Source organism: Nostoc sp. CCY0012, assembly GCF_963920855.1.
In the GTDB taxonomy this organism is placed as follows: Bacteria; Cyanobacteriota; Cyanobacteriia; order Cyanobacteriales; family Nostocaceae; genus Cyanocohniella.
Window position 1 is genome coordinate 1 of sequence record NZ_CAWUDM010000023.1, and the last position, 57671, is coordinate 57671.

43 protein-coding genes are annotated in these 57671 nt (G+C 42.0%); 12 read left to right on the forward strand and 31 right to left on the reverse strand.

Going from position 1 to position 57671, the window contains the following annotated elements; all coding sequences use genetic code 11:
- Positions 1-437 (forward strand): WD40 repeat domain-containing protein (locus tag ACM0OS_RS08875; RefSeq protein WP_414542814.1); only part of this gene is annotated, 437 nt, incomplete at its 5' end.
- A gap of 248 nt (positions 438-685) precedes the next feature.
- On the opposite strand, the gene ACM0OS_RS08880 is transcribed toward ACM0OS_RS08875, so the two are convergent.
- Entirely contained in the window at positions 686-886 is a 201-nt protein-coding gene (locus ACM0OS_RS08880) for a hypothetical protein (protein WP_414542815.1), read from the reverse strand.
- Positions 887-1483: 597 nt separating this feature from the next.
- Between ACM0OS_RS08880 and ACM0OS_RS08885 the strand changes: the two genes are divergently transcribed.
- From ACM0OS_RS08885 to ACM0OS_RS08900, 4 genes are all read left to right on the forward strand, one after another.
- Positions 1484-5134: a CHAT domain-containing protein gene (locus ACM0OS_RS08885; RefSeq protein WP_414542816.1), complete on the forward strand. Its 3651-nt coding sequence runs from the start codon at positions 1484-1486 to the stop codon at positions 5132-5134.
- A 368-nt stretch (positions 5135-5502) separates the two neighbouring features.
- Positions 5503-5862: a Rieske (2Fe-2S) protein gene (locus tag ACM0OS_RS08890; protein WP_414542817.1), complete on the forward strand. Its 360-nt coding sequence runs from the start codon at positions 5503-5505 to the stop codon at positions 5860-5862.
- Between the two features lie 94 nt (positions 5863-5956).
- Positions 5957-6637: a class I SAM-dependent methyltransferase gene (locus ACM0OS_RS08895; protein ID WP_414542818.1), complete on the forward strand. Its 681-nt coding sequence runs from the start codon at positions 5957-5959 to the stop codon at positions 6635-6637.
- A gap of 225 nt (positions 6638-6862) precedes the next feature.
- Positions 6863-7447: a hypothetical protein gene (locus ACM0OS_RS08900; protein WP_414542819.1), complete on the forward strand. Its 585-nt coding sequence runs from the start codon at positions 6863-6865 to the stop codon at positions 7445-7447.
- A 4-nt stretch (positions 7448-7451) separates the two neighbouring features.
- Here ACM0OS_RS08900 and ACM0OS_RS08905 read toward each other — a convergent pair whose 3' ends face one another.
- The gene (locus ACM0OS_RS08905; protein ID WP_414542868.1) at positions 7452-7622 is read right to left on the reverse strand and encodes a hypothetical protein; all 171 of its coding nucleotides are present in this window, start codon (positions 7620-7622) and stop codon (positions 7452-7454) included.
- Positions 7623-8233: 611 nt separating this feature from the next.
- Entirely contained in the window at positions 8234-9331 is a 1098-nt protein-coding gene (locus ACM0OS_RS08910; RefSeq protein WP_414542820.1) for a Rieske 2Fe-2S domain-containing protein, read from the reverse strand.
- 251 nt (positions 9332-9582) lie between these two features.
- On the opposite strand from ACM0OS_RS08910, the gene ACM0OS_RS08915 reads away from it, so the two are divergent.
- On the forward strand, positions 9583-9999 hold the full coding sequence (locus ACM0OS_RS08915; RefSeq protein ID WP_414542821.1) for a heavy metal-responsive transcriptional regulator: 417 nt from the start codon (positions 9583-9585) through the stop codon (positions 9997-9999).
- A 152-nt stretch (positions 10000-10151) separates the two neighbouring features.
- On the opposite strand, the gene ACM0OS_RS08920 is transcribed toward ACM0OS_RS08915, so the two are convergent.
- The 7 genes from ACM0OS_RS08920 to ACM0OS_RS08950 form a co-directional block, all read right to left on the reverse strand.
- Positions 10152-10388, reverse strand: coding sequence for a hypothetical protein (locus ACM0OS_RS08920; RefSeq protein ID WP_414542822.1), 237 nt, complete (start codon positions 10386-10388; stop codon positions 10152-10154).
- Between the two features lie 16 nt (positions 10389-10404).
- The gene (locus ACM0OS_RS08925; protein ID WP_414542823.1) at positions 10405-12684 is read right to left on the reverse strand and encodes a heavy metal translocating P-type ATPase; all 2280 of its coding nucleotides are present in this window, start codon (positions 12682-12684) and stop codon (positions 10405-10407) included.
- Positions 12685-12748: 64 nt separating this feature from the next.
- Positions 12749-12943: a heavy-metal-associated domain-containing protein gene (locus tag ACM0OS_RS08930; protein WP_414542824.1), complete on the reverse strand. Its 195-nt coding sequence runs from the start codon at positions 12941-12943 to the stop codon at positions 12749-12751.
- Positions 12944-13766: 823 nt separating this feature from the next.
- On the reverse strand, positions 13767-14747 hold the full coding sequence (locus tag ACM0OS_RS08935; protein WP_414542825.1) for an HMA2 domain-containing protein: 981 nt from the start codon (positions 14745-14747) through the stop codon (positions 13767-13769).
- A gap of 1 nt (position 14748) precedes the next feature.
- Entirely contained in the window at positions 14749-14883 is a 135-nt protein-coding gene (locus ACM0OS_RS08940; protein WP_414542826.1) for a hypothetical protein, read from the reverse strand.
- Positions 14884-14895: 12 nt separating this feature from the next.
- Complete coding sequence (gene def / locus ACM0OS_RS08945) at positions 14896-15426, reverse strand: peptide deformylase (protein ID WP_414542827.1); 531 nt, start codon at positions 15424-15426, stop codon at positions 14896-14898.
- 39 nt (positions 15427-15465) lie between these two features.
- Positions 15466-16752, reverse strand: a complete 1287-nt coding sequence (locus ACM0OS_RS08950) for an HhoA/HhoB/HtrA family serine endopeptidase (RefSeq protein WP_414542828.1) — start codon at positions 16750-16752, stop codon at positions 15466-15468.
- 146 nt (positions 16753-16898) lie between these two features.
- Here ACM0OS_RS08950 and dnaA point away from each other — a divergent pair, with 146 nt between their 5' ends.
- Positions 16899-18281 (forward strand): chromosomal replication initiator protein DnaA, encoded by a 1383-nt coding sequence (gene dnaA / locus ACM0OS_RS08955; protein WP_414542829.1) that lies wholly within the window; start codon positions 16899-16901, stop codon positions 18279-18281.
- 390 nt (positions 18282-18671) lie between these two features.
- Positions 18672-19835, forward strand: coding sequence for a DNA polymerase III subunit beta (gene dnaN, locus ACM0OS_RS08960; protein ID WP_414542830.1), 1164 nt, complete (start codon positions 18672-18674; stop codon positions 19833-19835).
- On the opposite strand, the gene ACM0OS_RS08965 is transcribed toward dnaN, so the two are convergent.
- The 7 genes from ACM0OS_RS08965 to ACM0OS_RS08995 form a co-directional block, all read right to left on the reverse strand.
- The gene (locus ACM0OS_RS08965) at positions 19825-23121 is read right to left on the reverse strand and encodes a GAF domain-containing protein (protein WP_414542831.1); all 3297 of its coding nucleotides are present in this window, start codon (positions 23119-23121) and stop codon (positions 19825-19827) included. The two genes, dnaN and ACM0OS_RS08965, sit on opposite strands and share 11 nt — an antisense overlap.
- Before the next feature lie 536 nt (positions 23122-23657).
- Complete coding sequence (locus ACM0OS_RS08970) at positions 23658-24845, reverse strand: TRC40/GET3/ArsA family transport-energizing ATPase (RefSeq protein ID WP_414542832.1); 1188 nt, start codon at positions 24843-24845, stop codon at positions 23658-23660.
- A 96-nt stretch (positions 24846-24941) separates the two neighbouring features.
- Complete coding sequence (locus ACM0OS_RS08975; RefSeq protein ID WP_414542833.1) at positions 24942-25625, reverse strand: Uma2 family endonuclease; 684 nt, start codon at positions 25623-25625, stop codon at positions 24942-24944.
- Between the two features lie 68 nt (positions 25626-25693).
- Positions 25694-26077 carry a DUF2358 domain-containing protein gene (locus ACM0OS_RS08980; RefSeq protein ID WP_414542834.1) on the reverse strand — a complete coding sequence of 128 codons (384 nt, stop codon included), beginning with the start codon at positions 26075-26077 and terminating at the stop codon, positions 25694-25696.
- A 417-nt stretch (positions 26078-26494) separates the two neighbouring features.
- Positions 26495-26734: a hypothetical protein gene (locus tag ACM0OS_RS08985; protein WP_414542835.1), complete on the reverse strand. Its 240-nt coding sequence runs from the start codon at positions 26732-26734 to the stop codon at positions 26495-26497.
- A 372-nt stretch (positions 26735-27106) separates the two neighbouring features.
- A complete protein-coding gene (locus ACM0OS_RS08990; protein WP_414542836.1) occupies positions 27107-27637 on the reverse strand; it encodes a phosphate-starvation-inducible PsiE family protein in 531 nt (176 codons plus the stop codon).
- 90 nt (positions 27638-27727) lie between these two features.
- The gene (locus ACM0OS_RS08995) at positions 27728-28645 is read right to left on the reverse strand and encodes a tetratricopeptide repeat protein (protein ID WP_414542837.1); all 918 of its coding nucleotides are present in this window, start codon (positions 28643-28645) and stop codon (positions 27728-27730) included.
- 283 nt (positions 28646-28928) lie between these two features.
- Here ACM0OS_RS08995 and ACM0OS_RS09000 point away from each other — a divergent pair, with 283 nt between their 5' ends.
- The gene (locus tag ACM0OS_RS09000) at positions 28929-30974 is read left to right on the forward strand and encodes an elongation factor G (RefSeq protein ID WP_414542838.1); all 2046 of its coding nucleotides are present in this window, start codon (positions 28929-28931) and stop codon (positions 30972-30974) included.
- 287 nt (positions 30975-31261) lie between these two features.
- Here ACM0OS_RS09000 and ACM0OS_RS09005 read toward each other — a convergent pair whose 3' ends face one another.
- The 7 genes from ACM0OS_RS09005 to lepB form a co-directional block, all read right to left on the reverse strand.
- Positions 31262-32998: a R3H domain-containing nucleic acid-binding protein gene (locus ACM0OS_RS09005; RefSeq protein WP_414542839.1), complete on the reverse strand. Its 1737-nt coding sequence runs from the start codon at positions 32996-32998 to the stop codon at positions 31262-31264.
- Positions 32999-33064: 66 nt separating this feature from the next.
- On the reverse strand, positions 33065-34207 hold the full coding sequence (gene ldpA, locus ACM0OS_RS09010; RefSeq protein ID WP_414542840.1) for a circadian clock protein LdpA: 1143 nt from the start codon (positions 34205-34207) through the stop codon (positions 33065-33067).
- Positions 34208-34374: 167 nt separating this feature from the next.
- Positions 34375-35826 (reverse strand): response regulator, encoded by a 1452-nt coding sequence (locus ACM0OS_RS09015; protein WP_414542841.1) that lies wholly within the window; start codon positions 35824-35826, stop codon positions 34375-34377.
- A 129-nt stretch (positions 35827-35955) separates the two neighbouring features.
- Positions 35956-37791, reverse strand: coding sequence for an EAL domain-containing protein (locus tag ACM0OS_RS09020; RefSeq protein WP_414542842.1), 1836 nt, complete (start codon positions 37789-37791; stop codon positions 35956-35958).
- Positions 37788-40862, reverse strand: a complete 3075-nt coding sequence (locus ACM0OS_RS09025) for an ATP-binding protein (protein WP_414542843.1) — start codon at positions 40860-40862, stop codon at positions 37788-37790. The genes ACM0OS_RS09020 and ACM0OS_RS09025 overlap by 4 nt, the downstream gene beginning before the upstream one ends.
- A gap of 588 nt (positions 40863-41450) precedes the next feature.
- A complete protein-coding gene (locus ACM0OS_RS09030) occupies positions 41451-42242 on the reverse strand; it encodes an MOSC domain-containing protein (RefSeq protein WP_414542844.1) in 792 nt (263 codons plus the stop codon).
- Between the two features lie 114 nt (positions 42243-42356).
- Positions 42357-42983 carry a signal peptidase I gene (gene lepB, locus ACM0OS_RS09035; RefSeq protein ID WP_414542845.1) on the reverse strand — a complete coding sequence of 209 codons (627 nt, stop codon included), beginning with the start codon at positions 42981-42983 and terminating at the stop codon, positions 42357-42359.
- Positions 42984-43211: 228 nt separating this feature from the next.
- Here lepB and ACM0OS_RS09040 point away from each other — a divergent pair, with 228 nt between their 5' ends.
- Positions 43212-44531, forward strand: a complete 1320-nt coding sequence (locus ACM0OS_RS09040; protein WP_414542846.1) for a dihydroorotase — start codon at positions 43212-43214, stop codon at positions 44529-44531.
- A 1398-nt stretch (positions 44532-45929) separates the two neighbouring features.
- Here the strand turns inward: ACM0OS_RS09040 and tsaE are convergent.
- Together tsaE and ACM0OS_RS09050 are read right to left on the reverse strand one after the other, a co-directional pair.
- A complete protein-coding gene (tsaE, locus tag ACM0OS_RS09045; protein ID WP_414542847.1) occupies positions 45930-46385 on the reverse strand; it encodes a tRNA (adenosine(37)-N6)-threonylcarbamoyltransferase complex ATPase subunit type 1 TsaE in 456 nt (151 codons plus the stop codon).
- A gap of 190 nt (positions 46386-46575) precedes the next feature.
- On the reverse strand, positions 46576-47946 hold the full coding sequence (locus tag ACM0OS_RS09050; protein WP_414542848.1) for a gluconeogenesis factor YvcK family protein: 1371 nt from the start codon (positions 47944-47946) through the stop codon (positions 46576-46578).
- A gap of 154 nt (positions 47947-48100) precedes the next feature.
- Here ACM0OS_RS09050 and ruvC point away from each other — a divergent pair, with 154 nt between their 5' ends.
- Positions 48101-48592, forward strand: coding sequence for a crossover junction endodeoxyribonuclease RuvC (ruvC, locus tag ACM0OS_RS09055; RefSeq protein ID WP_414542849.1), 492 nt, complete (start codon positions 48101-48103; stop codon positions 48590-48592).
- Positions 48593-48915: 323 nt separating this feature from the next.
- Positions 48916-51513 carry a GUN4 domain-containing protein gene (locus tag ACM0OS_RS09060; RefSeq protein WP_414542850.1) on the forward strand — a complete coding sequence of 866 codons (2598 nt, stop codon included), beginning with the start codon at positions 48916-48918 and terminating at the stop codon, positions 51511-51513.
- 41 nt (positions 51514-51554) lie between these two features.
- On the opposite strand, the gene ACM0OS_RS09065 is transcribed toward ACM0OS_RS09060, so the two are convergent.
- The 5 genes from ACM0OS_RS09065 to ACM0OS_RS09085 all read right to left on the reverse strand — a co-directional run bounded on the left by ACM0OS_RS09065 (position 51555) and on the right by ACM0OS_RS09085 (position 57586).
- A complete protein-coding gene (locus ACM0OS_RS09065) occupies positions 51555-51743 on the reverse strand; it encodes a hypothetical protein (protein WP_414542851.1) in 189 nt (62 codons plus the stop codon).
- 223 nt (positions 51744-51966) lie between these two features.
- Positions 51967-53541 (reverse strand): NAD(P)H-quinone oxidoreductase subunit 4, encoded by a 1575-nt coding sequence (locus ACM0OS_RS09070; RefSeq protein WP_414542852.1) that lies wholly within the window; start codon positions 53539-53541, stop codon positions 51967-51969.
- A 248-nt stretch (positions 53542-53789) separates the two neighbouring features.
- On the reverse strand, positions 53790-55880 hold the full coding sequence (locus tag ACM0OS_RS09075; RefSeq protein WP_414542867.1) for an NAD(P)H-quinone oxidoreductase subunit 5: 2091 nt from the start codon (positions 55878-55880) through the stop codon (positions 53790-53792).
- A gap of 206 nt (positions 55881-56086) precedes the next feature.
- On the reverse strand, positions 56087-56473 hold the full coding sequence (locus tag ACM0OS_RS09080; RefSeq protein ID WP_414542853.1) for a thioredoxin family protein: 387 nt from the start codon (positions 56471-56473) through the stop codon (positions 56087-56089).
- Positions 56474-56872: 399 nt separating this feature from the next.
- On the reverse strand, positions 56873-57586 hold the full coding sequence (locus tag ACM0OS_RS09085) for an NnrU family protein (protein ID WP_414542854.1): 714 nt from the start codon (positions 57584-57586) through the stop codon (positions 56873-56875).
- Positions 57587-57671: the final 85 nt, after the last annotated feature.

Genomic DNA, 57671 nt, shown 5'->3' on the forward strand with positions numbered 1-57671 from the left:
ATACAGTCAACACTGCCAGTTTTAGCCCCGATGGGCAGCGCATCCTCACCGCCTCTTGGGACTACACAGCGCGGCTGTGGGGCTTACAGGGCAAGGAAATTGCCAAGTTCCAGGGGCATGAGAGTATAGTCAATACTGCCAGTTTTAGCCCCGATGGGCAGCGCATCCTCACCGCCTCTAGGGACAACACAGCGCGGCTGTGGGACTTACAGGGAAAGGAAATTGCCAAGTTCCAGGGGCATGAGAGTATAGTCAACACTGCCAGTTTTAGCCCCGATGGGCAGCGCATCCTCACCGCCTCATCTGACAACACAGCGCGGCTGTGGAATGTGGAAAGTTTAGAGCAATTACTGGCGAGGGGTTGTGGGTGGTTGCGTAACTATTTAATTTATGCGCCGAATTTGAGTGATGCTGATCGGCAAGTTTGTAAGAATTAGGGAGTGGGGATGAGGGGGATGGGATTTGATGTAAAGAAGCGATAGGACTTACGCACTCGCTAGGAAAATCAAGGCTTTGAGATTGCTAGAGCCTCCGGCACGCTACGCGGTAAGCGCAGCCATGCCCGTTAGGGCTTTACCCTACGGTCGCAATGACGAAAATACGTGGTTGGTTACGTAAGTCCTGACTCAGTTTACATGGAGAGAGTTAGGCGATGCTGCAAAGGAGCGGCTATGACTCTGACAATCTAAAGATACTCACGTAAGAAATCAAACGGATCATCTTCCCAACACGGCTCAGGAGTCAGCCATAGCAAATTGCTTCTGATGTCAGCTTCAATGTCATCACTGTCTTCCCTGTCGAATAGTTCTGTCATAGCTTTCCAGTCACGTTCTCTCAGGGACGTAAACGGTGGCGCATATACCTGTAAGTTGGTTGGGTAATTCACACGCGAGATTTGATTGAACTGCCGCAAAAATTAATCTCACGGCTGGGAAATATTTACATTTTAGCTTTGGACACTAGAGAGAGGCTAGTGCCGCTGGAAGTGAAAAAGCAGGGGGGCAGGGAGCAGGGGGCAGGGGAGAAAAACCACCTACAATTCCACTCGGCTTTAAACCTTATCTTTTTGTCAAAAGGAGCCAGTGTGTTGGCTACGGTGTCCACACGAGTCTTATCAAGTTGCCTAAAAGCGTTTCGATCCCCCCTAACCCCCCTTAAAAAAGCTACGGTACACAAGTCGTATCAATTTGCCTAACAGTGTTTCGATCCCCCCTAGCCCCCCTTGAAAAGGGGGGAAAAGAATCAAAGTCCCCCTTTTTAAGGGGGATTTAGGGGGATCAATCCGCAGCACAAAGATGTGTGTACACCGCAGCTTATCCCCAGAGAGGGAGTTCCTCAGCCCCGAAATAACAAAGTTTTGTATATTTTTTATAACCAGATAGCTGAAAACCTGTTTAATTACAGTTATTTTCACGTAATTAGTGATTTCTTTAACACAAGGATGGCTACAATCTAGGAGAAACAAAATCCAAGAGTATGGCAGATGCTCACGCAGCTATTGCAGTGGCTTAACAAGTTTTCAAACCACCCCGTTGGTAATAAGCAGAGTCGTTCATTAAAGGCTGCAAGGGTAGAAACGGTGGCAGAAACCCCCCCAGATCTGACAAATGCAGATCTGGAAGTTTTGTTTACCCAGATGTTAGCAGGCGTGCAACAAGGCCGGGGGCAACAATGGGTAATCCAGTATCTGCAACGCATGGAAGATCGCATCAGTACTGAGCGGTGGATCGATTGGCTCCTGATATTTGGCGAAAAAATGCTGTTATCACGGACTCCCAATCATGAGTTAGCAACCCAGATGGTGCAGCTAGGTGAACTGAGAATTGGCAAAGTTGGTGAACTTGCTTATGAAATTGGTTTCCGGGTGTTAACAGGTAACTTAGGCGAAGAAGACGAACAAAATGAAGAGCCAGCATTTGCAATTACAGATTTCGTCACTGTTGACGGTGAAATAAACACCCCTGGACAAGATTTGATCCGTGACTTAGGCGAATTGTTATGGGAATATGACGAACCAGAATTTACCTACGCTATACCTGAAGCCATACCTGAAGCCATACGGGAAATAGCTACTCCTGAGGAAACATCGACTGAAAATGTGGAAGAGGTAATCTGGGAGTATGCAGCAGCTGAAGTGGAAATTCCCCCAGAAATACCCCTTTTAAATCCGGCCGAAGAAGACGTAATCGGCAACTTGGGTGAACTGTCATTGGAGTACCGAGGGGAAAAAGCTGATATCACCAAACCAACTATCGAAACAGTCATAGTTTCTTCCCGAGGCAATTGGGAGCAAACTTGGGCGAATTTAGAGCCAAATGTGGCATATACTTTGGATGAGTTGTTGGTCAGGTTGGATCAAAGTGCCAATTTAGTGCAACAGTTGGCGGCTAATTTAGCAGTTCCCACCAGTCAACCTGTAGTGATCTCCACTGAGGAATCAAGCCAGGCGCAGACGTGGTTTTATCAAGGACTCCAGCAAGCGAAAGCCGGTGATTTAACAGGAGCGATCGCAGCTTATGATAAAGCCATCGCCATTAATCCCCAGTCCCATGAATACTGGTTTAATAAGGGCTTAAATTTATTTCACTTAGAAAATTTTACCGAAGCGATCGCCGCTTACGACCAAGCCATAGTCATCAAACCCGATTATTACAAAGCTTGGTATAACCGGGGTGGCACATTGGGTGAATTAGGAGAGTTTGAAGCCGCCATCGCCGCTTTCCATCGCGCTACAGAGATTCAACCCAAGAACCCAGAAGCCTGGTCTAGCAAAGCTTTGGCGTTACTCAAGTTAGGGCAAATCAAAGAAGCAATTGCCAGTTATGACCAAGCATTAGTTCTGGAACCAGAAGATTCGGAAAACTGGTATTACCGAGGTATAGCTTTGGGTGTAGATGGACAATACCCAGAAGCGATCGCCTCCTATGATAAAGCTATCGAAATTCAACCAGATTTCTACGAAGTGTGGATTGACCGGGGCGTAGTGCTGTTTAATTTAGGACAGTGGGTAGAAGCGATCGCCTCCTGGGATCAAGCCCTATCAAATCAGCCAGACTTTTATTTGGCCTGGTACAACCGGGGTATAGCCTTAGACAACTTAGGAAGACGAGAAGAAGCGATCGCCTCCTATGACAAAGCCATAGCCATCAAACCCGACTTTCATTTAGCTTGGTACAATCAGGCAGTAGCCCTGTTTCATTTAGCACAATTTGCCGAGGCGATCGTGGCCTATGACAACGCCTTGCAAATCAAAGCCGACTACTGGGAAGCTTGGATTGGTCGAGGAACCGCTGTCGGACATCTCAGTTCCGATACTGCATTAAATGTATCAACTAGCATCACTGAATTTAACTCTGCCTTACAGCAAGGCGGCTATGAAGGCAAACTAGCCAGCTACGACGAAGGATTACAGCATATTCGCCCCGATACCCACCCAGAAGGATGGGGTAGACTGCATCTGGCAATGGGCAATACGCATTACGAACAAGGGCTGCAAAATCCCACATCGCGCTATTATTGGTGCCAAGCAGTAGATGAATATTATCAGGCGTTGTTAACCCTAACAACAGAAGATTTTCCCCTGTTGCATCTAGAAGTTTTGCAATATCTGATTAAAGCACTGGTGGGTGTCAGAGAAACAGAGCCAGCACAAGAATTACAACAACGTGCCACAAATTTACTGGCACAAATGCTCAACGAATCAACACGTTCACCAGAAAGCAAAAAACAACTAGCACTCAAATTTGCTGGTATTGGGCAATTAGCAGTTGATTTAGCTGTAGATTGCGGTGACTTAGTAGAAGCCTGGGAAATGGCAGAACAAGGCAAAAATGCTTGTTTAACCTGGCTACTATCCCATTGGCAAGAAGAAATTGACTCGCCCTACTATAGTTCAGTTCAACAGCTACTCAATCCCCACACAGCAATCATTTACTGGCATATTAGCCCGGTAGCCTTACACACTTTTATCATTAAAGATCAAGCACCATCACCCATCTTATTATTTACACCCATACAAGATGTTGGCACCATCTCCGAATTACCTCTACCCGAAGCAGTCAGACGCTTAATCGAATTTGAAGATTGGTTAAAAGAATGGCATCAAGTTTACCAGGAATATTCCAGCCAAGCCCAAGATCAACACAGCAAAAGTAATCATTCCTGGCGAGTAAATATGGAACCAAGGTTGTTGCAACTGCACAACATCCTGGAAATTACCACCATTAAACAGGAACTTGAAGGCATTTCCCAACTGATATTAATTCCCCACCGAGACTTACAAACATTGCCTCTCCATCATCTGTTTCACCTGCCTACGCCATCGTTGGCAGAAGTCTCAAATTTCACCATTACTTATTTGCCTAGTGTGCAAATAGGATTATCTGTGAAACCTGAAAATCAATGGCAATGGTCACAGCAAACGTTACTCAGTGTAGAGTATCCGAGTAATACAAATTATCCCCCAGTCAAATATGCAAAACTGGAATCGGAAATTATTAGTCAGATGTTTAATAATTCCCGACGTATCCAGGAATCGCAAGCCACCAAAAACGATGTAGAAACCGCCTTAGTTGATAATTACAATATTTTTCATTTTACAGGGCGTGTGACAAATAATTATCATGAACCGCAAAAATCAGCTTTAGAATTGGCGGGTGAAGATACAATCACTTTAGAAGAAATTTGCCAAAAATCTCTTACTAGTTACAACCTGGTTACTCTCTCAGCTTGTGAAACTGCAACTTTTAGTAATCAAAATTTAACTACCGAATATGTCAGTTTAGTTAATGCTTTTCTCTGTGGGAAAATTCCTCACGTAGTCAGTACCCTCTGGGCTGTAGAATCATCTGCTAGTGCCTTAGTAATGATCGAATTTTATCGACGACTACAGGAAAACAAATCACCAGTTACAGCTTTAGCAGAAGCGACGACCTGGCTTAAAGAATTAACTGCAATGGAACTAACAATTTGGTATGAAAATTTATTAAATAACTTGCATCCTGATGAATTAAAAATTCGGGCTTATTTAGCAACATATCTATATAGAAGTAGTAAAATGATTCCCGATAAAAAGCTTTATAGTCATCCTTACTATTGGGCAGCATTCATAATTGCAGGTAATAACAATTCGTAATTCGTAATTCATAATTCGTAATTAATAAAATGGTGCTTTACGCTCTATCTACTGGACTGATATAGCTAAAATATTGCATTAAATTTATCTTGTAGGATGGGCAGCTCGCTCTGTTGACATCTGGGCATCGGCCTTAACTTGACACCAATGGCGTCTCGCCCGTCCGGTACAGGCAAGATGCCCGCACTACAAGAGTTATATCTATTTTTAGTCGTGTCACGCTACTACGGTGTACACATAAGTCGTATCAACAAGAGGGGAGACTTTGATCAAAGTGTTACAAAATCGCGTTGCTACCAAAATATTGTGAAAGCACTGGTCACAATTGCGGGAAACTAAAAACAGATCTAAAAGGAAAAGAGAACCAAATGAGCTGGACTAAAGTTCTTGCAGCAGATGCCCTGGCCCCTGGTGGGCGACAAGTGGTGAAAGTTGGTACACGCAAAATTCTACTGTTGAACCACGAAAATCAGCTTTATGCCGTAGATAACACTTGCCCACACCTAAAAATGCCCATGAAAAATGGGAAAATCACCGAAACTGGGGCCATTGTTTGTCCCATACATCGCAGTGCATTTGACCTCAATACTGGAGAGGTACAAACTTGGTGTCCTTGGCCACCCGGTGTAGGTAAAGTATTGGCAATGGTTTCACAACCAAAGACACTGCCGGTGTTTCCCACACGCGTAGAAGAAGGCAGTATTTGGATTGATTTACAAGAAGGATAATAGCCTTTGTATTAGTATAGCGATCGCCTAGAAAAACTCAACTCCAACTTCAGGCGATCGCTCGTCTTTTTGTCCCTCACTTCCTACTCCTCATATGTTTGAGAAACAACCAGAAACCTTACAGCAAAGGGTAAAACAGTTAGCCACTCAAGCCATCCAACAATCGAACCCAACAGCATGGTTTGATGTGTTGTACAGCGAATCTCATGGTGATGTCACACAAATTCCTTGGGCAAAGTTAACCCCACATCCTTATCTACAAGATTGGTTGACTACTCATAACCCCCAAGGTGAAGGACATTCAGCCCTAGTCATTGGTTGTGGTTTAGGAGATGATGCAGAAGCTTTGGCAAACAAAGGATTTCAAGTCACCGCCTTTGATATTTCCCCCACAGCCGTTAATTGGTGTCAGCAAAGATTTCCTGATTCTTCTGTGAACTACGTAGTTGCAGATTTATTGGCCCTACCCTCCCAATGGCATCAAGCTTTTGACTTAGTTGTAGAATCTCGAAATATCCAGGCTTTACCCTTGAGTATACGCTCAACCGTCATTGCATCCGTTGCTTCTGTAGTTACAGCCCAAGGCACCTTATTAGTCATTACTCGTTTTCGAGAAACCGAACTAGTACCTGAAGGGCCTCCCTGGCCGTTATCTAATTCTGAACTCACCCAGTTCACAGAATTGGGTTTAGACGAAGTTAGCCGTGTTCTCTTTTATGAACCTGAACGGGTTGACATTCAACAACTGCGGATTGAATATCAAAGGCAATCTTAGCCCCTAGCCCCAACAAGGTAAATTTGCGCGACAATAAAGGTAGATAAGTCTGCAAATGGAGGTGTAAAATGATTTACAATTTTCCATTGTCTGAACCTGCCAACTACCTGATAGTCAAACTCAGCATCCTAATCTTGGTACTGCTAGTATTTTTGGTAGTTTCTGCTGCTCCAGCCGTTTAGAAATGTCCTCAAAACGCCAGACTCCCTCATATTTGGAGGTGAGATGATGCAAAGTAGAAACAATCTTTTGCAGATAGGCGCAGTTTTTACAGCATTACTTGTAGGGTGCCTAATTTCCTACAGTCAGGTTAAGAGTCAACAAATTGGATTATTTACCCAGCGCAACTTTTGGCTTGCAGCCAATTCTACTAATATTGCCAACTTAGCAGATGGTAACTACCAATTTTGTAGTCAAACAGATCCTCAAGATTGGCGAGATGGGGCTGGAGTGTGTCTAAATTTCACGAAAACGGGAAATCACGTTGATGGATATTATGGCTATCCCCATTCCAGCCATTTTATCTGTCTGCGAGGAACTGTAGAGAGAAATAAGATTACTGGTGAAGCTTTAGAAATATTGTGGGATCACAATCAGCAACATCAAATACCCAAATCTGCATTCCCGTGGGATTCAGAGGGGCGCTTAACACTCAATCAAGGAAATATCATGCCTACTTTTAATCAAGGTGAAGATGCTACTGAGATGATTTTGTATCGTAGTGCTGTACTCAATATTGAGGGATTTCATCAATATAACAGTCCTCGGATGACACCTCCATCTCAATTGTGTGAGTGGAAGTTAACGTAGCCAATTAACTTGCATGATCCCAGTCACTGAGTAACTCATGTTGTTGCTGGATCTTTTTTGGCTTGCGGAGTGGCACTTTTGGACTACCAATATCCATGCGATCAAAAGACTGTTGTTTCCTTTTAGGTGACTTTTTTTCTGGGGTTGGGGTATGAATCTGTGTAGTTGTCATCATGTAAATTAATTGGTAATTAAAACTTGTGAGCACCAATTTATTACATCAATTTGCAAACGGCAAATTTCTGAAGACAGAGATTTCGGTGTTTGAAAGTAGTTTTTTTGTCTTTAAGGCACATCCGTCTTACTATCGCAACAATGTTCACCCTCTAAAGATTGATTATTCTTTAAAGAGTAAGTAAATATAGGACTCCTATTTAATTATTGAAAAAACTCTGTATACTCAAAAAATCTTCTTTCCTACTCCCCACTCCCTACTCCCCACTCCCAGCCTACGCAAATAAGTTCAGGAATCAAACCGGATTCCTATATATGGTTATTTGCAGCATATTTATTTCAATTCTCTAATCCCAAAACTAAGATAAGAAAGATCTAAAATTAATCAGTGTTACTTTATACTATTTTCAAATCATATAGTCGTTATACTTATGTTTAGGTTCTACCTGGGAATTAGGAAGTGGCTCTGCCACTTCTTTTTATTATAGTGATAGCTTTTTCTCATCTACTGAGGTATAAATTTATCTTTTTACCCCTAGCTACACTGGGAAATAAACTCCCCCCATAGGTCACTCCAGAGAGCAAGACTATCACCCAGTCAAACCAGAATTATTAATCATTAGACATACTATCTCGAGACATGGTATCACGCCATTTCTCGCGGGGTTCTCTGATATCGCCATTGTGCGATCGCGCTAATTGCCAAGTCCCCCACATAAGTGATTTTTGTCTTTCCAGATGGTCAATAAACTCCATAATGGGCTGATCTGCCTTGATGGGGGTTTTCACATCAAACTGAATCATTTGGGGCTGAATTTCACCCTTAAGAAAAGATGCACCAAGTATCTTAGTTAGCTGCAACACAACTCGATTGCATAAACCACCAAAAATCCCGCGACGTTTTTTAGTAATCAGTATCATCTGACCTTCAGATTTACCCCCTTCCAGCAGACGCACGGCAAATATAATGTGAACATGGAAAAAATCAGGGCCAATGGTCACCATGCCCGTGCTACCGTACCAATAGCAAATATTGTAAGTAATATGTTTGCTGAAGGGACGAATCAGCTTGAATAAAAATGAATTGCCTCCAATACGTGTAGTATTGTTGAAAATAATCGCATTTGGATTAACTTCTTGTTTTTCAAAGACAACTTCTGATGATAATTTGCGACCGATGTTGAGGTGCTGAACATCAATAGCATGAATCATCACAGAATTAGGGTGATAATTCATCACAAATTTGGCACCAAAAGCTACATCATAGTCCTTGTGTTCCAACTCTAAAATAAAGGGTATGGGTTGTTTAGGAAGTTCTCCAGTCCACACCCAAATTAACCCGTATTTTTCAGCAGTGGGCCAAGTTTTTAACTTAATGGGTAGCGGCTCATGCAAACATGGAATATCAACACAAAATCCTTGAGCATCAAACGTCCAGTGATGGGAAAAACACCGCAGTTCATTACCTTGCACTTTTCCCTTAGCTAAGTGAGCGCCCATATGCGGACAGTAAGCATCAACGGTAACAGCTCTTTTATCTTTACCGCGGTAAATCGCTAATTCTTTACCCAAAACTGTGACAGACTTAACCTCACCTACCCGCAGATTTTTGGATGGTATGACCCAATACCATCCCTCAATAAATCGCTCTGGATTGTTGAAGATTCGAGGTTGACTATTTGAACTAACATTCTGCGAGTTAACATTCATTTTCAGAGTTTCACCTGAAGTGAAGCGGTTAATCTAGAAGTAGCATAGTGATTTGCAAAAAACAGTTACTTTCAGTACGAGAAAAAAAGAGGCTAGGAGATAGGGAGTGGGGAGTAGGGAGTCGGGGCTAAAGTAATGTATTTAATGTAGATGAAAAATGCTGTAATTCATTATTTTTTACTCATATCTCAAATCTGTTGATGAATAATAAAATATGTAATAATAATTACTAGAGTTGGGGAAAATCTGCCGTGTTAACTCAGGATAAACAACTACTTTTAATTGGTCAGGTAACCAATCTGAGTGGGATTCCTATCAGAACAATTCGTTATTACGAAAGTGTCGGTTTAATAGCATCATTAGGTCGCACAGAGGGAGGATTTCGTCAGTTCTCTACAGATGTGCTGACTCGCCTAGCCTTTATTAAAAGGGCGCAAAACTTAGGATTAAGTCTAGAAGAGATTCGAGATATTCTTCAGGTTTATGACCAAGGACAACCCCCTTGTGGTGACATCAAAGAAAAGTTAGAAGAAAAGCTGTTACAAATTGATCACCAAATTAAGCAGCTATTTACCTTACGCTCGGAAATTGGGGAGTTGCTGTCGGGCTGGAAGAATACACATGATAAACAAGAAGATACTATTTGCCCGATTATCCAAAAAGATTAATCCTCGGAAAGTAGGAGTTTGAAGCTATGTGAGGGGCGTGCCACTGCAATCTATTATCACCTGGAGGGAACTACAATAATGGTGATTGATTCCTGTGGCTAGGGATTAATCATGCGATCGCTGTACGGAACTGCGATCGCTTCTCTAATTTTTTATGGTTCTTGGCGTTGGGTTTTTGCTTTGCTAAACAGAAACCACCAAAGTTCTAGTCCAATTAACGCTAAACCACCAATAGTCACCCCAACTTTCAATTCTAAGGGTTGTTCGATAGAGCGAAATTCCTGTGTATGTTCTGATGAGTGTGTGGGCATTGCTACTGATATACTTGCAGTACTGAGAATTAGCCCGCAAGCCGTCAGACTGGCCCACAAGAGTTTTTTGTTCAACATATTTGGTGGGAGAATTTCAAGAGATGGTTTTGGGTTGAAATTTACGTAATCTCAGGGCATTTGTCACCACAGATACCGAAGATAAAGCCATTGCGGCCCCAGCAATAATCGGATTGAGTAACCAGCCCAAGAAGGGAAAAAGGATTCCCGCTGCTACAGGAATACCGATGATGTTGTAGATAAAGGCAAAGAAGAGATTTTGGCGAATATTGCGAATGGTAGCCCTACTGAGTTGAATCGCTGTGACAATTCCTTGCAAGTCTCCCGATATCAGCGTAATATCGCTAGCGGCGATGGCCACATCTGTGCCTGTCCCAATGGCAATTCCCACATCTGCTTGGGCTAAGGCTGGGGCATCATTAATGCCATCACCCACCATGGCCACAATATAATCATTTGAGGGTTTTTTCCCTAGTCCCTCTTGCAGAGATTGAATCATCGCCGCCTTTTGATCTGGGCGTACTTCCGCAAAAACTCGCTGGATGCCAACTTGCTGGGCGATCGCCTCCGCAGTTTTGCGATTATCTCCGGTAAGCATCACTACCTCTAAACCCAGTTTTTGCAGTACTTTTACGGCTGCGGCTGAGGAAGGTTTTAGGGCATCGGCAATACCCATCACACCCTGAATTTCGCTATTTACAGCCAGAAAAACCACAGTTCTTCCCGCAGCTTCCCAGGTATCTTTATACTGCTGGAGTGAGTCAGTATGGATGCCTAGTTCTGTCATCCAGCGTTGTGTACCGATTTGTACCAGGCGATCGCCTACAACAGCTTGCACACCACTACCCGCGACAGCGGCAAAGTTATTGACTTCCGTTAAACTCACCTCTTGGGATTGGGCATATTTCACCACCGCTTCTGCCAAGGGATGTTCAGAATTACGTTCCACAGAAGCCGCCATCTGGAGAAGTTGGAGTTCATTATGATTAGCTGTGCCGTTAACAGATACAAAATCTGTAACTGTGGGTTTTCCTTGCGTTAAGGTGCCAGTTTTATCGAGGACAATAATTTGGATTTTGTGTGCTAATTCTAGGCTTTGGGCATCTTTAATTAAAATGCCATTTTCTGCACCTTTGCCAGTACCGACCATAATTGATGTGGGCGTAGCTAAACCCAAGGCACAAGGACAGGCGATAATCAACACACCCACCGTAGTCATAGTTGCCAGGGTAAAGTTACCCATAAAATTAAACCAGATCACAAAGGTGGCGATCGCAATGGCAATCACCGCCGGGACAAACCATCCCGTCACTTGGTCTGCTAAACGCTGAATCGGTGCTTTAGAACCTTGGGCTTGCTGCACTAATTTCACAATTTGCGCCAAAAACGTATCTTTACCAACTCGTGTCGCCCGAAACTGGAAACTACCAGTTTTATTGATAGTCGCCCCAATCACCTCATCCCCTGGTTGCTTCTGGACTGGTAAACTTTCACCAGTCACCATGGCCTCATCTACCGTAGAAGCACCTGCAATCACCTCACCATCTACAGGAATCTTTTCCCCAGGACGCACCAAAACCACATCATTGATTTTCACTTCGGTGATGGGAATATCCATTTCCACACCATCACGAATAACTCTGGCGTTTCTAGGTTGCAGTCCAATGAGTTTATGAATAGCTTCAGAAGTTTTCCCCCTAGCACGATGTTCTAATAACCGCCCCAGGAGAATTAAAGCAATTACAGTCACCGAAACTTCATAATACACATGAGGAATCAAGCCCTGAGCCACAAAAAACCCTGGGAACAAAGTCACAAACAAAGAATATAGATATGCTGCCGTGGTACCCACAGCCATCAAAGTATCCATTGTTGCTGTGCGATGTTTCAGGGCTTTCCAGCCATTCACATAAAAAGTCCAACCACACCAGAACTGCACAGGTGTCGTTAAAACTAGCTGCACCCAATAATTATGGAGAAATGCGGGAATAAACGGCACATTAAGCCCAGTCATCATGGGTATAGCGCCAACAAAGATGATAATGCCGATGACACCTGCAACTATAACTTTAAGAGTCAGTTCACGGTCTTCTGCTAACTTAATAGCTTTTTCAGCATCATCTTCTGCCGCAAAAATGTCTTCTTTAATTAAAGAAGACGAGTATCCAGCCGCATCGATAGCAGCCTGGATAGTCTGCAAATCAGTTTGTTGATGGTCATAATTAATTGTGGTTTGCTCCGCACCAAAGTTAACGTTGCAGTCAATCACCCCTGGAACCGAGCGAATTGCTTGGTCGATGTTGTTTGCACAAGAGGCGCAACTCATACCTCGAAGTTTGAGTGTGAGAGTATCCATGTTAATTAAACCGCTGTGACTGATGTAAGGTAAGAATTAGAAGTTGCATCCCATGAGGTCAGTTTTAGGAAGCTGGATAGCCAGCCGCAGCTAAAGCATCCTTAATTGCGGTTTCTGATGCTTGAGTCTCTACACTCACAAGTTTGGTTTGTGGATCAGCTTGAACGTTGGCATTGGCATCAACCGTTTTTACTGCATTAGTAATATTGTTTGCACAAGCTGAACAAGCCATGTTGGGAACTGTAAGTTGGAGTGTCATAGATTTACGGTATTGAATAAAAATGAATAGCAGCCAGCAAAGTTAGCTCGGAATTGGTATTAGCCATTTTGATGGTTGTAGGGGTACATCTTGGCTGTAATCAGCAAATAGAGTTTGGCTTCTACTGATGATTGGCTGAGATTTACCTTACATTTATCCTAAACTCTCCAGCCAACTAGAGAGTCTATCAGAGTTTACAAGTCTTTAAAATTCCAACTTTTTTTAGGGATTAGTAGCAATACGGGTCAGTTAGAGCCAAAAACCTTAAATAGAGTAGGTTGGGTTGTTCGCGCTAGCGTTGCGGAGCAATGGAACGAAACCCAACATTTTCGGGGATTTGTTGGGTTTCGCTATCGCTTAACCCAACCTTGTATATTGAGAGAAGTAGTGTTAACGCGACTTAAACACTGTTTGGTGGCAATTTGATTATTTTCAGCCTGTTCGGTGACAAATAACGCCCCAGTTGATTTGTCGTGGCAGTAATTATATTTATGTAATTAAGTGCTGAGGATTACATTACTGAGATTATTTTTCTATCTCAATTGAGTCAAGAAGAAATGTATAGGCACCGCATCTCCAGCCTAGTAGCAAGACCTATCTTTGATCTCAGCCAGTCATGCTTTACAGTACACGGCATTTCAGCCCTAAATAAAATCCCCTAGTACTGACCAGGGGAATTAATCTGTAATATGCCATCAACTACTCTATTCCTGGACAACATGATCGCATTGATCACACTTTAGTGCATCCGTGTATATGTAACTAATACATTAAATCGATGCTTTTTATGCAATCAAGTAGTAATAACAGGCATATGGTTTCTCTATAACGGTAAGTTGGCCATATAAGCCAGAGAAAAAGACATAGCTGAAGGCTTCATTTCAGACCAGAAGCTAGACACATCTTGGTGAATAACTTCAGGTGGCTGACTTGTTGGTGGGTTTGTCTCCAAAGCAAACTCCATCAGACTCACCCAATGAGTTATGTCCACTTCATTTGGCTGATAGGCGATCGCTATCGATGCTGCACTATAATTTATCCGCACACCTATAACTTGGATATCTGTTTTAATTAACTTCTCCAGTCGTTTACCGTAGGCGCGATCTTCGGCTAACAAAGGTAAATGAAACCTAATCCTACCGGGTATAGCATGGGCAACACTATAAATAAGCTTTGGGTGAGAAGTGAGGCGATCGCTTGTTGCTACAAAAGATGAAGTAAATTTTTCTACATCAAGCAAAGACAATTGTGGTTCTAGATAGTTAATTACCCGACGAGTTGCATCGGCGGTAATCATATAGACGGGAATGGCGGCAAAACCATGTATTCCTAGTCTTCCCGTCACCGCTAACCCTGTGATTAAGGGAATCAAAGAAATGGACTGCTCTTGCCAAAAATCTAAGGATTTCCACTCAGCCAAAGCATCTATATTGCTAACTGGAGATACTTGAACATCAAACTCTTGAAGTATCTCTAGCATTTGTGGCAATGACAACACAGTTGCATCAAATTTAACTACTAAACAGCCTGTTTGTTGATTGGCAGTAACTGCTTGCACACCTTGATGCTGCTGTAAATTTTGAGATATAGTTTCTAGTTCCGAGTAACAGCTATCATCAGTAGCGCGGATACGTATACGCCCGTTAGTTGTATGGACAATTTCTAATTTACCAGTGGCAAGTTGCTCTTGAGGCTGGTCAACTTCTTGGCTAGTATTTTGATCCACCTGGATTTGATCATTTTGACCTTGAGTAGAGATTTGCAACTGCGGACTCAACTTCCGACTACTGATAGTTCTTGCCATTTTATCGATGAACTGCACCAAAACTTAAGGCTAACAGTAGGTTAAATATAACTATATGCTTCAGTGTCAAGTCTCTTTCTGGAGAAATACTTTCACTAATGGGATCATTTATTTCTGGGAGTTCCCTAAATAACAAAAGTTTTCTCCCTCATCCCTCTGTAATTAAACGTTTTTGGTATTCATCCTCAGTCATCATATCCAGGGAATTTTCTAGACGATCTACAAACACCAGACCATCTAGATGATCATATTCATGTTGAAATATCCGTGCGACAAAATCAGTAAATTCTTGCTTTTGTAACTTGCCATTACGGTCAGTATATGCAACTTCAATTTTCTCGTATCTGGGAACTAAACCGCGAATCCCCGGAACACTTAAACAACCCTCCCAACCTTTAACAGTTTCCGTAGAGTGAGAAATTATTCTGGGATTGATCATGGCTGTTGGTTCCATTGTTGGGGCGTGGGGATACCTCAAATTAGGGCGGGAAGCCACAATAAATAAACGATAAGATGCCGCAACCTGAGGCGCAGCGATTCCCACACCGTTAGCCTTGGCGACGGTTGCAGTCAAGTCATCAATAAGTTTTTGAATATGTTCATCTTGAATATCGTCCACCCATGCAGCTTTTTGCCGCAGTATGGGATTACCTAATTGGATAATGGGCAATTCATTCATGGTGACTCCTGGAGAAATGAGATAAGTGAAATTACACAATCATCCTTGTTGTCGTGGTGGCAAAGGTTCAGGACGAACAGCGACTGGTACACTTTGCCCATTGCGTTCTACTTGTATTTGTAACGGTACACCTATGGTGCTATTTTCTACTAGCCTTTGCACTTCTTCAATTTTAGTCACAGGTTGGTTATTAATACTTTGAATCACATCACCAGCACGTAGCCCAGCCACAGATGCGGGAGAACGAGGCACGATACTAATTAATAAAACACCTTCATTTGCGGATAAATTAAAGCGATCGCCTATTCTATTAGCTCTGGTATTAATTCTTTCTTTCAGTTCTGGCGTTAGTGTCGCCATTTGCACACCCAAGTAAGGATGATCTACCCTACCTTTGGCACTTAATTGCTGAGAGATTCTTTGTACTGTGTTGATGGGAATGGCAAAACCTAACCCTTGAGCGCCACGGATAATAGCTGTATTCATGCCAATTACTTGACCACGGGCATTTAATAAGGGCCCACCAGAATTACCAGGGTTAATGGCTGCATCAGTCTGAATATAGTCAACCCGCTTATCACTAGCCCCAATATCACTACTAGAACGGCCTGTAGCACTGAGAATACCCGAAGTAACAGTATTATTCAACCCCAAGGGATTACCAATGGCAATTACCGCCTCTCCCGGTTGCAAGGTATCAGAATCACCCATAGGCAAGGTGGGCAAGTTATTAGCTTCAATTTGGATTAATGCCACATCTGTAATTGGATCTTCACCCAGGACTTTACCCTCAAAGGTTCTCCCGTCCTTCAGCGTCACAGTTACAGCATCAGCACCGTCTATCACATGAGAATTAGTTAAAATTTGCCCTGAAGAATTAATAATAAATCCCGAACCACTACCTTGCTCAACTCGCTGTCTCGGCTGTAATGTTTCTGCGTCCCCAAAAAACCGCCTAAAAAATGGATCATTAAATTCGGCTGGTACACGAGAAGTGACTGTTCTTGAAGAATCAATCCGTACTACTGCATCTCCCACCTGTTGTACAACTGAGACTACAAAGTTAGGATCTCCAGATGCGGCGATAATTGGAGGTGGAGCCATTGCCGGACTGTTATTGTTTGTATTTTGGGCGCTAACCTGAGACTGCGGCTCGTTTATTTGCGACTCAAAGGTTTTGCCAGGGAGGAAAGAACAGCCCCCAATAGACACCACTGCTACCCCACCCAATAGCATCAAATTGATCCTACTGCTGGAGTTTGTCCTGCGGCCCCAACTCCAGGTATCAATATTGGGGATTTCCCTGTTATGCTCTGTTATCTTCATGTGTTTTTATATCTCCGTGCTGCTCCGTGAGTGCTAGGATCTTCCCTACCGGGTATGTCCCAAAATAATTTCCGGTCTAGAACTGATCAATATTAGTGCTTACTTATATCTTCTATTGTGACGATTAGCAGCAAAGGCGGTAAATAATGGAAATTCCCATTGACAGTTTATGGAGTCAGGTGCTAGAGCGTCTACAGTTAGAGTTATCACGTCCCACCTTTGAAACTTGGATCAAAACTGCTAATGCCGAACGATTAGAAAACAATTGCTTGATAATAGTTACTCCTAACCCATTTGCACGTAATTGGTTACAAAAATATTACATCAACACTATTGCTCATGTAGTGCAAGATATCCTAGGTCATCCCGTAGAGATATACATTACGGTTGCCAAGGGAGATGAAGTCACCTCTTTGGGAGAACGCGAAGTTACTTGGGAATTACCTAACCAAAATATAATTCCGGAAAGTATGCCCCCACAACGGCAACCCACTTCACACTTAAATTCTAAATATGTATTTTCACGATTTGTAGTTGGTGCGAATAATCGGATGGCTCATGCAGCTTCCTTGGCTGTAGCTGAATCTCCAGGAAGAGAGTTTAATCCCTTATTTTTATGTGGTGGTGTGGGCTTGGGTAAAACCCACTTAATGCAAGCTATTGGTCATTATCGTTGGGAAATCTGCCCAGATTCTAAAGTATTTTATGTCTCCACAGAGCAGTTTACCAATGATTTAATCACAGCCATCCGTAATGATAGTATGCAAAGTTTTCGAGAGCATTACCGAGCAGCTGATGTGTTGTTAGTAGATGATATTCAATTTATTGAAGGTAAAGAGTATACACAAGAAGAATTTTTTCATACTTTTAACACCTTACATGAAGCCGGCAAACAAGTCGTCATTGCTTCCGACCGTCCACCAAACCAAATTCCCCGATTACAAGAACGTCTGTGTTCCCGATTTTCTATGGGTTTAATTGCTGATGTGCAAACCCCAGATTTAGAAACGAGAATGGCAATTCTGCAAAAAAAGGCTGAATACGAAAATATTCGTCTACCCAGGGATGTGATTGAGTATATTGCTACTAACTATACTTCTAATATTCGGGAGTTAGAAGGAGCTTTAATTCGGGCGCTAGCTTACATTTCCATTTGGGGTTTACCTATGACTGTAGAGAATATCACCCCAGTTTTAGAGACGCAAATCGAGAAAGTAGACGCGACCCCAGAGGCAATTTTATCCGTGGTGGGTGATAATTTTGATATCTCAATTGAAGACCTCAAAAGTAACTCCCGACGACGCGAAATTAGTTGGGCGCGACAAATAGGGATGTATTTAATGCGTCAACATACTGCTTTGAGTTTACCGAGAATTGGTGAAGAGTTCGGTGGTAAAGACCATACAACGGTGATGTATAGTTGTGAGAAAATTTCCCAACTCCTAGAGAGCGATCGCACCTTAGTACAAACGCTGCGACAACTAAGCGATCGCATCAATATGAATAGCCGCTCCCAAAAACCAAATTGAACATAAAAAAATGTTTTCCACAACCAGCACTACCATAATTGTTAAACAGTTAATCCACAATATTAAGCAAAGTATAAAAACCGATTAAATTTTGATTTCTCTGTGGAAAAATCATCATTGATTGTGGAAAACTTCATTAAGTATAATTACTCTGTGGAAAAGATAGGGGGTTTTTCCACAAGTTTTCCACAGATACATAACTTACCCAACTAGCTTTTCAACTGACTTACAAAAAGTTTTCCACAATTTCCACAATTTTTGAAATATACAGCAGATAGCAAGTGAGTATAGTACATCAAAGAACAATCAACTCAATAAAAAACATCTGTATGTATGATTTGATAAATAAAAGAAACAACCTACTCCCCACTCCCTACTCCCCACTCCCTTATGAAATTAGTTTGCGCCCAAAGTGACCTCAGTACAAACCTTTCTCTTGTCAGCCGTGCAGTACCATCACGACCAACGCATCCGGTACTGGCCAATGTGCTATTACAAGCTGATGCTGAAACCAATCAAGTCAGCTTAACCGCTTTTGACCTCAGTTTGGGTATTCGTACCAGCTTTCATGCTGAAGTCATAGAAGGAGGTGCGATCGCCTTACCTGCTAAATTACTTGTAGATATCACCTCACGTCTACCAGAAGGCGAAGTAACCCTCGATGATGAATCGGCCTTAGAAGCGGAAACCGCCACAGGAGAAGGTTTAATTGTCACCCTCACCCCCAAAAGTGGACATTATCAAGTCCGCGCAATGGGCGCCGAGGAGTTTCCCGAACTACCGACAATCGAAAATATTGAACCACTGCAACTAACCACCGCCGCATTAATTGAAGGTTTACGCGGTTCATTATTTGCTACTAGTGGTGATGAAACCAAGCAAGTCCTCACCGGAGTCCATTTAACAGTTAAACAAGACACCTTAGAATTTGCCGCTACCGATGGACATCGCCTCGCAGTGGTGGAAAGTACTAACGAACGTCCCCTGGGCGATAGTACACAACTAGAGGTGACAGTCCCGGCTAGGGCTTTACGCGAATTACAACGGATGCTGGCTCATAATGCATCTTCAGATGAAGCGATCGCCTTATATTTAGATCAAGGTCAAGTTGTCTTTTCCTGGCAAAATCAACGCTTAACCAGTCGTACCTTAGACGGTCAATATCCCGCATATAGACAACTAATTCCTCGGCAATTTGAACGGCAATTAACCATTGAACGGCGACAATTTATCAGCACTTTAGAGCGCATTGCCGTGTTAGCCGACCAAAAAAACAACATTGTCAAAGTCAGCATTAACAACGCAGCCCAAGAAATTACCTTATCTTGTGAAGCTCAAGATGTGGGTAGTGGGAGAGAATCTATGCCTGCCCAAATTTCTGGAGAAGATATAGAAATAGCGTTCAACATTAAGTATTTAATGGAAGGTTTAAAAGAATTACCATCTTCAGAAATTCAAATGCACCTCAATCAAGCCCTAACTCCAGTAATTTTTACACCACTGGGAGGTTTAAAGATGACTTATTTAGCTATGCCAGTGCAACTTAGGAATTAGGATCAATCTGGCTAATGGGAATTTCAATCCAAAATTCTGCACCTAAACCCGATTGAGAATCACATTTAAAAACACCACTGTGCTTATCCACCACAATTTGGTAACTAATTGATAACCCTAAACCAGTACCCTTGCCTACTGGTTTAGTTGTGAAAAATGGGTCAAATATTCTTGTCCTCAAAGATTCAGGAATGCCCCCAGCATTATCGCTAATGCGAATGACTACACTGTCAACTTGGTTGGGAAGTTTACCAAGGGCAGTATGAATGGTAATTGCATGAGCATCAGATTGTTTGTGATTTTCTATGGCATCGATGGCATTACTCAAAACATTCATAAATACTTGATTCATTTGTCCGGCGTAGCAGTCTACCAGTGGCAAATCACCATATTCCTTGATTACTTGAATACTTGGAATGTCCTGTTGTGATTTCAATCGATGCTGTAAAATTAACAAAGTGCTATCAATGCCTTCGTGAATATTCACAGCCTTCATTTCCGCCTCATCCAAGCGTGAGAAATTCCGTAAAGACATGACAATTTGCCGGATGCGGTCAACGCCGATTTTCATGGAAGCTAAAGTTTTGGGCAAATCTTCAGTGATAAAGTCTAAATCCATATCTTCTGCCCGCTCGTTAATTTCTGGGTTGGGGTTGGGGCAGTAGCGCTGATACAGTGCTAGCATACTAGCTAAATCTTCAGCATATTCACTGACATGGGCTAGGTTGCCATAGATAAAATTTATCGGGTTATTAATTTCGTGGGCAACACCTGCAACCAATTGACCTAAGCTAGACATTTTTTCTGTCTGGATCAATTGGGTTTGTGTTTGTTGTAAATTTTGGATAGCTTGTACTAGTTGGTCTGCCTGTTCTTGACTCTGGTTCAGCAGTTCAGCTTGTTGGAGTGCCACCCCTAATTGATTAGCAATCTGAGCAATAAACTTAATTTCTGAAGCTTGCCAGTGGCGGGGTGCAGAGTTTTGATAAGCTGCTAACAATCCCCACAATTTTTGCCCAATAAAGATTGGTGCGATCGCATAGGCTTGAGCTTGGAGTTGCTCCAAAAATGCTACATGACAATCAGAGTGACCAGCCTCATATATGTTATCCACGGCAAAGCTTTGATTGAAGCTATATCGCCCGCCTTGGGTTTCCTGCAAATAAGAATCTTGCCAAACTGTATTCACATCTGCACGTACCAGCTTGACCCAGTTTTCACCGACAAATTCAGCGATAAACTCACCACTCCAATCTGGGTAAAAACGGTAAACAGCCACCCTATCTGCTTGCAGCGATTTGCAAACTTCTTGTGTCGTAGTTTGAAAAATTGCCTCAAGATTCAGCGATTCACGAATTTTGGCCACAACTTCAAACAATACCCGTTGTTGTTCTGTGGCTTGGCGCAAATTTAAAGTTTGTTGCTGTGTTTGTGTGAGTAATTCAGCTTGTTGGAGTGCTACCCCAAGTTGGGCAGCAATTTGACTGAGGAAATCAACTTCCGACGTTTTCCATTGACGAGGCCCGGAATGTTGATATGTTGCCAATAAACCCCAAAGTTTCTTTCCGAAAAATATCGGTGCTAGTACAAAAGCATGAATGTGATATTCTTCTAAATTATCAAGATGACATTGAGTAAAATTCATCTGATAAATGTCATCGACGGCAAATGTCTCATTGAAGCGGTAGCGCCCACCTTCTGTATCTTGTAAATAAGTATCATCCCAAACCAGATTCACCCCTAGTTTGGACTCATTCAACCAGTGGGAACTAGCAGATTCAAAATCACCAACAAATTCACCACCCCAATCAGAACTAAAGCGATAAATAGAAACCCGATCAGCTTTGATTAGTTGACAAACTTCTTTAGTAGTTATTTTAAAAATAGTATCGGTGTTTAAAGAATCACGAATCTTGGCAATAACGCCAAAGACGGCTTGTTGTTGTTCAGATGTACGTTGTAGTTCCAGTGTCCGCTTTTGTACTTGATGTTCTAGATTGGCATTGAAGGCTTGTACTTGCTGGTATAGCTCATACTGTTGAATTGATGAAGCAAAGTGTTTACCGATTTCCCTTGCTAATTCCATCTCTTCCACTGTCCATGTCCAAGCTTGGGCCTTTTTCGATTCCCGCCAAACATCAAACGATACACGTGGGTAACGTTGCCGTTGATCGAGGTCAAGTTTACCAGCCCACAAAGTTTCTGTATCTATTTCGTTACGAAAAATACTTAAATAGCCTACTAACTGCTGACGATATTGCAGTGGGATCATCAAAATGCTGCGAATTTTCGTTGCTTGGAAGGCAGATTGTAAACTCCGCAAACCTGGAGTTTGATAGATATCGTTAATTGGCCAAACTTCATAGCTACTAGACTTGTAATGTTCCTGCCAAACACTATATTGTTCCATCAGTGGATAGATAGTTTGTGCAGGGATGACAGGTTGCTGTCCACAGGTATAAAGTTGGACACAATGGTGACCTGGTACCAAACATTCGCTGAAGCTGGTAACTTTGCCATTCTCTAAACTTTCATTTTTCAAACAAAGCCTACCACCACAACCATTGAAGGCGGCCACAGCTGCTTCTAAAGCTGGTTGTAAGACAATTGTGGGTAGTGAATGCAATAAGCTAGCTATGCGGTTAATGATAGCTTCCCGTTCGGCTTTGGCACGCGCTTGAGTAAGTAGGGTACTTTGAGCGATCGCTACCGAAAGCTGATCTACTACCATTTGCATCGCTTCTAATTCATATTCGGAAATTGTACGTGACTGAGAATGGTGAGATACCAATAGCCCCCATAGTTCATCTTGATAGAGAATAGGCGCTACTAAAGAAGACTTCACCCCCATAGCAGTGAGATATTCCACATGGCAAGGATCTACAGGGCGATAACGAATATCCGCTGATAAAGTTGCTCCATTTTCTAAGTCGTGGATAGGACTTTGACCAATCTCTTGCGTTTCTACATTGACAACAGAGCGCACCCTTGATTTAATAAATAATTCACGGGCATGGGGCGGAATGTCATCAGCCGGAAAGTTTAGCCCCAGCAAAGAAGGTAATCGTTTCTCGTTAATCGATTCAGCTATAACCTGACCACTGCCATCAGCATGAAATTTGTAAATCATAACTCTGTCAGTTCCCAGTAATGCACAGAGTTCTGCTGTGGTTGAGGTAATAATTTCTTCTAGTTCTAATGTTTGTCGAATCCGATTTGTAATGCGGCGCAGTACGCTATCTTGACCAAGACTTTCTTGTAAATTTATGTTAGCGATCGGGAACATTGTTTTTAATTAAATAAGTAAGTTTCGGAAAAACAAATAAAGGTGAAATATAAATCTAAAAACATTCTGAAATTTATTTAATAGATTTGTCCACAGTAAAACTACTGGCAATTTTTCCCAGGCATTAGATTTTTGTTAATAAAAGTTTATTTGATTAAGTAAAGCTAAATTTATGGCTAAGGTAGGATGAAATTGATTGTGCTTAATTTACATGAACACTCTAAAAAATATGAATTGAATGAAGCCAATTGTCCGTATAGCATCCTTAAATAAGTAGCCTTATAAAGCCACTATAAAGATAAAATAATTGTTTTTTTAGGGAATTTACATTTAATTAAAAAATATGCTTATAACCGTTTTGGTTGCTTTTTTATCAATGTCATCCAGATTTTTTTTAAATTAGCTGCATATTCTTCCCTGTTAACTAACCCAAAAAAGAAAAAGAGAGACGCGAATAAAATAATAAAATCGCGTCTTCACTGAGCAAAAAAATACTTCCTATTGAATTTTTACTGTGATTTTACTCATCAACGACATTAAACTCTGGCATTGTCAGTAAAGCGAATTTTCAAATAATCTTCTTCCATTTTTGCCCCACCCGGTTGTAACGCGGCCAAAGCTTGCGGTAAGACTAAATTACGCCGATGGTTCCCAATGGTAATATTTAATTCATCACCATTTTTACTCAATTGAATCTGATTTTTAGGAATCCCAGGTAAGTAAATTTCTAAACTATATTGGTTTTGCTCTTGCACAACCCTCATAGTGGTTTCTTTGTAATATACCTGGGTGGGGTCTTCGTCTTTGTAGAGGGTATCTTTCAGACGTTCTAGTGCTGCTAAACCACACATCTCCTCAGAAAACAAGGGAACTTCCTTAACAGGTAAAGGCATAAAGTCATCATGAATTTCTTGGCGATATTGCTGCTGACTTTCCTTCCAGCGTTGGAAAAAGGGGTCTTGTACTTCGTTAGGAATAATCCGATTAGCAACAACTAAGTCTGTTGCCACATTATACAAACTCAGATAGGCATGGGCCCGGAGAGATTCTTTAATCACCATTTTTTCGGGATTGGTGACGAGGCGCACTGACGTTTGAGTGTTGTCAGTCAGAACTTTTTCTAACGCTTCTATTTGTTCGTAAAACTCGTAAGGCGCGTCCATCACCTCTTTATCTGGTAACGAAAAACCAGCAATTGGCTTAAAAATTGGTTCCACCAGAGGTCGAAGTGCCACCGAGATATTTTGAAATGGCTTGTAAAACCGCCGCATATACCAGCCACCAACTTCTGGTAAACTCAACAGACGTAAGGCTGTACCAGTAGGCGCAGAGTCGATAATTAAAACATCATACTCACCTTCATCGTAGTGACGCTTCATTCTGACCAAGCCAAAAATTTCATCCATGCCTGGTAAGATTGCTAATTCTTCTGCCTGTACCCCTTCTAAGCCTCTGGCTTGTAAAACTTGGGTAATATAACGTTTTACTGCACCCCAGTTTCCTTCTAGTTCTTGCAGCGCATCTAGTTCTGCACCCCACAAATTGGGACGAATTGCCCGCGGCGCATGACCCATTTCTAAGTCAAAACTGTCTGCTAACGAGTGGGCGGGGTCTGTACTCAAAACTAATGTGCGGTAGCCTAGTTCCGCACAACGGAGTCCAGTAGCAGCAGCAACGGAGGTTTTGCCTACGCCGCCTTTGCCTGTCATTAAAATTACTCGCATGGATAATTACGTCCCGTCTCAGGATTATTTACATTTATTTACATTATCAACTGTTTAAAGAAAATAAATGCTGTTTTACAAGACTAGGCGTCAACACTACTCTGTTATATCTGGGTCAATTCCCAGCGCCTTGAGTCGAGCCTTGAGTATTTTTACTTGTTGTTCTGCGATTGTGGCTCTTTCTTCTGCTGTTGCTACTAACTGCTTATCTGCACTAAAAAACCTTAACTTGGACTCATGCACACCCAAAAACAATTCTAGTTGCTGACTCCACAGCCACCCTTCGGCATTGGGTTCTAAAGGTTGATACTTACCACCCACTAAGCTAAATCCTTGAAACTCCAACGTATGGGGGTGAAACCAAAAATATTCTGGTGTCCGGAAAGTTTCTTGATAAAGTTCAAACTTAGTACCCTTATCAACTTTAGCAGTGCTATCAGAAAGCAATTCAATAATTACATTGGGATATTTACCTTGTTCTGCCCATAATACCCAACTTTTGCGGGGACGATTTTCACATCCTAAAACCACGAACAAATCTGGCCCTCTAAAGTCTCTTGTGGTAATCTGCTCTGGGCTGAAATAAATTGTCAAATTTCCACTAGCATAAAAATCCGTACGGTGACGCCACAACCATTTCAGGCAAGCTAGTAGCAGTTCGATTTGTTCCCGATGCAAATCACTTTCCAGAGGAGGCTCATCACTCCACAAATCACTAGGTGGAATGATCATATTTTCTGCTTCTGTCTGTATAGCTTCGGAATTTTTGGCAGCAGTCATACAAGTTACTGGCTTTCATTGTTACTTTCAGTTTAAAGCAATCAACTAAAACCTAATTTCCTGCTGCTTTAATCAAGAGGAAAGAAATGCTGTTTGATGACATCTAGCCGCGAACAGTGCCAATAATCGATGTGAGAAATAATTAAATTATCTGAGTTAAGACCCAATTCACTCCAGCCGGCGATGGAAATACGCGGTTTCCAAGGTACGGGGGTATTCCAACTCAGTGTCCATTCGGTTTTTATGGTGTCTCCCATACGTTGAATATCATGTACATCCATGCGGGGATTGACAAACCAAGTCTCGATGAACTTAATCATCTGCTGGTAGCGTTTAACACCATGAAATTTATTTAATGGGTCTTGAAAATAAACATCTTCTGCGTAGATGCTGTATGTTTGATTGGCGGGAAATCTTTGATAGTCTGCCTTGAGGATTTCAATAATATCCATATCTGTGAATTGATGTAATATCTAGGCGAAGCGAGAATATTAACAGGACTTAGTAACAAAATTTAGAAACCTCAAAACCCTCGTGATTGCTAGCATTCTTTGGCAAGTAATCAACGGGCGATTTTCAGTAACAAAATTTAGAAACTTCAAAACCCTCGTGATTGCTAGAGCCTCCGGCACGCTACGCGGTAAGTGCAGCCATGCCCGTTAGGGCTTTACGCTCCGTATGGCTCTAGGCGCAGCTATGCCGTTAGGCTTTACGCCACGCTCCGCGAACGCAATGACATTCAAAAAAGTGGGATGCTCCCCAGGCGGACTTTGTTTGTATAGTAGCGTCAAACCTTTATAGGCATAGCTGCACTTAACTCGTCTTGGGCTGATATATGTATTCACCCAAAACTTTTAAAATGCTTTTAATTACATTTTACCGTGCTGCATTACCTGTTGTAGATGGTGGCGAATTTCTTGTGCTTGCTCCATTTCGGATTGCCGCAATTTTTGAAATAATTCTACACACGGCTGAGAGTTAACTTCTTGTGCATCTTTGATGTAACCTTCGTAAGCCTTTACAGCTTCGGCTTTATTATGCAACACAGAGATAAAGTCATACTCTAGGTTGCTAATGGGTTCTTGAGAATGTCCGTTTCCAGTAGCCATAAATTTTTTCTCCTTTAAGTTTCTAATTAATTTCTACTCAACTTCTATGAGTCTTTCATCTCCCTAAAAGCGTAGAAAAAGATACGTCTATCAGAATATGGCTACGGTGTTTTAAAGAAATATATTCGCCAAAATCACCTAAGTAGAACGACTTGAAAAAACCAAACTATGTGAAGTAATGTAAAAAAATTGCCTTTGTTTCGTAGTAAGGACTATCCTACGGGTTCTGCGAAGCAGTATAGTCCTTATTAGAGGACTACAAACCTTTAATTATTTACACCATTCTACTTACTCTAGTGACTGTGAGGATTTCAGACTCAGTAACTGGTTATGATTATGTATGGCCTCAGGCTACAAGCCTGAGGAATTTTATTACACCATCGGCTGATTTTCGTCAGATGGATACGGAAATCTACGCTCGTTACGTTCTTGATTGATAACAGGACAAACTTTAGTGTTAGCACTCATACAATCCATATGCGGTGTTTTAGCACACACTATAAGTAGCACACCCAAACTAAATAATAAGCCACAAATTGCCGCGGTTTTCACTCCTGAAATTTCCATTGCTCCATGAACAATGACTTCTCGTAATAGAGATACAATTGTGACTTCAACTGCTACTCCTACAGAAATACTATGTTCTTGCAAGTAGACCATAAGTAGCCGAAATAATTCGACTAAAATCAACACAAATAGTACTTTTGCTGTCACATATTTATAGTCTAGGGACTGGACGATCGCCACAAATATGCCCCACAACTGTATTAACATGAGAGCAAACAATCCTAAACACAGAAAAATCACTATTAAGTCTTGGAAAGCCTCCATGTTGCGAACAATGGTATGCCGATCCAACCAGCGATCGCAAAATAAAAATCGACTCTTGAAGCGCTTGTACATGTAAGTTTTCATCCCATCTGGTCAAGTTCAGACTAAACTAGCTAGTCCAACCATTAACCCTATTGTGACCTAATATTAAGTAATCGTGCTTCAGCGAGGTTGGGAATTTAATTTTTGTGCTTGTTGCAACAATTGCTCGGCATTTTTTCCCCATTGAGGATTACCTTGAGCATTGTATAAATCTCTAGCATATTGTAAGACTTGTAACGCTTCGGCATACTGTTTTTGTTGCATAAAAACTAACCCTGCACCGTAATATGCATTGGGATAATTAGTGTTTGCTTCTGCTGATTTTCTAAAAGCGTCTAATGCTTCTGTTAGTTTGCCTTGATTAAATAAAATAGAACCCAAATTATAGTGAGCTTCTGGATATTTGGGATTAATTTTAATAGCTTGTTGGAAGGCTGCTTGAGCTTGAATAAGTTGACCTTTCTGAAGATAACATATCCCTAAATGATAGGCAGGCTCTGGTGCGTTTTTACTATATTCCATTGCCTTTTTAAACGAGGCGATCGCTCGATCCCAATTTTGCTGCTGTTGTTGGACTAAACCCAAGTTATAGTGAGCAAAACCCAACTGAGGATCGAGTTCTAACGCCCGTTGTAAATAATCGCTGGCTTGCTGGAAATTATTGCCTTCTAATAATGCACCACCTAAATTAGCAAAAGCCAAGGCAAATTTGGGATCAGCTTGAGTTGCTTGATAAAATGCATCAGCCGCCGGCTTTAATTGTCCGGTTTGTCGCAGTGCTAGCCCTAAATTGTAGTGCGCTGGGGCTAACTGGGGATCTAGCTGAATTGCTTGTTGAAAAGAGGCGATCGCATCTTGAACCCTCCCGGCTTGAATTGCTTGTAAGCCTTGATTTAACAAAGTTGTGGCCGTTGGCAGACTATACTGGGCTAGAAGTGGGGTCATGGGGTGACTAGAAGCGGTGAAGAGAAAACTTTCACCTAGTACGATTAAACTTACTATGCCGACTATGGGATATTTATCAAGTGATAATCTCATTGATTCTCGGATTCGCCACAATTTGAGTTAGGTTTACTAGATTAAAATTTTTATTATTTCGAGTATATTTACAAAAATTTTGAATTTGGTATTAAAGTTTGGTTTACTTAACTTTTCTTAAGCTAAATCTTACGACAGACTACAATTTTTTTTACTAGCGATTAAAAGAAGGATAATGTCAAGTTAAGGAAGAAATGATTCTTCCGCTTGAGAACTATTTTTTTATCCCTGATAAATTACAAAATCACGCGGGTAAGAGTGACTTACCGCAAGGGAGTTTTTTATGAACGAAAAAGTCAAATCGGGTTCGCGGAACGTTGCAATTGTCGGCCCTTATTTAAGTGGAAAGACCACATTACTAGAAAGCTTGTTATTTGTCACTGGGGCAATTTCGCGCAAAGGCAATGTTAAGGATGGTAACACCGTGGGAGATAGTGCGGCAGAAGCACGCGATCGCCACATGAGTGTAGAAGTCAGCGCCGCTAGTACTGAGTTTAATAACACTCGTTTTACCTTTATTGATTGTCCTGGTTCAGTAGAATTTGCTCAAGAAACCTACAATGCTTTAATAGGAGTCGATGCGGCAATTGTAGTTTGTGAACCCATAAGCGATCGTGTCCTCACCTTGGCTCCTTTATTTAAATTCCTTGACGATTGGGAAATTCCCCATCTCGTCTTTGTGAATAAAATGGATCGGGCGAATATTCACGTTTTAGAAACATTACACGCCCTGAAAGCAGTTTCCAGTCGTCCATTAGTAGCCCACCAATACCCCATAATGCAAGGGGAACAACTCACCGGCTTTATCGATATGGTGAGTGAACAAGCATACCAATATCATGCCGGCGCACCTGCTGACTTGATTCCTTTTCCGGAAAGTTTAAAAGCAGAAGAACACATAGCACGGGCGGAAATGCTCGAAGCTTTAGCAAATTTTGATGACCATTTACTCGAAGAACTTTTAGAAGATATTGAACCGCCCCAAGAAGAAATTCTCAACGACCTCAAACTAGAATTAGGCGCAGATTTAGTTGTTCCCGTCTTCTTTGGTGTAGCTGAACAAGACTATGGTGTCAGGCCTTTATTAGAAGCCCTGGAACGAGAAGCACCCGAAGCCGCAGCCACAGCAGAACGCCGGTTAAAAAATATCAAAGGTAATACTCCCTTAGCCCAGGTACTCAAAACTTATTACACTCCCCAAGGTGGCAAACTTTCCCTAGTGCGTGTTTGGCGGGGGACATTAACTGATGGTATTGTTCTCAATGGGATGCGGACTGGTGGACTTTACCGCCTCACAGGACAACAACCGCAGTTGGTTAATGAAGCGGGTAATGGGGAAATTGTGGCTTTGAGCCGTTTAGAGGGTATCAAAACAGGAGATACCATTTCCACAGACGGCCAGGTGAAAGAGTTACCCAAAGCAGAACAATTGGCACCAGTGTATGCTTTGGCGATTACACCAGAAAAACGCAACGATGAAGTCAAACTCAGCAGTGCGATCGCTAAATTATTAGAAGAAGATCCAGCGTTAGCTTGGGAACAGCATGGGGATACCCATGAAGTTATTCTCTGGGGTCAAGGCGAGATTCATTTACAAGTAGCCCTTGACAGACTGCGCCGCAAATATAACTTGCCCATGTCAACTCATCTGCCACAAATTCCCTATAAAGAAACTATTCGCAAAACCGTAGAATCAGTTCATGGACGTTACAAACACCAAAGTGGTGGTCATGGACAATTTGGTGATGTTTTTCTGAATATCCAACCCCTACCACGTGGCGAAGGTTTCAACTTCAATGAAACTATTGTTGGCGGTGTAGTTCCCAAACAATACATTCCTGGGGTGGAAATGGGTGTGCGGGAGTTTCTCACACATGGGCCTTTAGGTTTCCCCATCGTAGATGTAGCTGTAACTCTGACCAATGGTTCCTACCACAGCGTAGATAGTTCGGAACAAGCATTTAAACAAGCAGCCCGACTAGCCATGCAAACAGGTATACCCCAGGCTCAACCCACACTTTTAGAACCGATTCTGCAGGTGCGAGTCACAACACCGAGTGAATTTACCTCCAAGGTGCTGCAATTACTCAGCGGTAGACGCGGGCAAATTTTAGGCTATGAAGGTAGAAATGATTGGCCAGGGTGGGATAATGTAGCTGCATACTTGCCCCAAGCAGAGATGCATGACTTTATTATCGAGCTGCGATCGCTTACTCTTGGTGTTGGTTCTTTCCACTGGGAATATGACCATCTCCAGGAAGTACCAGACAAACTTGCTGAACGTGTGCTTCTCCAGAATGGCAATGGTGGTAACGGTAACGGCAAGTAGTTGATGAGGGAGGGGAGCAGGTCAAAAGAGGGAGGGGAGCAGGTCAAAAGAGGCAGGGGAGCAGGGGGCAGGGGAGCAAGGGGGAGAGACTGGGAAGTCCCTTGTACTCTGCCTCAGTTAAGCGCCCTGGAAGCGGCGCACTGAGCAGTTACACTTGCCCAAGTAAGTGGGCGGGGCTTCTTTTACTCATGCTCCACAACGCTTATCGCTCCAGGGGAAGGGCTTGCTCCCCCCTGCTCCCTGCCCCCTTCCCCTCTGCCTCTTCTTGAATTACTCCCAGTCGCTACTTAAGCTGGATAAATCCGCAAACGCCGATTTGGTTCTTCGCCAAAACTATCAGACTTGAGTCGATAGTGTTCTACTAACTCATGCTGCATTTTCCGTACTTGGGAAGAACGAGGTAATAACTCAACTGGCTGTCCTTTAGGAATCACAATCTGCTCTACAGCAAGTCTGGCTTCTTCGAGGGCATCCATTTCGTCATCGCTACCACTGTGCAAAAACAGTTGCAGTTCTCGGTCATCGGTCATGTCCGGATCTTCTATGTTCAGCAAGCGCCGCAAACCACGGGTAATCTGCGGTATTGTACTGGACTTAATCATGTGGATAGGTACATGGCGGGCTTTGGCCATTTGCCGGAGTTTGGCGTGGTTTTTGACGTGCGATCGCAGTGCTAAAATCGCATCAGCATTATCAATCTCTTTTGTCAATACCACTGGCAAAGTTAGGACACCAATTACCTGTTCTAGTTGGTGGCGACTCACACCATAAGGGTAAATGTGTAGTGGCAAATCCTCGCCGTTTGGGCCTGCGTGTCTGCTGGGTTTGAGATCAATACTCTCTGAGTAGTTGAAGGATTCATTCAGCAAACGGTCAAATTCACTACGTCCGCTCACCCGCTCCCGCTCTAAAGACAAAGGTGGCAATGCTACCATTTGTCCCGATGAACGCCAGCCATTACTCTGTCGCACTGGGGGAAAAGATGCTTCTTCTGCCGCCACTTGTCCACCGCGACCGTTGACCACAGATAACTGCCTGGTAATCGCCACTTTACCTTGGTCATCAACAGTTCTTGTTTGTGGGTTCGGCTGACGACCCCGGAGCAGAGTATCGACTGTATCAGCCACACTTTCATGTATGACCCAGCGTTGCCGTTCTAACATTTCCACTGCAATCTCGAAGGTGGGAGGAGCTTTGCGTTCCAAAACAGTCTTTTGACTACCCCGCCTTCTGGCTTCGTCATCTCCTAAAGTCACAGCTTGAATACCCCCAACTAAATCAGAAAGGGTGGGGTTTTTGATCAGGTTTTCAATTTGGTTACCGTGGGCAGTACCGACCAATTGCACACCTCGTTCAGCAATGGTACGCGCCGCTAAAGCTTCCAATTCTGTACCAATTTCATCAATGACAATGACTTCTGGCATATGGTTTTCCACTGCTTCAATCATCACCTGATGCTGAAGTTCGGGTTGTGCCACTTGCATCCGCCTGGCGCGACCAATGGCAGGGTGTGGTACATCACCATCACCAGCAATTTCGTTGGAAGTATCAATAATGACTACACGCTTATGCAGATCATCTGCCAAAACACGGGCAATTTCTCTTAAGGCAGTAGTTTTACCCACACCAGGCCGTCCCAGCATGAGAATTGATTTACCAGTTTCCACCAAATCGCGGATCATGCCAATTGTGCCAAATACCGCCCGACCAACACGACAGGTCAAGCCAATAATCTGACCACTGCGGTTACGGATAGCACTGATGCGATGCAATGTTTGCTCAATTCCTGCTCGATTATCTCCGCTAAAGATGCCGACTCGCTGAATACAATCATCTATTTGTGCTTGAGTGACGGGAGTTGCGCTCAGATACTCAGCTTGATTAGGAAAGCGAGCCTCTGGGCAACGACCCAGATCCAAGACTACTTCAACTAAACTATCTCGTTGAGGATGATTCTCTAGTACTTGTCGCAGGTCTTGGGGCAAAATGTCTAATAACTTTTGGAGATCTTCTTTAATCGTCATGCTTTCTATGGTGACGTTATGAGAGATAACGAACGAGCTACTGTAGGGTATGGCAATGCCGTACTTCTACTCCTGCTGTGACTTGATCTGGGAAACGAGAGAACGGGCAAGCTTTACAGCTGGCCAGAGTAATTCGGGTTTTTCTTCGAGGCGGACTTGCGCCTTGACACTGGTTTGACTCACCTCCTGTTCTAATTGCTCAAGAATTGGTGACAGCAGTACGCGGGCATAGCTACCGTAAGCGACTCCGGAAACAGAGACTGAGGGATTGACGGGCGGGGGGGGTGATGGGAAAATTTGTTCTTTCTCCTCTGCTCCCCTGCTCCCTTGCTCCCCTGCCTTCTTCAACAGTCCCATTGTCTTTAACTTAGCAACAGTGTAGCTATTAGTGCCACCTGCTAATTGCACATATCCCGGTAACTTAGCTGCCAAAACTTTCTGCCCTAATTTCACTGCTGCTAAAGTAGTGCCATCGCCAATATCACCACTCATCGGACGACCGTCTGTTTGCCAAATTAAGGCACTACGCAATGGGGTAATTAAGTCAGTAATTGCATGTAGGTAGTCAATCATACCTTCACCATCAGGACAGCTAACAGCTACTACCTTTAATTGATTAGCCCACGGTGAAATTGCTTGCCATAATTGCCGAAACTCTGGCAAACGTCCTACTTTCGTATGAATTTCTACGGCATCTACTCCCGTTGACATGACCAATGGCGCAATGTCGCCAGCGCTGGACATATATGATTTTGTATAAATTTTATCATATGGGCAAATGGGTAGGCAACGTCCGCAGCCATAGCATTTTTGGGATTCAACCCCCGAAAAATCAATCGCTTGTGCTGGGCAAATCGTTTCACAAGGTCTAGGACAATCTTGGGGACATTCCGTAGAATTAAACTCTGCTTTGCGAAAATGAGGGTCTTCTCCATCGTTCAGGCTGACCATCAAAAAGGGTAAATTGCCTTGATAGCCGTAGCCTCTCTCCTTGGCATCCTTCACTAGATGCCTGGCTACTTGTAGCCCTTCTTGGGCGGCTGCTATTACTGCGGGATCAGCTGCCACATCTATACAGTCAGCGCCTGCCAATGTGTAGGCTAATGTTAAACTTCTGACTGCGGGCAGATGCTGGTAACTGGCTCCACAGATTAGTTTGAACCAGTGGCCTGCTTTCAAGGATTGTAAAGGGGCGAACAAATCAGTCACATTTCTATTATGCGTTTATAGAACTAAAAATAGTAGTTTTTAATGTAGAAAAAATCTTGATTTTCTGATGACGAAGCAAATTTTAGTAGTCTTTTATACTTGCATACTACTCAATTATAATTAATCATATTAGCTAGCTGAATTTTCCGGTGGTTTTCTAGGAATAGCTACCCTGCGGTATTCAACGGAATGCAAATTGTAAACTCTGTTCCCTTTCCTGGAGATGAAGAACAGGTCAGGTGACCCCGATGTTTTTGCACTACAATTTGGTAACTAATTGATAATCCTAAGCCACTACCCTTACCCACAGGCTTTGTGGTGAAAAAAGGATCAAACAAACGCGATTGCAGCAATTCATCTATACCATGACCATTGTCGGCGATCGCAATCTTCACAGTATGAGGCTCGACTAATTCGGTGCAAATGCGAATCTGCGGATTGGCAGTGGGAATTGGTGCAGATTTCTTGGTATTTTCTGATGTATGACGATTAATTTTTGCTCTTTGAGATATTTCCTTTTGGCCATTGATAGGGCTAGAACGGAAGGACACCCTGTGGCTAGTCTCTAGATTTTTTGAAGTGTCGCACATTGTCAACTGATCTTGGGAGTTGTTTGCATCGCTACCTCCCCTGTCTAAAGCATCAATGGCATTGTTCAATAAATGCATAAACACTTGATTCAGTTCACTGGCATAACAAGTAATTAAGGGTAAACTACCATATTCTTTCACGACAACAATGGCAGGACGATTTGCTGTTGCTCTGAGTCGATGTTGTAACATCACCAGAGTACTGTCGATGCCTTCATGGATATTCACTGGCTTCATCTGGGCTTCATCATGTCTAGAGAAGTTTTGTAATGCCAAGACGATTTCTCGAATGCGATCTGATCCTCTATGCATCGCACCCATCAAGTTTTGCAAGTCATTAATTACAAAATTCAGATCAATATCCTGAATAATTTTTTGAATATGGGGGGTTGGGTGGGGATATTCTTGTTGATAAGCTGCGATGATTTTCACTAAGTCTTGCACATATTCACTAGCATATTGAAGATTGCCATAAATGAAACTGATAGGATTATTAACCTCATGGGAAATTCCTGCTACTAACTGCCCTAAGCCAACCATCTTTTCATTCTGAATCTGTTGGACTTGGGCTGCTTGCAAATTGTCGAGGGCTTCTTGTAATAGTAAATTTTTTTCTTTTAATTTTATTTGTAATGATTGTAAATTAATTTGATTTTCAATCCGTGATATTACTTCTGCACCATGAAAAGGTTTAGTAATATAATCTACTCCACCCATGCCAAAGGCTTTCACTTTATCTAAAACATCATCCAGCGCACTAATAAAAATTACTGGTACGCCACAAGTTTTTTCATCTGCTTTCAAGCGTTGACAAACTTGATATCCATCCATTCCCGGCATATTAATATCCAGCAAAATGATATCAGGTAACACCATTTGACAGGCAGTCAAAGCCATTTTACCGTTTAAGGCTTTGCGAACTTCAAAACCTCTGGACGTCAACATTACCGACAAAAGCCGCAAATTATCTGGTGTATCATCAACCACCAAAATATTGCCTTTATAATTGTTACTTTTATTTAAATGCATTTTCAACCAAAAGCTATATTTATCATCATGGAGGATAATGAAGCTTCTTGGAGACACCACTAAGAAAATCTATCATATTAAGAGCATAAATGGATACGTGTGTCTGGGTGGGGATAAGTTCACACACCATCACCACTGAGGAGCCTCATTGATAAATTTGGGTACTAAATGAGGTTCTAGAGGCTGAGAAAACAGATATCCTTGAGCGAAATTACAGTTTAAAAACTTCAATTTTTCTAACTGTTTTGTGGTTTCGACTCCTTCTGCAATCACACTCATTCCCATTGATTCAGCAATACTAATCATTGCTGGTACTAGACCCATATTTTCTTCACTATCTTCCATAACTTTGACAAAGGATTTATCAATCTTCAGGGCATTTAAAGGAAATCTATGTAAATAACTTAAGGATGAATAACCTGTACCAAAATCATCTATAATTAATTTAATTCCTCTGTCTTTTAACTGTTGAATAATTGTTTTTACAGCATGGTTGTTCTCCATAATTACACTTTCGGTTATTTCTAGTTCTAAGCTAGCTGGATTAATTTGAGTCGCATCAATAACTTGATCAATTTCTGTTATTAAGTTAGGTTGTGAAAATAACCGCGCGCTCAAATTGACACTAATAGTCAGCTTTTGCGTTGTTGTGAGGGAATTTTGCCAGATACGTAATTGCTCACAAGATGATTGCAATACCCACTTATCGATAGCATTAATTAAACCTGTTTCTTCGGCGACGGGAATAAACTCTGTAGGCGAAATTAAACCACGTACTGGATGTTGCCAGCGTATAAGTGCTTCAAATCCAGCTACTTTGCCTGAAGCTAGAGAGACAATTGGCTGATAATATATCAAAAATTCTTGCCGTTCAACAGCCCGACGCAAGTCATTTTCTAAATCTAAAAGCTGAAGAGCTTCTTGATACATTACTGGATCAAAAACATGATATCTAGCTCTGCCTAAAGCTTTAGCACGATACATTGCTGTATCAGCATCCCGGAGCAAATATTCTGATTGTTCGTAATCTTTACTGCCCCAATTAATACCAATACTAGCATTCATAAAAACTTCATATCTTGATAATTTAAAACTCAATGATAATTGTTGTAATATGCTCTCAGCTAATTGGATAGCTACACTTATATCTGGTAATTTCTCTAAAAGAATACCAAATTCATCGCCACCTAACCTGGCGAGAGTAGCCGATGGTGTTAGAGATATTTGTAGACGGCGAGCAATAGCAATTAATAATTCATCTCCTACTAAATGTCCTAAAGAATCATTGACAACCTTAAAGCGATCGCAGTCTAAAAATAAGACAGCAAACTGATAATTTGGTTCTTCCTTGGCAAGATGGAGAGCTTTTTCTAGCCGCTTAATAAACAAAAATCTGTTGGGTAACCCAGTCAGAGAATCATGCAATACCATGTCTAGCAGTTTACTTTGTAGTTGCTGACGGGAAGCAATTTCGCCTTGGAGTTTTTGCAGAGTTCTTTCTAACTCCCAAGTGCGCTGTTTTACTCTTTCTTCTAGTTCTGTATTAAGTTTCAATATTTCTAATTGTGCCTCTCTTAATACCATTTGGTTCTGTACACGCACTAAAACTTCTTCAAACTCAAATGGCTTGGGAATATAATCTACTCCCCCGACTTGAAAGGCCTTCACCTTGTCGAAAACATCGTCTAAAGCACTAATAAAAATTACTGGAATATCTGCGGTCAGATCCCACTGTTTAAATCGCTGACACACTTCATAACCATCTACATCCGGCATCATAATATCAAGTAAAATTAGATCCGGTAATACTGTTTGACAAGCAGTTAAAGCCATTTGCCAGTTCAAGGCTTTGCGAACGTTATATCCTTCTCTGGTGAGGAGCGAAGACAAAACTCGCAGATTATCTGCCATATCGTCAATGATCAAAATGTCTTTTTTCTTAGGGTCTGACCGCTTGTAATTCATTCTGCCTTTGTTCTAGTCAATTCCATAATTTTCTCAAACTGATATTTTCTGGCTAAATCACTGAAAAATCGGAAAACTTGACTTTTATCTGGTGGCATTTGGTGAAGTAATTCTAAAATCAAGTCATCACTACAACTGGCTGCGGCATGGTGTATGTTTTCCAGTAACTCAGGTGACATATGCGACAGATGGCGCATAATTTCCATTTCATTGGGCAATATATCTGTTTCTAGATTGAGAGTAGCTATTTTAACCGATTCTCTTTGGCTGATATATTTTACACCTAGATGTTGATGCAATTTCTCTAGTAATACTTCCCGCGTGAACGGCTTGCGAATAAAATCGTCGCAACCATTGGCTAATATTTTTTGACGTTCTTCCTCAAAGGCACTAGCAGTGAGTGCAATAATCACTGTATGAGTCTTAGCTAGACTATTAGATTGTGAATGAGTCCCTGGTGAAATCGGTGAATTAGAGTAGCAACACCTAAAGTGAGTATTTGGCAGCAACTCACATTGAGTGCTGTAACTGAACAAATTTCTGAGATAATTAGTTTGTTTTACCCCCACAGCTAATGAGGTATGAATTTTCCACAGCTTATAAGCAATTTCCCTAGCTTTAATAATTTTTGTGGCTTCATAACCATCCATTACAGGCATCCGCATATCCATAAAAATCAGGTGTGGTTGCCATTCTATCCATTGAGCGATCGCTTGTTCACCATTTTTGGCTTCTCGCACCACAAAGCCAATGGCTGTCAGCAGTTTAACAATCACCAAACGACTTTCCATCACATCATCAACTACCAAAATTCGATATTCTGGCTGTTCTGGCGCTAAACCAATGATTTGGCGTTGAATTGTTTGTGGGGGAATTTCCTTAGATAAGGCTAAACCAATCTGAATATTAAAAGTAAATGTGCTACCTCTCCCCAAGGTGCTGCTAACGCTAATATCACCTCCCATGAGTTGGACATATTTGCGGCTAATTGCCAAACCCAATCCTGTACCCTGCTGCGATTTTTTTCCAGTTTCAGTTTGCCCAAAAGCTGCAAACAATACATCAATTTCATCTGGGGAAATACCAGCGCCAGTGTCTATCACCTCAAAGTGGAGGAATTGGCTAGAAGCCTCACAGATGCTAGGTACTGGGTAATGCTTTTCTCCATTTTCCGCATTCTTCCCTCTTCCCACGCCCACCCGCAAAGCCACACTCCCCGTACTAGTAAATTTGATCGCATTGCCCAAGAGATTGAGTAAGACTTGACGTAGTTTACTTTCGTCAGTTTGCACATATTGAGGAATATCAGCAGCATATTCAAATATCAGTTGTAAGCCTTTAGCAGCAGTACGAAAGCGAAACATTTTTTCTAGACTTTGCAAAAGGTGAATCAAGTCAAAACTGTCAACATTCAATGTAGTTTTGCCTGCTTCAATTTTTGACATTTCTAGAATGTCGTTGATTAAATTCAGGAGATGTTCGCCAGCACGATTGATGATGGCCAAGTTTTCTTGATGTTCGCTAGATAGAGAATTGTCATAGCTCATGACTTGGGTAAAACCCAGAATAGAGTTCAGTGGAGTCCGCAGTTCATGACTCATGTTAGCGAGGAATTCACTTTTGGCGTGATTTGCCCGCTCGGCTATTTGCTGTCCTTGAGCGGCAATTTGTTGAGATTGAATTAGTTCTTGTTGTATGGTTTGCAATTGAGCCAATCGGCTCTGACTTTCAGCTAATACCTCATTTAAAGCTTGCATTTCCACATGTTGTGCTTCCAAGTTGGCAAAGGACGTTTTTAATTGCTGCGCCATGCTATTAAATGATTTAGCTAGATCTCCTAGTTCATCAGAACGCTGAATGTCTGTGATTTGCTGCCATTCTCCGGAAGTAATTTTTTTGGCTGAGATGCTTAACTGCACAATTGGTTTAATTACCCAGCGATTAGTTAAAATGCTGATTTCTGTAGCTACTAATAAAGCTGCTACACATAGTAAGATAGTGACTTGGTGATTGTGATTAATTTGCTCGGCAAATTCGGCTTCAGGAATAACTACGACAATTAGCCAATCAAGACCAATTTCATCTTGCCAATTTCTTGCCTGCACAAAATAATGCGCCCCATCTGCCTTAAATTTGAATCTTTGCTGATCTACAAGTAATTTTAGGTCGCCAAAGCGCTGAATCAAATGCTCGGTTGTCAGTCTAATTAAATAATTTTGGCTATCTGATGCCAACAGACGTTTTGTCTGTCCATCAATCATCATGTAAGATGGCTCTGTCGTAGAACTAGCAATCATTAGCCCATCAGATTCTAAAATAAAGGCTTTTCCCCATCGTCCAATTTTTAATTTAGTTAAAAAATGACCAATTTGTGCCAGCATTAAATCAAAACCAATCACCCCAATTAGCTGATCAGTGCGATCGCCAAGAGGATAGCTAGAGGATCTGGCAAAAATATCTGGTTGGTCTGTTCGTTGATCAACTTGACTCCAGAAGGGTTTACCTAGTTTAGCCGCATCTGTATACCAAGATTCTTGGCGAGGTTCATAGTCTCTTACGGTCTTAACTGCAACGGGCTTTTTTTGCTTATCTGTGGTGTCAACATAAAGTTTGCCAATACCTTGATCTGCGGAAATCTTGTTGATTAAAAAGTTGTCATTATCCAGACGTTGAATCCCAATAAATTCACCTGTGGGATTCACAAATTTGTTGCGGCCAATTTGAAAAATCCGCATTTGTTTCCACAAGTAACGCTCAGTGGGTTTTAATTCCAATGGCTGGGGTAAGCCTTGGTGCATCGAATATTCATTGGTTTGATTGATTTGCTTGGGAGTTATTAGGTAACTATTGAGGTGTTGTTCGATGCGATCGCAGATTTCATTTTGTAATCGAGTAGCCAGATGTTCTACAGTTTGCTGTCCGTTTATCCATGAAAGATAGCCCACTACCCCCATTACCCCACCAATTTGCAACACAAACGGCACAATGAGAACCGATCTGAGGTGTATATTGGCATCAACTTTGCCAATTAAGCGGTTAAAAAATTTGACGGGCTGAAGTTTGGATAACATTGTGGTTTGATTTTTTCCAAGGCTAAAATCGAGAAGCTTTGGCTTTATTAGCTACTTCTTTCCTCAGTAATATTACTGAACCAACCCTAATTAACCATCAAGCAAGTAACTGATACTAGTATAAACATGGATGAAACCGAGGTTGTATCTACCCATTTGTCTAGTTGATTTTAGCGGACACATAATCTTCAAACTTTGTTATAACACCTTAATTTGCTACATTTAATCTAGTAATAGATCAACATATGCTCCTGCTGAGACGGCAAAAAATATTTACACTCATTCACAAACGCATGAAACTTTAGGGTAATTGTTGCTACTAGCACTAAAAATCCAGTCCAATTGGGCATTTCTCGCAATCACCTCAAAGGAGAGATTGAATTTCCCTTCACTCAAGCACAAACTTGAGGGTGATGAGGGTTTTTCACCTCCGCCACAACATCAGCAAGAGCCAGACGCGGAAAAATCCGCGCTCCGCAGTTGTATACTTTCAAGACCTCTGGTTAAAAATTGTCAGATCAATATTCCAGAAAAAAGTCACAAAAATATTTTTATTTTCTAAATTTCCTAGATATTTATGAAAAAATATTACAAGCATGGCTGAAATATGTCAATTTTGTTACCAATTTGCAAAATTTTCCTAGTTTCTGAAGCCATTAATCGCGTATTGACGCTCAAGCGATAAAAGTGATTAAAATGGGATGAGTCCACCCACCCTGGTAAAGTGGCTTGTCGCTGTTGCACAAATATTTTTTGAAAGTTTGGGTAAGCTTCTCCAGAATCAGGATTACGTGTTGGGACTACACAACGCTGACAAGGATTCACACCCAATAAATGTATATCTCCTACTCGCAAGAAGACATGATTGTCTGGTTGACTAAATAGTTGATCTTCCCAAAATGCTGGGACACCACCAACTTCAATATTCGCACGTATCCGGCGACGCATTTGGGCAACACTCACGCCGGGAAACCAGGAAGCTACTTCTGTTAAAGTCGCTGTACTAATCACCGTTGGCCCCGGTGAATTTGGATCATCGGGAAAACCCATGAGAGAATTTTGCTTTAATTTGACAGTAAACCCAAAAAAATTACTTAGGGTTGCGGCTAGTGCTTGTTGTTCTTCATCCAGGTGAAAAACTTGTGGTGACTCGTGATTTGGGATTTGTAGAGAAATAGTTCTCTGAAAAATATCAAATTGTGATCTTAATAAATGAATTTTGCCATTGCGCTTACCATTGACCAACCTACCCCGTTCGTCAACAATGGCAAACTCACGATCTGATTCTAATGCTCCACTGGCAAGAATCCTAGCTTGCTCAACTTCCACGCAATCTAGTGACTTAATCGGGTAGAGTAAAATTTTAGCTAAGTACGACATTGCAAGGTGATTCTATCGCTGGAGAATGGAGATGCCGAGATATTGAATCATCACAAATACTCAATATTCCCCACTGCCAACTCTATAAATAACTATTAACTATGGATACAATGGTTATCTATCAAGACCTCCAATGTTGTTTAAAGGCCAAAAGCGCAGTACCGCACGACCGATAATATTTTCGCGGGGGACAACACCCCAACAGCGGCTATCGTAGCTACTACTACGGTTATCGCCTAAAACTAAGTATGAATCGGGGGGTATAGTTTGTGGTTGTGCTAAAAAAGCTTCCTGCTGTCCTGATGTACAAACATCAATGGCTGTATTCTGCTGGGTTCTGAGGTAGTTAATTTCCTGTAAAGGTTCATTGTTGATATAGACGTTACCATCTCTAAGTTCTACTTGTTCTCCAGGTAAGGCGACTATACGTTTAATGAAAGCATCGTTGTATTGTTCTGCTTGTAGTGTTTTTGTTGGTGAAAATACTACAATGTCTCCCCGCTGCGGTTCGGAAAATTTATATCTCAACTTATCGACAATTATCTTATCTGCTTCCCATTGGTTTGGGGTACCGTTGAGTGTAGGTTCCATAGAACCAGAAGGAATCCAGCGAGCTTCAGCAACGAAAGTACGAATTCCCAGAGCCAAAACAATACTTAATACAACTGTTCTAGCTAGTTCAGCGAGCCAGGAATTATCGGGTTGTTGACTAGAGTTTTTATCAGACACTTGATTTCGCATGAAATTACTGAAGTAAGCAAAAGTAGAGGTAACGAACTCAATGGGGGAGATGATATTTTTTATCTTAACGAGTAAACTTCTGATTTCCTGGTTGAAGTTAGCATCTTCACCCAGGGAATTGATAACTCAAAATTAAACTTTTTTTAGGTATCCGCAAAAATATACGATAACGTGTGCAACCAAGTCTAACCTAAAAGCTTAGTTATCTGTATAAATGTGATTAACGCTATGTCATCTCCACAAAGTTTACTGATTCGTCGCGCTCGAATGATTCTCCCTGATGGTGAATGGTTGGAGGGGGATGTGCTGACGCGCGATCGCCAAATTGTTGCCGTAGCCCCAGAAATTTCTCCGCCGACACCAGTCACCACAATTGACGCAGAAGGGTTAACTTTGTTGCCAGGGGTCATTGATCCACAGGTGCATTTCCGGGAACCTGGGTTAGAACATAAGGAAGATCTATTTACGGCCAGTTGTGCCTGTGCCAAAGGTGGAGTTACTTCTTTTTTGGAAATGCCCAATACTCGTCCCCTGACCACTACCCAGCAAGCCTTAGACGACAAACTGCAACGCGCCGCCAATAAGTGCGTGGTTAATTATGGTTTTTTCATTGGTGCAACTTCAGAAAATTTACCAGATTTACTTTTGGCTCAACCCACACCGGGAATTAAGATTTTCATGGGATCGATGCATGGTCAATTACTGATTGATCAAGAAGCAACTTTGGAACCGATATTCGGTCACGGAGATCGATTAATTGCCGTTCATGCCGAAGACCAAGGCAGAATCAACCAACGTCGTCAAGAGTTTGCAGGCATTCATGATCCGGCGATTCATTCCCAAATTCAAGATAATCAAGCGGCACTTTTAGCAACGAAGTTAGCCTTAAAACTTTCTCAAAAATATCATCGCCGGCTGCATATCTTGCATATGTCCACAGCAGAAGAAGCCGATTTACTGCGTCAGGAGAAACCAGATTGGGTGACAGCAGAGGTGACACCCCAGCATTTATTATTGAATACCAGTGCTTATGAAACAATTGGCACCTTAGCACAAATGAATCCACCGTTGCGATCGCCCCACGATAACGAAGTCCTCTGGCAAGCTTTGCGCGATGGTGTCATTAATTTTATTGCTACAGATCACGCACCCCACACCTTGGCAGAAAAAGCGCAAGAATATCCCAATACTCCTTCTGGAATGCCTGGGGTAGAGACTTCTCTGGCTTTAATGTTAACGGCGGCCATGGCAGGACGCTGTACTGTAGCCCAAGTAGCTAACTGGATGTCTACTGCTGTGGCTAAGGGTTATGGCATTCCCCATAAAGGAGCGATCGCCCCTGGTTATGACGCTGATTTAGTTCTGGTAGATTTGAACACATACCGACCAGTCCAGCGGGAAGAACTGTTAACCAAGTGCCGTTGGAGTCCATTTGAAGGTTGTAACCTCACAGGATGGGCTGTGACAACTATTGTTGGTGGTCAGATTGTTTATGACAAAGGGCAAGTAAATACACAAGTGCGCGGTGAAGCTTTAACTTTTGTGTAATAAATAGTTCGTTTAAAGAGGGAATTTACAGAGCAAAATATCGCCAGTTTACCATCTGGCGATCGCCTCTTTTATGACTGCTAAATCATACATTCATGGAAAATCAGCAATGTCAATATTGTTGGTATACATAAAATAGTATTTATACGAAAAATGTCGTCCAAACACTTGACGGAAATTTCAGTTGACCTGTTCGTCAAAATTATTTTTATAAAATTAATAACTACATAGATAACTATAGATATAAGTATTTCTTCTAATTAATAGAAAAAAAATTAATTTAATTTATGCAATTAATTTACAAATAGTAACCTTCTAGTTATAGATCCGGAACCTGACCTGGGAATACTAAATGCAAGGAGCAGTTAAACGAGCGGATATGCAAATGTTAATCATTTAACTTTTCACCACTATCTTTTTGTATTTAACTATCCGGATTTTTTCTCGAAATAACTGTAGAGAATTAGTAGGGTTAAGTAAACGGGCAAATTTCTGTGAAAACTATGTTTGATACATATAAAAATTTTATATGCACTTAATTTGTACGGTCTTAAAACCTACTTCTTACAGTTCTGAGAAAAGTGGGTATCAGGCAATGAATTTGCTCAACAGCTGATCATTGACCCCCAAAATGCAGTAAACAACGCCAAATAAGCATCCAATCAAACAAACTCAATCACTATTTATCGAGATAATCAAAATAATGAAGCAATAGGAATCACCATAGTTTCACCAGATGAAGAAAAGTTACCAGCATTTAAGGGGTAATTGCTATTCATCAAACAGTTCAATACAGACAAAGAATCGCCTAGAGGTCAGGTTTATATTAATTCTCAGGTGAATTTAATTTTCCTTGAGGGTAAGTATTAAAAACATCTGGCACATTGCCAGATATTACCTGGAAAAAGATTGTTCTAGGACGCTTTGAGTCAAATTCTCATTCATCTACTGCAATTATGATCTGCGAGAATACGCCAATCCTAGCTAACCGCAGCAAAAAAAGCTAGTAGATGTCAATCATAACCAGTTCTTGTGTTGAAAAGTATTTCATTGATTTTTGGATAATGAAGACAACAATGTTAGTGAATTTTCTGGATGAGCGTGGTAGTGGCAGATAGAACGAGTGTGGCATTCTCCCTCGACTATCCGTAAAAATTTTGTAGTGCTGTGATGAGGTTGAAATATTTGAGATATGACCCTAGTAGCACTATTACCGCTACGCTGAAGTCAAAAGTCGTCTGGAAAAGTTTGCCCGCAAGGAAATCCTCCTGGCAACTTTTTGTAAAAGTCAAAAGTCAATAAAGTGCGGCTCTTTGCCTACTCTATGGTGGATTGAGAACATATCCAAATGAATGCTGTTAAACATTGGATAAAGTTCTTAACCAAATCCCCAAAACCTCAGATGCTAGGAAGCAATTTGTCAATATTGCAATTGAATGGCGTAATTTCAGCTTGACGAATGCCCTCTTCGCCATAAGTTATGACCACGCTAATATAACTCTCTGGCTGATAGGGCATTCTTTCTGCCCACTCAATCGCCATAATTCCCGGCATTACTTCAATCCCTTCCCAATAAGTTTCTAAGTTTAAAGCTACGACCTCATGGGGTTCTAGGCGATATAAATCTAAATGGTAAAGAGGAACACGTCCTTGGGTGTACTCATTAATCAGAGTAAACGTAGGACTGACAATTGATTCAGTGATGCCTAAACCTTGACCAATCCCTTGTACCAATGTAGTTTTGCCAGTTCCTAAATTACCTTCTAATAAAATCACACTGCCAGTGGGGAGAGTTTGGGCAAGTGTGATACCCAAGTCTAATGTGGCCTGTGCATCTGTAAGTAATCTCTTCATAGGGACTGGGGACTGGGGAAATACTGCACTCAATATTCTAAATTAGTGGTCAAGATGTGATGTTGTTCTTGACTAGTAGAAATCATCAGGACTTACGTAACCAACCACGTATTTTCGTCATTGCGACCGTAGAGAAGCAATCTTAAAGCCTTGATTTCGTAGCGAGTGCGTCAGTCCTCATCATTTGACTTTATTTTCCATGATGAGCGCCTCTGTACCACCGCAACAAAACGCGTGCTAGTTTCTGGGGGTTGTGACGTACGCAACCTATTTCATCTTCATACAAGATATTAGCTAGAACAATGCGTCGCCCTAACTGGGTAACAGCCTCCCTGTCGAGAAACACTGGATGAGAATTTTGTTGAGCATAGCGCAGCAGTGATTTTTCTGAAGGGGATTTTTTGTGTACTAGTACGGCATCAAATAACTGTCTTTCTCCGCATGCCATATCAATGGCTTGAATGTGGTCAGCAACAGTATATCCTTGAGTTTCTCCTGGTTGGGTCATGATATTGCAGATGTAGATGCGGGGAGCATTAGTTTTGGCGATCGCATCGGCAATATCTGGTACAAGTAAATTAGGAATTAAGCTGGTATAAAGACTACCAGGTCCAATAATAATATAGTCGGCTTCTTTAATGGCCTTAATCGCTGCGGGTAAAGCCGGAGGGTTAGCCGGCATACAGCCAATTTTCACAATTTTCCCCCCAGCCTTGGGAATACTAGACTCACCCTCAATACGCCGGCCATCGTCTAATTCTGCCCAGAGGCGAACATCGCTGAGGGTAGCGGGCAAAACTTGTCCCCGCACAGCTAAAACCTTAGAACTAGCTGCCACAGCCCTTTCTAAATCTCCGGTAATATCGGTCATGGCAGTTAAAAACAAATTGCCAAAACTATGGCCTGTCAATCCATCTCCAGCTTTAAAGCGATATTGAAATAATTCTGTTAATAACTTTTCCTCATCTGCCAAAGCTGCCACACAATTACGAATATCGCCTGGTGGTAAAACGCCAAATTCCTGACGCAGCCTTCCAGAAGAACCACCATCATCAGCTACAGTCACAATGGCAGTAATATTAGCGCTGTAGGTTTTCAATCCTCGTAACAACGTGGAAAGTCCTGTACCACCACCAATTACTACTATTTTTGGCCCTCGGTATAATCGGCGATGAGCCAGCAACATGTCAATTAGTTCTTCTTCACCATCTGGTCTTAGCACCCTAGTAATTGAACCGACGGTGCGAGTTTGTCCCCATAGGATTAATAAAAAACCACACAGCAATACCAAAGGGCCGCTGATATAGTTGGGTAAAATGCCCGCGATTACTCCCAGAAAACCCCGAACTAACTCAATCATCCAAAAAATTGGGGTTAGCTTTACCCATATAGCCAACCCCAGAATTGCCAGCAGTACCCCGCCAAGACTGATTAGTAGCCAGCGTTTGATGGATAGCCCAGGGGATAACCACTTAAACCACTGGTTGACCCTATAGGACGTACGGCCGCGCGACTGCTTTTGCAGGGCGTTGAGGGCTTGTCTGAGAAAACCAATTGACATACCTGATTCGGAGCAGCGCTACAAACTAAATGATTAACAGAAAATGCACACTACATGGTTTTAGCATCAAATGTGAAATTCTTAAATTTATCAAGGACTTTAGACTAGCTGTAAGTCGTCAAAGTTGCCAGTATTGCCAGTAAAAGTAAATTTAATGGAAAAACGAATTTTAGGACTAGACCCAGGATTGGCAACTTTAGGATTTGGAGCCATTACCTGCACACAAAATCCCCAAAGAGTACAAGATACAACAGTCAATATGATTGACTTTGGGGTAATTCGGACAACGCCGGACACGGAGATGGGACAGCGGTTGTGTATCTTGTTCGACGATTTGCACACCCTGATTGAACAATTGCAGCCAGATTTGGTGGCAATTGAAAAATTGTTTTTCTATCGTATGTCAAATACTATCGTTGTGGCACAGGCACGGGGTGTACTATTGTTAGCTTTAGCACAACACCAACTTCCATATGTTGAATTTACCCCTGCTCAAATTAAACAAGCTTTAACTGGTTATGGCAATGCAGATAAGTCAGAAGTTCAAGATGCAGTGGCCCGGGAGTTGGATTTAGAGGAGATTCCGCGGCCAGATGATGCGGCCGATGCTTTGGCTGTGGCTTTGACTGCTTGGTTTCAAATATAAATTGTAAAACGAGAAGCGTTAATTGTACCTAATAACTGATTTGTCTGATTATTTCCCATTTCGGTGCTGGTGCGTCGCTACCTTTGCCAAGGTTGGCTGCTTGCAAAAGACACTTAAGAGGAAAAGTCAGAAATTCTCATTACCATAAGTAAATTAACGTATCATCTTTTCAGGACTTACGTAACCTACCACGTATTTTCGTCATTGCGACCGTAGGGAAGCAATCTCAAAGCCTTTATTTTCATGCCGAGTGCGTAAGTCCTACTTTTATTAAAGACGTATTTAAGCGTAACCATATTAATACCTTCCTTTAAGCCCGATAAATGCAAAACATTACACAGGCATTAGTTAAATGGCTTCCTACTGGTGCTGGAGCTGGTGTAACAGTTCATTTCCTCCTTAACCAACAATGGATACAGGCTGTAATTTCCACTTTTCTCACTGCCAGTTCCTCTCTTTGGGTGAAGTTTAGCGGCGAATTTATGAAAGCCCTAGAAGCGAAAGCAGAGGAAAAAGGTAAACAAGCTGGAGAATGGACTGCTAAACAAGCAGACGACTTACCAAATCAATTTATTAAAAAATTTTCAGGATTTGAGAGTAAGTATAAAAGGTTATTAGTTGATTTTTATTGTGACTTTGAGACCGAGGGGTTCAAAATTGGCTTACCTGTCTTGAATTTAGAAGATGTATTTGTACCGTTAAAAGTTGAGACAGGTAATTTAGAAAATATTCCTGGTGCAATGGTTTCTACTCAACACACCAGTCAACATTTTGAAAATCAAGAAATTTGGGATTTTTTAGCTGCTATTTATAAACAAAATATTTATCGCCGCATGGCTGTTATTGCTCCCCCTGGATATGGTAAAACAACCTTGCTGAAGCATTTAACTTTGACATATGCCAAAAATGGTCATAGCAAATATAAAGCACCGGCATTTTTACCAGTTTTATTGTACCTGCGCGATATCCGTGAAAAAATTACTAGCGATAATCCTCCAAATTTACCAGAATTAATTACCAATCACTTAAAAAATCAACCTGCTTTTGCTGAACTCAACCCCCAAACAGACTGGTTTAATCAACAATTAAAAAATGGTAAGTGTTTGGTCATGTTGGATGGATTGGATGAAGTCGCTGATAGTAATGAACGCTTGCAGGTAAGTAAATGGGTAAATCAGCAAATGGCTACTTATCGCCAAACAGCTTTTATTATTACTTCTCGTCCTTATGGTTATAGTAGTGCGCCTGTGGATGAGGTGAAAGTTATTTTAAAAGTTCTACCTTTCACCTTAGAGCAGATGAAGCAATTTATTAACAGTTGGTATCTGCAAACAGAAATTAGAAGTCGCGCAGGCAGAAATAATCAGGTAGTTAGGGCAGAAGCTGAGACAAATGCCGCCGATTTAATTGACCGGATTATTAATAATCGTGCTATAGCTGATATGGCAACAAATCCGCTTTTGGTAACAATGATTGCTACTGTTCACTATAGCGGTAGTGCTTTACCAGGACGGAGGGTAGAACTTTATCAAAAAATTTGTGATTTACTTTTGGGAACTCGACTAAATGCGAGAATTAAACCCCCTCTGACATCTGAACAATATAAATCGGTATTGCAAGTTTTGGCACTGGATTTGATGAAAAGGGAAACTCGCACTTTTGCACCAGCAAAAGTTGAGAGTTTAATTGATAAGGAACTGCAAACAATAGTTAATATTACATTAACGTCAGGAGAATTTTTAGAACAAGTTAAAGATGTGAGTGGGTTGATAGTTGAAAGAGAGCAAGGTATATTTGAATTTGCTCATTTGAGTTTTCAGGAATATTTAGCTGCGGCTGAGGTGAAGGAGTTGCAGCAAGAACAAATATTAATTGATAATTTTGACAATTCTTGGTGGGCGGAAACAATTCGCCTTTATGCGGCTCAAAGTGATGCTACTAATTTGATTCAAGCAGCCTTACAAAATCAAACAGTTACTTCTTTAAGTTTGGCTTATGATTGTTTGAAAGAAAGTAAGAAAGTAGAACTACAAACACAGCGTCAACTGGAAAATATTCTTGAAGCTGGTTTGACATCTAAAGATGCAAAAATTGCCCAGATAGCAGCACAGGTAAAATTAACCAGAAGGTTAAATAACTTATTGCGAATTAATGAAACCCAGGAAATAGATCAAAGTTATCTTACTTGGGCAGAGTATCAGGAGTTTATCAAAGATGCTTTTGGCACAAATACTATTGAACAAGGCTTTTTACCAGATGATGTGAATAATATTTCTCCCACTCAACCTGTCACGGGAATTAGTTTTCAAGCAGTTAATCGTTTTTGTGCTTGGTTGAGTTTAAAGTCTAATTTTGATAACAACCTAATTCGTTATAGATTACCCACAGAAGCAGAAATAAAAGATTATCCAGCCAGAGAAGAGAAACTTCTTACCTGTTGGACTCAGGAAAACCGCACTGATGGAGAAGGAATAAGGGTTGTTAAAGATCAATGGCCAGAACAATACAGACAACTTTTAGAACACTTAGCTGCTGGAAATTGGCTCGAGGCTGATGAGAAAACAGCTAAAATGATGCTGAAAGTAGCTAACCGAGAACGTGAAGGGTTTTTAGACATTGGTGCTATTGACAAATTTCCCTGTTCTGACCTCCGTACCCTTGACCAACTTTGGGTACAATATAGTTATGGTCGCTTTGGTTTTAGTGTTCAAAAGCTTATCTACGAGCAAAAAGGAAGAGACTGGAAAGCAATGTATGACGCATTGGAATGGTCAAGCGTAAATTATAGTAGCTTTAACACCACTACGGGACACTTACCTCTAAAATCTTACCATTTAGACAGAGACGAGAATGACTTGGAAAAAAAGGAACTGAGGAATATCTCTTCTCTCGCGCAGAGACTTGTAAATTGTAACCTATAAAGCTTTCAGTCAATCATAAACATTTTTTATTACCTACTTTTCTACGACGTTTCAAGGTTTCCCGGTTTTCGATACCTGGCACTCCCCCCTGGTGGTTGATAGCAGTTCGCCATAACAAATTTATCAGCTACTTTCTGAATTTCTGGGTCTGTTGCTTCCCATGTATTCCAAGGTAGATTCATTTGTCCTGGTGATGTTTTCTTCTTATTCGGCTTTCCTTTCAACTTCATTCCTGCTAATAGCTTGCTTCCCCAATGGTTACGCTTTTCTGGTTTTGGCTTTGGCTTTGGCTTGTACTTGCGACAAAACTCCCGATATCTAGCAGCACACTTATCTAGAGTCTTTCCCAGCCATAAAAATGCAGGATGCCATTCTGTTAAGCCAAAAATAATAAAAAAGAGCGGGTTTTTGACCCGCTCCTAAAGTAATATTAATTTAAGTAGCGATCGCTGCTTAATTAGCAATTTCTGGCGCTTTCAAAGATAGCTGTGGTGCCTCTTTTTGCTGCGCTAGAGTCGGCACAGAATCACGCAACCTTTCTGTTAACTGCACTGTGGTTGCGTCATACATCTGAGTCAATAATTTGGGATAAAACCCAATACCAATAATTGGCACCAACAAACAAGCAATGATAAACACTTCGCGGGGTTCCGCATCTATCAAAGCTTGGTGGGAAACTAATTCTTCGTTTTCTTGACCGTAGAAAATTTCCCGCAACATAGACAGCAAATAAATTGGAGTTAAAATCACCCCAACTGCCATCAAGAACACCACGATAACTTTAAAAGTGGAGCTATAAGCATCGCTGGTGGCAAACCCAACAAACACCATTAATTCTGCTACAAAACCGCTCATACCTGGCAATGCTAAAGAAGCCATAGAACAGGTGGTGAACATAGCAAAAATCTTTTTCATCCTCTTACCGACACCACCCATTTCATCCAACATCAAGGTGTGTGTCCGGTCATAAGTTGCCCCTACAAGGAAGAACAAACTGGCCCCGATTAAACCGTGGGAAACCATTTGTAAAACTGCCCCACTTAACCCCAAATCAGTAAAGGAGGCAAAACCAATCAGCACAAAGCCCATGTGAGAAATTGAGGAGTAGGCAATTTTCCGCTTGAGGTTGCGCTGGGCAAAGGATGTCAGGGCAGCGTAGATAATATTCACCACCCCCAAAACCACTAACACCGGTGCAAAATAAGCATGGGCATCGGGGAGCATTTGGGCATTCATGCGAATTAAGGCATAACCGCCCATTTTCAGCAGAATCCCGGCTAGTAACATGTGTACGGGGGCTGTAGCCTCACCGTGGGCATCAGGTAGCCAAGTATGTAAGGGAATAATTGGCAATTTGACAGCGTAGGCAATTAAGAACCCGCCATACAATAACATCTGGAAATTTAAGGCGAAATCCTTCAAGGCGATCGCTCGCATGTCGAAGGTCACCGTATCGCCGTAAAATCCCATTGTCAGGGCAGACAGCAAAATAAATAGCGACCCGCCAGCGGTATATAAAATGAATTTAGTTGCTGCGTATTGCCGCTTTTTGCCTCCCCAAATCGACAGCAGAAAATATATTGGTACCAGTTCTAGTTCCCACACCAGGAAAAATAACAGCATGTCCTGAACGGCGAACACGGCAATTTGACCGCCATACATCGCCAATATCAAGAAATAAAATAGCTTGGGCTTGAAGGTGACAGGCCAAGCTGCCAAAATCGCCAGTGTGGTAATGAATCCAGTCAAAATAATCAGGGGCATAGACAAGCCATCTGCCCCCACTGACCAATTCAAACCCAATTGTGGTACCCAGGGGTAACTTTCGACTAACTGCAAATCTGGATTGGAAAAGTCGTACCCAGTATAAAAGGCGTAAACAATTAGTGCAAAATCTATTAACCCCACAATCAGGGAATACCAGCGCACTGTTTTGCCTTCTTTGTCAGGGATGATGGGAAGAAGTAGCGACGCCGCTATTGGTAACAAAATAATGGTCGTCAGCCACGGGAAATTAGCTGTATTCATCGCAATTCGTCTGCAATCAGAATCATGTTTGGCAAAAAGACACTAGCTATTTATTAAGTAACAGCTTTTTGGTTATTTAGTCTGGCTTGTTAGGTTGATTTAATAAAACAAAGAAAGATGAAGGAGGGAAAAGGTATACCCTGCCTTCATCTCGTAAAACAGTGCTGAGTGCTGAAGAACCAGTGCTGAATGGCGAACTGGTGTGTTTGAGTAAGAAGAGGATTCAAAGTCACCACTCAACCATGAAGTTAGGTTATACCGAATAAAATCACTAAGCCCAAAACAGCCCCGAAGATAATTAAGGCATAGAATTGAGCGCGACCGTTTTCTAGGTATTTCAGACCTTCACCACTTACCAGGGTGAAAAAGCCTGTGAGGTTAACTGCACCATCGACAACCCGGAAGTCAACTTCCATAACTTGTCTGGCTACACGACGTAAGCCCAAGACAAAGACACGATGGTAAATGTCATCAAAGTACCACTTGTTGAGGGATAGCTCATAAAGTGGTTTGATTTGCGAGGCGATGGCAGCTGGGTTAATTTTACCCTGCAAATACATCAGCGAAGCCAAGGTAATGCCAATTAAGGAAATGCCCACAGAAGCCCCCGCCATGACGTAAAACTCGGTCGGGTTAAACTCAGCAGCTTTTTCCAAAACTTCGGTGAGGGTTTCGCTAGGGGGAAAAATGAACTCCTCGAAGTAGTTGGCGTAGGGTGTCCCTACTAAACCAATCAAAATTGAAGGTATAGCCAACAATGCCAAAGGCAAAGTCATCGTCCACGGTGATTCATGGGGAGTATCACTGTGATGTCCGTGGGCGTCATGGGCATCATGTGCTGCCAATTCTCCTTGTTTCATTGCCCCAGGCCCAAAATTAGGCGCTGGTTTGGCTGACTCTAATTCTAAGACAATGGTGGATGCAGCTTGCTTGAGTTTGGCTTTGATTTTCTCGTCTGTACCCCGGAATTTGCCTTCAAATGTCATGAAGTACATTCTGAACATATAGAAAGCGGTAATCCCGGCGGTTAGCCAGCCAATCAACCACAAAAATGGGTTAGCTTCAAAAGCATTACCGAGAATTTCGTCTTTTGACCAGAAGCCAGCAAATGGCGGAACACCAGAAATTGCCAAGCAACCAATCAAAAAGGTAATGCTGGTAACGGGCATATACTTTCTTAGTCCCCCCATCAACCGCATATCTTGGGCTAAAGCAGGGTCATGACCAACAACGCCTTCCATACCGTGAATCACCGAACCAGAACCCAGGAAGAGCATGGCCTTGAAATAGGCGTGAGTCATCAGGTGGAATAAACCAGCACTGTAGGAGCCTAGTCCCATTGCCATCACCATGTAGCCTAATTGGGAGATGGTGGAGTAAGCTAGACCCTTTTTGATGTCATTTTGGGTTATGGCGATGCTAGCCCCTAAAAACGCCGTAAATGCCCCGGTAAAGGCAATGACGTTCATGGCAACTGGCACGTGTTCAAAGACTGGGTACATGCGGGCAATGAGGAATACCCCTGCTGCCACCATTGTTGCTGCGTGAATCAGGGCAGAAATGGGCGTGGGGCCTTCCATTGCATCTGGTAGCCAGACATGCAAAGGAAATTGGGCAGATTTAGCAACTGGCCCCAAGAACACTAAAATCGCCAAAAGAATGGCGAGAAAATTGCTCACAGAACCTGTTTCTACTAGTTGGGCCAGGCGATCGCCCATGACACCGAAATCAAAGCTGCCTGTGGCCCAGAACAGCCCTAAAATGCCGAGGAGTAAACCAAAGTCACCCACCCGGTTGGTGACAAATGCCTTTTGACAAGCATCTGCTGCCGCTTTGCGATCGTACCAAAAGCCCACCAGCAAGTAGGAACACATCCCCACCAGTTCCCAGAAAATGTAAATCTGTACCAGGTTGGGACTAACTACCAGACCCAACATCGAGGAACCAAACAAGCTGAGATAGGCGTAAAACCTCACATATCCTGGGTCATGAGCCATATAGCCATCGGTGTAGACCATGACTAATAAAGCTACTGTGGTCACAATCACCAGCATCACAGCTGTGAGGTGGTCGATAGTGTAGCCCATACTCAGGTGAAAATTACCTGCTGCTGCCCATTCTAGGGTGCGGATATAAGGCGCATGTCCTTGAATTTGGCTCCACAGCAAGGCCAACGAGAATGCCATCGCTGTTCCCATCAGGGAGATGATTACCACAGCGTTGAGTTGTCGCAGGCGGTTTGTCACCTGATTTAAAGAAATTAACCCTAGACCAACTAGCATTGCCCCTAAAAGGGGAAATACTGGAATTAGCCAGGCATATTGATAGATTACTTCCATCACTGACGCTTACTTTTAGAATTCTTGACTAACTTGGCGGAACTGTTAATAATTGTGACACACACCCTTGAGGATAAAATACCCCACCCAATGAGCTTTGGGCGGGGTAATTAAGCATGGTTTTATATTTTAGCGACTGGGGACTACGTACTAGGTACAAAAAAAGAGTGTTCTTCACGCCCAGTACCCAACCCCTCATCCCCTAGTTATGCTGAACGACATTCTAAATCTGCTGTCATGGCACTGTTGTATGTTTTAGTGCGATTACTGTAAGTAAGATTAATTTGTTCTAAAGCCAAACGTAAATCGTCTCTGCCACGAAAACCTTCTAGGCGCTGCCGAACTATGCCGTTTTCTACTAATAGTAAAGTAGGTAATGACTTTAGTCGATAAGCATTAGCCAGTTTAAAGTTGTCATCAGCATTGACCCCGACTAATTTAATTTGATCCCCACATTGAGCATTAAATTGCAACAATAAAGGATGAATAATGCGACACAGGCCGCACCAAGGTGCTTCAAAATTAACTAAAACAGGAATTGGTGATTCTAAAACTTCTTGAGTAAATGTCCGCTCACTAACCGACAACACCATGACGCCTCTAAAATTATAGGGTTTTGATATCAAAACTAGCTATCAGTCGTGGGAATTGGCAAGCTGGCCAGTGCCTAAATCATGCTCTTTTGGGTAAACATGATTGTGCAACTATTTCCGCTCTTATTTTAACTTTGATCAAAAAGCCAGTGTGAGTTCACGGTGGCTTTTTTGCTTTTCAACTCCTGATTGCTGCTCTTGAGGGAATTAGACTGCTTTGCCATCGCTCTCCCCAGATAGGCATTTGACCAGCAACATACTTTTATAAATTATCAAACTGACTGACCCCACTCCCACTGACAGCTGTTTGCATTCATCCTACATTGATTTGGTAGCAGTTGATAAGGGGAAATTTTCATGAATCTTGTATTTTTTGGGGATCATGGGGATCAGCTGAAATTACCATTCTACCCTACTAGTCGCTACAAGCAATAGAGGATGCGCCCACCATAACAGACCTATAAAAATTGTTACTCCTAAATAGGCTGGACGGATAAATTCCTGCCATTTGATAGATTGACGACCATCAATAATTGCTTGGAAAGGAATAATTGAAGTCCGTTGTTTGGCAATTTCAAAAGCTTCTCCATAACGGGCAGCTAGGCGGCGATCGCCATGCCAAACTCCAAATATATGGTGCAAAATCAAACCAATGGAAGTAACTAGGGTAAAACTAGTTCCTAACCAAAGTGTATGGGCAACACACCAGATTATTTGCCCTACCATCTGCGGATGGCGGGTAATACGAATGATGCCTGTCTCGTAGAGGGAGACTTGGGGCTTTTGAATAGCGGCAATTTCTAGTAGATTGAAGGTGGCAGGATACAAAAACAAAAACGAAATTGCTGACAACACCCAAACTACTGACTTTACACCAGGTACGCCCTGCACCTGCCACAGTTGTAAGCCATCGTAACGATGATTAAAAAAATAAATAATTAAGATCACAGCCAACGGTAAACTAACTAATGCAAAAAAAATGCGATAAAGCCTTGGCCCGATATACTTCTCTGCCCAAGGACGTAGAGCGGCTCCTCCACTGTGGGCGATCGCAAAAGCTATTTGTAACCCCAACATGACAAAATGACTGGGAGTAAGCCAAGAATTAAGCATCGTATACATAGGTGAGGGAATTTAACAAAAATTTAATTCAGTACAACCAATACCACAAAGTATTCCCTAGGGAACTTTCATCAAG

What these genes read in the sequence shown, in the direction of transcription:
- ACM0OS_RS08885 (WP_414542816.1), top strand. Translation starts at nt 1,484, where the DNA reads ATGCTCACGCAGCTATTGCAGTGGCTTAACAAGTTTTCAAACCACCCC.
- ACM0OS_RS08890 (WP_414542817.1), top strand. Translation starts at nt 5,503, where the DNA reads ATGAGCTGGACTAAAGTTCTTGCAGCAGATGCCCTGGCCCCTGGTGGG.
- ACM0OS_RS08895 (WP_414542818.1), top strand. Translation starts at nt 5,957, where the DNA reads ATGTTTGAGAAACAACCAGAAACCTTACAGCAAAGGGTAAAACAGTTA.
- ACM0OS_RS08900 (WP_414542819.1), top strand. Translation starts at nt 6,863, where the DNA reads ATGATGCAAAGTAGAAACAATCTTTTGCAGATAGGCGCAGTTTTTACA.
- ACM0OS_RS08905 (WP_414542868.1), bottom strand. Translation starts at nt 7,622, where the DNA reads ATGATGACAACTACACAGATTCATACCCCAACCCCAGAAAAAAAGTCA.
- ACM0OS_RS08910 (WP_414542820.1), bottom strand. Translation starts at nt 9,331, where the DNA reads ATGAATGTTAACTCGCAGAATGTTAGTTCAAATAGTCAACCTCGAATC.
- ACM0OS_RS08920 (WP_414542822.1), bottom strand. Translation starts at nt 10,388, where the DNA reads ATGTTGAACAAAAAACTCTTGTGGGCCAGTCTGACGGCTTGCGGGCTA.
- ACM0OS_RS08925 (WP_414542823.1), bottom strand. Translation starts at nt 12,684, where the DNA reads ATGGATACTCTCACACTCAAACTTCGAGGTATGAGTTGCGCCTCTTGT.
- ACM0OS_RS08930 (WP_414542824.1), bottom strand. Translation starts at nt 12,943, where the DNA reads ATGACACTCCAACTTACAGTTCCCAACATGGCTTGTTCAGCTTGTGCA.
- ACM0OS_RS08935 (WP_414542825.1), bottom strand. Translation starts at nt 14,747, where the DNA reads ATGGCAAGAACTATCAGTAGTCGGAAGTTGAGTCCGCAGTTGCAAATC.
- def (WP_414542827.1), bottom strand. Translation starts at nt 15,426, where the DNA reads ATGAATGAATTGCCCATTATCCAATTAGGTAATCCCATACTGCGGCAA.
- ACM0OS_RS08950 (WP_414542828.1), bottom strand. Translation starts at nt 16,752, where the DNA reads ATGAAGATAACAGAGCATAACAGGGAAATCCCCAATATTGATACCTGG.
- dnaA (WP_414542829.1), top strand. Translation starts at nt 16,899, where the DNA reads ATGGAAATTCCCATTGACAGTTTATGGAGTCAGGTGCTAGAGCGTCTA.
- dnaN (WP_414542830.1), top strand. Translation starts at nt 18,672, where the DNA reads ATGAAATTAGTTTGCGCCCAAAGTGACCTCAGTACAAACCTTTCTCTT.
- ACM0OS_RS08965 (WP_414542831.1), bottom strand. Translation starts at nt 23,121, where the DNA reads ATGTTCCCGATCGCTAACATAAATTTACAAGAAAGTCTTGGTCAAGAT.
- ACM0OS_RS08970 (WP_414542832.1), bottom strand. Translation starts at nt 24,845, where the DNA reads ATGCGAGTAATTTTAATGACAGGCAAAGGCGGCGTAGGCAAAACCTCC.
- ACM0OS_RS08975 (WP_414542833.1), bottom strand. Translation starts at nt 25,625, where the DNA reads ATGACTGCTGCCAAAAATTCCGAAGCTATACAGACAGAAGCAGAAAAT.
- ACM0OS_RS08980 (WP_414542834.1), bottom strand. Translation starts at nt 26,077, where the DNA reads ATGGATATTATTGAAATCCTCAAGGCAGACTATCAAAGATTTCCCGCC.
- ACM0OS_RS08985 (WP_414542835.1), bottom strand. Translation starts at nt 26,734, where the DNA reads ATGGCTACTGGAAACGGACATTCTCAAGAACCCATTAGCAACCTAGAG.
- ACM0OS_RS08990 (WP_414542836.1), bottom strand. Translation starts at nt 27,637, where the DNA reads ATGTACAAGCGCTTCAAGAGTCGATTTTTATTTTGCGATCGCTGGTTG.
- ACM0OS_RS08995 (WP_414542837.1), bottom strand. Translation starts at nt 28,645, where the DNA reads ATGAGATTATCACTTGATAAATATCCCATAGTCGGCATAGTAAGTTTA.
- ACM0OS_RS09000 (WP_414542838.1), top strand. Translation starts at nt 28,929, where the DNA reads ATGAACGAAAAAGTCAAATCGGGTTCGCGGAACGTTGCAATTGTCGGC.
- ACM0OS_RS09005 (WP_414542839.1), bottom strand. Translation starts at nt 32,998, where the DNA reads ATGACGATTAAAGAAGATCTCCAAAAGTTATTAGACATTTTGCCCCAA.
- ACM0OS_RS09015 (WP_414542841.1), bottom strand. Translation starts at nt 35,826, where the DNA reads ATGCATTTAAATAAAAGTAACAATTATAAAGGCAATATTTTGGTGGTT.
- ACM0OS_RS09020 (WP_414542842.1), bottom strand. Translation starts at nt 37,791, where the DNA reads ATGAATTACAAGCGGTCAGACCCTAAGAAAAAAGACATTTTGATCATT.
- ACM0OS_RS09025 (WP_414542843.1), bottom strand. Translation starts at nt 40,862, where the DNA reads ATGTTATCCAAACTTCAGCCCGTCAAATTTTTTAACCGCTTAATTGGC.
- ACM0OS_RS09030 (WP_414542844.1), bottom strand. Translation starts at nt 42,242, where the DNA reads ATGTCGTACTTAGCTAAAATTTTACTCTACCCGATTAAGTCACTAGAT.
- lepB (WP_414542845.1), bottom strand. Translation starts at nt 42,983, where the DNA reads ATGCGAAATCAAGTGTCTGATAAAAACTCTAGTCAACAACCCGATAAT.
- ACM0OS_RS09040 (WP_414542846.1), top strand. Translation starts at nt 43,212, where the DNA reads ATGTCATCTCCACAAAGTTTACTGATTCGTCGCGCTCGAATGATTCTC.
- tsaE (WP_414542847.1), bottom strand. Translation starts at nt 46,385, where the DNA reads ATGAAGAGATTACTTACAGATGCACAGGCCACATTAGACTTGGGTATC.
- ACM0OS_RS09050 (WP_414542848.1), bottom strand. Translation starts at nt 47,946, where the DNA reads ATGTCAATTGGTTTTCTCAGACAAGCCCTCAACGCCCTGCAAAAGCAG.
- ruvC (WP_414542849.1), top strand. Translation starts at nt 48,101, where the DNA reads ATGGAAAAACGAATTTTAGGACTAGACCCAGGATTGGCAACTTTAGGA.
- ACM0OS_RS09060 (WP_414542850.1), top strand. Translation starts at nt 48,916, where the DNA reads ATGCAAAACATTACACAGGCATTAGTTAAATGGCTTCCTACTGGTGCT.
- ACM0OS_RS09065 (WP_414542851.1), bottom strand. Translation starts at nt 51,743, where the DNA reads ATGAAGTTGAAAGGAAAGCCGAATAAGAAGAAAACATCACCAGGACAA.
- ACM0OS_RS09070 (WP_414542852.1), bottom strand. Translation starts at nt 53,541, where the DNA reads ATGAATACAGCTAATTTCCCGTGGCTGACGACCATTATTTTGTTACCA.
- ACM0OS_RS09075 (WP_414542867.1), bottom strand. Translation starts at nt 55,880, where the DNA reads ATGGAAGTAATCTATCAATATGCCTGGCTAATTCCAGTATTTCCCCTT.
- ACM0OS_RS09080 (WP_414542853.1), bottom strand. Translation starts at nt 56,473, where the DNA reads ATGGTGTTGTCGGTTAGTGAGCGGACATTTACTCAAGAAGTTTTAGAA.
- ACM0OS_RS09085 (WP_414542854.1), bottom strand. Translation starts at nt 57,586, where the DNA reads ATGCTTAATTCTTGGCTTACTCCCAGTCATTTTGTCATGTTGGGGTTA.